This window comes from Cohaesibacter marisflavi (assembly GCF_900115225.1).
GTDB classification, from domain to species: Bacteria; Pseudomonadota; Alphaproteobacteria; order Rhizobiales; family Cohaesibacteraceae; genus Cohaesibacter; species Cohaesibacter marisflavi.
In genome coordinates this window covers 55,196-112,866 of the sequence record NZ_FOVR01000003.1, presented here as the reverse complement: position 1 = coordinate 112,866, position 57,671 = coordinate 55,196, and the positions used below count along the sequence as shown (strand labels likewise).

The 57,671-nt window shown below is 55.0% G+C and carries 50 protein-coding genes (2 of these 50 running past the window's edge); 22 read left to right on the top strand and 28 right to left on the bottom strand.

Going from position 1 to position 57,671, the window contains the following annotated elements; translation table 11 throughout:
- From BM258_RS07240 to BM258_RS07230, 3 genes are all read left to right on the top strand, one after another.
- Positions 1 to 824, top strand: the final stretch of a protein-coding gene (locus tag BM258_RS07240; RefSeq protein WP_244544625.1) for an ABC transporter permease. The gene continues 904 nt to the left of window position 1, outside the view; only the last 824 of its 1,728 coding nucleotides appear in the window; the start codon falls outside the window, past its left edge; it ends in the stop codon at positions 822 to 824.
- A 1,002-nt stretch (positions 825 to 1,826) separates the two neighbouring features.
- Positions 1,827 to 3,818, top strand: coding sequence for an AsmA family protein (locus BM258_RS07235; RefSeq protein WP_090070648.1), 1,992 nt, complete (start codon positions 1,827 to 1,829; stop codon positions 3,816 to 3,818).
- Positions 3,819 to 3,999: 181 nt separating this feature from the next.
- Positions 4,000 to 4,257, top strand: coding sequence for a hypothetical protein (locus BM258_RS07230; protein WP_090070646.1), 258 nt, complete (start codon positions 4,000 to 4,002; stop codon positions 4,255 to 4,257).
- A 63-nt stretch (positions 4,258 to 4,320) separates the two neighbouring features.
- Here BM258_RS07230 and BM258_RS07225 read toward each other — a convergent pair whose 3' ends face one another.
- Both BM258_RS07225 and BM258_RS07220 read right to left on the bottom strand, forming a co-directional pair.
- Complete coding sequence (locus tag BM258_RS07225; protein ID WP_090070644.1) at positions 4,321 to 4,767, bottom strand: GNAT family acetyltransferase; 447 nt, start codon at positions 4,765 to 4,767, stop codon at positions 4,321 to 4,323.
- Positions 4,764 to 6,224 carry an FAD-binding oxidoreductase gene (locus tag BM258_RS07220; RefSeq protein ID WP_244544648.1) on the bottom strand — a complete coding sequence of 487 codons (1,461 nt, stop codon included), beginning with the start codon at positions 6,222 to 6,224 and terminating at the stop codon, positions 4,764 to 4,766. Before BM258_RS07220 ends, BM258_RS07225 begins: the two co-directional genes overlap by 4 nt.
- Before the next feature lie 538 nt (positions 6,225 to 6,762).
- On the opposite strand from BM258_RS07220, the gene BM258_RS07215 reads away from it, so the two are divergent.
- The 6 genes from BM258_RS07215 to ribB all read left to right on the top strand — a co-directional run bounded on the left by BM258_RS07215 (position 6,763) and on the right by ribB (position 13,089).
- Positions 6,763 to 7,461, top strand: a complete 699-nt coding sequence (locus BM258_RS07215; protein WP_090070640.1) for a TetR/AcrR family transcriptional regulator — start codon at positions 6,763 to 6,765, stop codon at positions 7,459 to 7,461.
- A 555-nt stretch (positions 7,462 to 8,016) separates the two neighbouring features.
- Positions 8,017 to 8,826 (top strand): enoyl-ACP reductase FabI, encoded by an 810-nt coding sequence (gene fabI, locus BM258_RS07210; protein ID WP_090070638.1) that lies wholly within the window; start codon positions 8,017 to 8,019, stop codon positions 8,824 to 8,826.
- 295 nt (positions 8,827 to 9,121) lie between these two features.
- The gene (locus BM258_RS07205) at positions 9,122 to 9,718 is read left to right on the top strand and encodes a histidine phosphatase family protein (RefSeq protein ID WP_210186687.1); all 597 of its coding nucleotides are present in this window, start codon (positions 9,122 to 9,124) and stop codon (positions 9,716 to 9,718) included.
- A gap of 254 nt (positions 9,719 to 9,972) precedes the next feature.
- A complete protein-coding gene (locus BM258_RS07200; RefSeq protein WP_139229227.1) occupies positions 9,973 to 10,500 on the top strand; it encodes a hypothetical protein in 528 nt (175 codons plus the stop codon).
- Positions 10,501 to 10,759: 259 nt separating this feature from the next.
- Positions 10,760 to 11,848, top strand: a complete 1,089-nt coding sequence (aroC, locus tag BM258_RS07195; RefSeq protein WP_090070632.1) for a chorismate synthase — start codon at positions 10,760 to 10,762, stop codon at positions 11,846 to 11,848.
- A 137-nt stretch (positions 11,849 to 11,985) separates the two neighbouring features.
- The gene (gene ribB, locus BM258_RS07190; RefSeq protein WP_090070630.1) at positions 11,986 to 13,089 is read left to right on the top strand and encodes a 3,4-dihydroxy-2-butanone-4-phosphate synthase; all 1,104 of its coding nucleotides are present in this window, start codon (positions 11,986 to 11,988) and stop codon (positions 13,087 to 13,089) included.
- A gap of 105 nt (positions 13,090 to 13,194) precedes the next feature.
- On the opposite strand, the gene BM258_RS07185 is transcribed toward ribB, so the two are convergent.
- Positions 13,195 to 14,361 (bottom strand): PepSY-associated TM helix domain-containing protein, encoded by a 1,167-nt coding sequence (locus tag BM258_RS07185; protein WP_090070628.1) that lies wholly within the window; start codon positions 14,359 to 14,361, stop codon positions 13,195 to 13,197.
- Positions 14,362 to 15,188: 827 nt separating this feature from the next.
- On the opposite strand from BM258_RS07185, the gene BM258_RS07180 reads away from it, so the two are divergent.
- Complete coding sequence (locus BM258_RS07180; protein WP_175527971.1) at positions 15,189 to 15,710, top strand: GNAT family N-acetyltransferase; 522 nt, start codon at positions 15,189 to 15,191, stop codon at positions 15,708 to 15,710.
- A gap of 133 nt (positions 15,711 to 15,843) precedes the next feature.
- Here the strand turns inward: BM258_RS07180 and BM258_RS07175 are convergent, their stop codons facing one another.
- Positions 15,844 to 16,563: a ceramidase domain-containing protein gene (locus BM258_RS07175; protein ID WP_090070624.1), complete on the bottom strand. Its 720-nt coding sequence runs from the start codon at positions 16,561 to 16,563 to the stop codon at positions 15,844 to 15,846.
- Between the two features lie 1,176 nt (positions 16,564 to 17,739).
- Here BM258_RS07175 and BM258_RS07165 point away from each other — a divergent pair.
- Positions 17,740 to 18,471, top strand: a complete 732-nt coding sequence (locus BM258_RS07165) for a response regulator (protein WP_090070620.1) — start codon at positions 17,740 to 17,742, stop codon at positions 18,469 to 18,471.
- Positions 18,468 to 19,901, top strand: a complete 1,434-nt coding sequence (locus tag BM258_RS07160; protein ID WP_090070618.1) for an ATP-binding protein — start codon at positions 18,468 to 18,470, stop codon at positions 19,899 to 19,901. The genes BM258_RS07165 and BM258_RS07160 overlap by 4 nt, the downstream gene beginning before the upstream one ends.
- Positions 19,902 to 19,915: 14 nt before the next feature.
- Here BM258_RS07160 and BM258_RS07155 read toward each other — a convergent pair whose 3' ends face one another.
- Positions 19,916 to 20,383, bottom strand: a complete 468-nt coding sequence (locus BM258_RS07155; protein ID WP_090070616.1) for an Lrp/AsnC family transcriptional regulator — start codon at positions 20,381 to 20,383, stop codon at positions 19,916 to 19,918.
- 201 nt (positions 20,384 to 20,584) lie between these two features.
- Between BM258_RS07155 and ald the strand changes: the two genes are divergently transcribed.
- Positions 20,585 to 21,703, top strand: a complete 1,119-nt coding sequence (gene ald, locus BM258_RS07150; protein ID WP_090071266.1) for an alanine dehydrogenase — start codon at positions 20,585 to 20,587, stop codon at positions 21,701 to 21,703.
- Positions 21,704 to 21,835: 132 nt separating this feature from the next.
- On the opposite strand, the gene BM258_RS07145 is transcribed toward ald, so the two are convergent.
- The 6 genes from BM258_RS07145 to purD all read right to left on the bottom strand — a co-directional run bounded on the left by BM258_RS07145 (position 21,836) and on the right by purD (position 26,576).
- Entirely contained in the window at positions 21,836 to 22,315 is a 480-nt protein-coding gene (locus BM258_RS07145; protein ID WP_090070615.1) for an SRPBCC domain-containing protein, read from the bottom strand.
- Positions 22,316 to 22,367: 52 nt separating this feature from the next.
- The gene (locus tag BM258_RS07140; protein ID WP_139229225.1) at positions 22,368 to 22,649 is read right to left on the bottom strand and encodes a hypothetical protein; all 282 of its coding nucleotides are present in this window, start codon (positions 22,647 to 22,649) and stop codon (positions 22,368 to 22,370) included.
- 29 nt (positions 22,650 to 22,678) lie between these two features.
- Complete coding sequence (locus tag BM258_RS24435; RefSeq protein WP_175527970.1) at positions 22,679 to 23,101, bottom strand: hypothetical protein; 423 nt, start codon at positions 23,099 to 23,101, stop codon at positions 22,679 to 22,681.
- Between the two features lie 169 nt (positions 23,102 to 23,270).
- Entirely contained in the window at positions 23,271 to 23,576 is a 306-nt protein-coding gene (locus BM258_RS07130) for a hypothetical protein (protein WP_090070611.1), read from the bottom strand.
- Positions 23,577 to 23,792: 216 nt separating this feature from the next.
- Positions 23,793 to 25,031, bottom strand: coding sequence for a class I SAM-dependent RNA methyltransferase (locus BM258_RS07125; protein ID WP_090070609.1), 1,239 nt, complete (start codon positions 25,029 to 25,031; stop codon positions 23,793 to 23,795).
- A 246-nt stretch (positions 25,032 to 25,277) separates the two neighbouring features.
- A complete protein-coding gene (gene purD, locus BM258_RS07120) occupies positions 25,278 to 26,576 on the bottom strand; it encodes a phosphoribosylamine--glycine ligase (RefSeq protein ID WP_090070607.1) in 1,299 nt (432 codons plus the stop codon).
- 492 nt (positions 26,577 to 27,068) lie between these two features.
- On the opposite strand from purD, the gene ubiA reads away from it, so the two are divergent.
- On the top strand, positions 27,069 to 28,022 hold the full coding sequence (gene ubiA, locus BM258_RS07115; protein WP_090070606.1) for a 4-hydroxybenzoate octaprenyltransferase: 954 nt from the start codon (positions 27,069 to 27,071) through the stop codon (positions 28,020 to 28,022).
- A gap of 42 nt (positions 28,023 to 28,064) precedes the next feature.
- Here the strand turns inward: ubiA and BM258_RS07110 are convergent, their stop codons facing one another.
- The 4 genes from BM258_RS07110 to BM258_RS07095 form a co-directional block, all read right to left on the bottom strand.
- Positions 28,065 to 28,838, bottom strand: coding sequence for a TlyA family RNA methyltransferase (locus BM258_RS07110; RefSeq protein WP_407062706.1), 774 nt, complete (start codon positions 28,836 to 28,838; stop codon positions 28,065 to 28,067).
- 164 nt (positions 28,839 to 29,002) lie between these two features.
- A complete protein-coding gene (locus tag BM258_RS07105) occupies positions 29,003 to 29,626 on the bottom strand; it encodes an SCO family protein (RefSeq protein ID WP_090070603.1) in 624 nt (207 codons plus the stop codon).
- Between the two features lie 227 nt (positions 29,627 to 29,853).
- On the bottom strand, positions 29,854 to 30,486 hold the full coding sequence (locus tag BM258_RS07100) for a LysE family translocator (RefSeq protein ID WP_090070601.1): 633 nt from the start codon (positions 30,484 to 30,486) through the stop codon (positions 29,854 to 29,856).
- Positions 30,487 to 30,783: 297 nt separating this feature from the next.
- Entirely contained in the window at positions 30,784 to 31,212 is a 429-nt protein-coding gene (locus BM258_RS07095) for a VOC family protein (protein WP_090071264.1), read from the bottom strand.
- A gap of 328 nt (positions 31,213 to 31,540) precedes the next feature.
- Here BM258_RS07095 and BM258_RS07090 point away from each other — a divergent pair, with 328 nt between their 5' ends.
- From BM258_RS07090 to poxB, 3 genes are all read left to right on the top strand, one after another.
- Complete coding sequence (locus BM258_RS07090; protein WP_090070599.1) at positions 31,541 to 32,173, top strand: hypothetical protein; 633 nt, start codon at positions 31,541 to 31,543, stop codon at positions 32,171 to 32,173.
- A 356-nt stretch (positions 32,174 to 32,529) separates the two neighbouring features.
- A complete protein-coding gene (gene dxs, locus BM258_RS07085; RefSeq protein ID WP_407062703.1) occupies positions 32,530 to 34,458 on the top strand; it encodes a 1-deoxy-D-xylulose-5-phosphate synthase in 1,929 nt (642 codons plus the stop codon).
- 516 nt (positions 34,459 to 34,974) lie between these two features.
- Positions 34,975 to 36,699 (top strand): ubiquinone-dependent pyruvate dehydrogenase, encoded by a 1,725-nt coding sequence (poxB, locus tag BM258_RS07080; RefSeq protein WP_090070597.1) that lies wholly within the window; start codon positions 34,975 to 34,977, stop codon positions 36,697 to 36,699.
- Between the two features lie 91 nt (positions 36,700 to 36,790).
- Here poxB and BM258_RS07075 read toward each other — a convergent pair whose 3' ends face one another.
- From BM258_RS07075 to BM258_RS07065, 3 genes are all read right to left on the bottom strand, one after another.
- The gene (locus BM258_RS07075) at positions 36,791 to 37,507 is read right to left on the bottom strand and encodes an LrgB family protein (RefSeq protein WP_090070595.1); all 717 of its coding nucleotides are present in this window, start codon (positions 37,505 to 37,507) and stop codon (positions 36,791 to 36,793) included.
- Positions 37,508 to 37,512: 5 nt separating this feature from the next.
- Positions 37,513 to 37,872, bottom strand: a complete 360-nt coding sequence (locus tag BM258_RS07070) for a CidA/LrgA family protein (protein ID WP_090070593.1) — start codon at positions 37,870 to 37,872, stop codon at positions 37,513 to 37,515.
- 469 nt (positions 37,873 to 38,341) lie between these two features.
- On the bottom strand, positions 38,342 to 39,394 hold the full coding sequence (locus BM258_RS07065) for a M42 family metallopeptidase (RefSeq protein WP_090070591.1): 1,053 nt from the start codon (positions 39,392 to 39,394) through the stop codon (positions 38,342 to 38,344).
- A gap of 187 nt (positions 39,395 to 39,581) precedes the next feature.
- Here BM258_RS07065 and BM258_RS07060 point away from each other — a divergent pair, with 187 nt between their 5' ends.
- Positions 39,582 to 40,583, top strand: a complete 1,002-nt coding sequence (locus BM258_RS07060) for a DnaJ C-terminal domain-containing protein (RefSeq protein ID WP_090070590.1) — start codon at positions 39,582 to 39,584, stop codon at positions 40,581 to 40,583.
- A 39-nt stretch (positions 40,584 to 40,622) separates the two neighbouring features.
- On the opposite strand, the gene BM258_RS07055 is transcribed toward BM258_RS07060, so the two are convergent.
- Both BM258_RS07055 and BM258_RS07050 read right to left on the bottom strand, forming a co-directional pair.
- Positions 40,623 to 41,798, bottom strand: a complete 1,176-nt coding sequence (locus BM258_RS07055) for a cation:proton antiporter (protein ID WP_090070588.1) — start codon at positions 41,796 to 41,798, stop codon at positions 40,623 to 40,625.
- Positions 41,799 to 41,944: 146 nt separating this feature from the next.
- On the bottom strand, positions 41,945 to 42,886 hold the full coding sequence (locus tag BM258_RS07050; RefSeq protein ID WP_090071262.1) for a 2-hydroxyacid dehydrogenase: 942 nt from the start codon (positions 42,884 to 42,886) through the stop codon (positions 41,945 to 41,947).
- A 433-nt stretch (positions 42,887 to 43,319) separates the two neighbouring features.
- Here BM258_RS07050 and BM258_RS07045 point away from each other — a divergent pair, with 433 nt between their 5' ends.
- Entirely contained in the window at positions 43,320 to 43,958 is a 639-nt protein-coding gene (locus tag BM258_RS07045) for a 5'-methylthioadenosine/S-adenosylhomocysteine nucleosidase (protein WP_090071260.1), read from the top strand.
- 86 nt (positions 43,959 to 44,044) lie between these two features.
- Here BM258_RS07045 and BM258_RS07040 read toward each other — a convergent pair whose 3' ends face one another.
- The 4 genes from BM258_RS07040 to BM258_RS07025 all read right to left on the bottom strand — a co-directional run bounded on the left by BM258_RS07040 (position 44,045) and on the right by BM258_RS07025 (position 47,468).
- The gene (locus BM258_RS07040; protein WP_090070586.1) at positions 44,045 to 44,977 is read right to left on the bottom strand and encodes an NAD(P)-dependent oxidoreductase; all 933 of its coding nucleotides are present in this window, start codon (positions 44,975 to 44,977) and stop codon (positions 44,045 to 44,047) included.
- A 30-nt stretch (positions 44,978 to 45,007) separates the two neighbouring features.
- Complete coding sequence (locus BM258_RS07035; RefSeq protein WP_090070584.1) at positions 45,008 to 45,223, bottom strand: hypothetical protein; 216 nt, start codon at positions 45,221 to 45,223, stop codon at positions 45,008 to 45,010.
- Positions 45,224 to 45,249: 26 nt separating this feature from the next.
- Complete coding sequence (locus tag BM258_RS07030) at positions 45,250 to 45,888, bottom strand: HAD-IA family hydrolase (RefSeq protein ID WP_090070581.1); 639 nt, start codon at positions 45,886 to 45,888, stop codon at positions 45,250 to 45,252.
- A 341-nt stretch (positions 45,889 to 46,229) separates the two neighbouring features.
- Positions 46,230 to 47,468: a winged helix-turn-helix domain-containing protein gene (locus tag BM258_RS07025; RefSeq protein ID WP_090070579.1), complete on the bottom strand. Its 1,239-nt coding sequence runs from the start codon at positions 47,466 to 47,468 to the stop codon at positions 46,230 to 46,232.
- 280 nt (positions 47,469 to 47,748) lie between these two features.
- On the opposite strand from BM258_RS07025, the gene BM258_RS07020 reads away from it, so the two are divergent.
- From BM258_RS07020 to BM258_RS07010, 3 genes are all read left to right on the top strand, one after another.
- A complete protein-coding gene (locus BM258_RS07020; RefSeq protein WP_090070577.1) occupies positions 47,749 to 48,495 on the top strand; it encodes a hypothetical protein in 747 nt (248 codons plus the stop codon).
- 143 nt (positions 48,496 to 48,638) lie between these two features.
- Positions 48,639 to 49,832 carry a hypothetical protein gene (locus BM258_RS07015; protein WP_090070574.1) on the top strand — a complete coding sequence of 398 codons (1,194 nt, stop codon included), beginning with the start codon at positions 48,639 to 48,641 and terminating at the stop codon, positions 49,830 to 49,832.
- A gap of 279 nt (positions 49,833 to 50,111) precedes the next feature.
- The gene (locus BM258_RS07010) at positions 50,112 to 52,109 is read left to right on the top strand and encodes a putative bifunctional diguanylate cyclase/phosphodiesterase (RefSeq protein WP_090070573.1); all 1,998 of its coding nucleotides are present in this window, start codon (positions 50,112 to 50,114) and stop codon (positions 52,107 to 52,109) included.
- 32 nt (positions 52,110 to 52,141) lie between these two features.
- Here the strand turns inward: BM258_RS07010 and BM258_RS07005 are convergent, their stop codons facing one another.
- The 4 genes from BM258_RS07005 to BM258_RS06990 form a co-directional block, all read right to left on the bottom strand.
- Complete coding sequence (locus BM258_RS07005) at positions 52,142 to 53,323, bottom strand: M20 metallopeptidase family protein (protein WP_090070571.1); 1,182 nt, start codon at positions 53,321 to 53,323, stop codon at positions 52,142 to 52,144.
- Between the two features lie 304 nt (positions 53,324 to 53,627).
- Entirely contained in the window at positions 53,628 to 55,649 is a 2,022-nt protein-coding gene (locus tag BM258_RS07000; protein WP_210186686.1) for a bifunctional metallophosphatase/5'-nucleotidase, read from the bottom strand.
- 208 nt (positions 55,650 to 55,857) lie between these two features.
- Positions 55,858 to 56,880: an L-threonylcarbamoyladenylate synthase gene (locus BM258_RS06995; protein ID WP_090070569.1), complete on the bottom strand. Its 1,023-nt coding sequence runs from the start codon at positions 56,878 to 56,880 to the stop codon at positions 55,858 to 55,860.
- A gap of 263 nt (positions 56,881 to 57,143) precedes the next feature.
- Positions 57,144 to 57,671, bottom strand: the final stretch of a protein-coding gene (locus BM258_RS06990; protein WP_090070567.1) for a M16 family metallopeptidase. Its footprint extends 999 nt past the window's final position; 528 of the gene's 1,527 nt are visible here — the last part of the coding sequence; its start codon lies off the right edge, out of view — the gene reads right to left on this strand; the stop codon is at positions 57,144 to 57,146.

Sequence of the window (57,671 nt, the reverse complement as noted above, 5' to 3'; positions counted from 1 at the left end):
GGCGCTATCAGTCTTTGCCCAGTTTCCGCCTTGGTGGGTGGCGAGCAGGGCTGGCTGTTATGGCCTGTGCCTTGCCGATCCTGATTGGCTTCCTGTTGCCTGCCTCTATCCTGATGCGCTCGGTCTTCTTTCACTGGCGCGATAATCTCAATGCCGATTTTCTAGCCGCAATGGGCAATTCGCTCTTTCTGGCAAGTTTTGCCGCAGTGTTAACGGCTTTGCTAGGAACGGCTCTGGCCTATTTCGCCCGCACCCAGAAGAGCGCTCTGGTCAGCGCCGTCACACGCCTTTCATCCATCGGTTACGCCGTGCCGGGAACCGTGCTGGCAGTCGGCATACTTATTCCTGTGGCTCAGTTGGACAATCTCATCGCTGCAAGCATGCGCGATTGGTTCGGGCTGGCGACGGGCCTCATCCTCATCAGCTCCGGAGCCGCGATGCTCTATGCTTACTGCGTGCGTTTCATGGCCATGTCCTATGGAGCGGGTGAAACGGGTCTGCAGCGCATATCTCCCAATCTGGAGGCTGCCTCACGTACATTGGGTCGATCATCCTGGCGCACGCTGGTGGAGATCGACCTGCCTCTTATCCGGCCTTCATTGATTTCCGGCGCTCTGCTGGTTTTCGTCGATGTTATGAAGGAGCTGCCAGCGACCATTCTGTTGCGCCCCTTCAATTTCGATACGCTGGCCACGCTGGTCTATGGTCAGGCGTCGCTAGAAGCGTTCGAGAAAGGGGCATTGGCAGCGCTGACGATTGTGGCGGTAGGGCTCGTGCCGGTCATTCTTCTTTCCCGCACATCAAGCCGCTCCATGCAAGGCTAAGCTGGCATAAAACCTGACAATGACATGGAAAGATAAAAGATCCCGGCAAAGCCGGGATAGTTGGCGGAATATGCGGACTTATTCCCGTCCGCTTTTTTCGGGGCCACCTCAGTCCAAAAGGCGCTTGGACCAAGATGCACGCCGAAGCTGTCAGGCACTTATATACAGTGCAGTTACATCAAATTTGAAGTATTATTTTCTCAAATTGAATTATATTAGAAATGAAGAGTTAATACATAAAAGTGCTTATTTAGAAATACTCAGAATTACAACGTGTTGCTGGTTTATTGTGCGCCTAATAAGTGTGTTATGGCAAGGATTGATTGAATAACTAATCAGAAAAACTAAATGATTTAGGGAGTATACGTAATATACAAGTTTTCTAATGTGAGAAATTTAATTTATGAGCGAGTGGGGTTGTTGAAAATAAAATTTAACAATTTGGACATGTGATCAACAACTGTTTCATTTGAGAAAAGAGAATTTTATTACTATAAGTGAATTTATTTTTCCTCAGAGATCGTGAGAAAATGCACACAGGGGTTTCTTTTGATCAAATACTGAAAAGGTGTCTCTTCATTTTAATACGCCACAAATCGCTGAAAGCTGCAGGTTCCATTTGTGAATGCTCCTGCCATGGGGCTTTCCCTGTTGTTAACCAGAGCTAGCTTGCATTTTAATTTGTACAATTTGCAGCAGACTGGATAGTATGTGCACGAATTATGGGCACTTTATGGTGCTTGTCGGACTTGAATACTATCGCTGTGATTTTGTCACGCCACCACCTGACAGAGCTCCGAATGCTCTTTAGCAACAGGCTTCGGGCCCTTTGTCTGGCGACGATGTCAGCTTGGTGTCCGCGTCGCATATCAGGTGATATGAGGATCAATCAGAAGCAGGCGCGCGGGACCAGAAGCAGCTTGCCGTGCACATGGGCCTGATTTGGGCATAGCATGATGTGCGCTTCAGATATGTGATCCCTTTTGAAAGAACGGGTTATAAATGACAAAGACCATACGGATCCGTATCCTGTGGAGCTTGTTGGCCTTTCTTGTTGTGATTATCGGGCTGGTCTTGGCCACGCCCTATTTGATCAACACGAAAGTGGTCAAGAAGCAGATTGCCGAGCAGATTTCTGACTGGATGGGACTTCCAGTAACCGTGAGCGGCGAGCCGGTTGTTACGGTTTTTCCCTATCTGACCGTCAAGCTCAGGGACGTGGAAATTGCATCCGGGCTCGGGGGGGACGAGCCACCTTTGGTCTCCACGCAGACACTGCGCGCCGAAATGTATTGGCTGCCGCTGCTGCTTGGCAATTTTGAAGTCCGTCGTTTCCATCTCATGCAGCCGAATCTGGAACTGATAAAGGATAAGGATGGTGCCTTCTCTTGGGATCTGCGCAAGGGTTCCCTATTCAAGACTGACGATGACAGTGGCCGGCTGACGCTTTCCGACGTGACCCTCGGCAATTTTCGCATAACCGGAGGGGTCGCTCATTATCAGGACCGGACGACGGGCGAAGAAGAACGCTTTTCCAACGTCAACATGATGTTTGACTGGCCAAGCACCGAAGATCTTGCTTCGATCAATGGCAGCGCCATCTGGCGCGGGGAAAAGGTCGACCTGCGAGCCCAATCAGGTAAGCCGATGGAGCTGTTTGCCGGGGGGCTTTCTCCCCTTTCCGCGAAGCTGTCCTCGCCCAACTTTTCGGTTTCTTTTGATGGCTCGGCTGCAACCATTTCGAATTTCCAGTTTGAAGGGGATTTCTCCTTTGATACCCCGGCGCTGGGCGCGTTGGCGCAGTGGCTGGAGCGACCATTGCCTTCTGATCGAGATCTGGGGGCTGCCTCCCTGTCTGCCCGGGCCAATCTCATTGGTGCGTCCATTGCGTTATCCGATCTGGACGTAAAGCTTGATGGCAATCAGATCAATGGCGTTCTCCAACTGGACTTCCGGCAGGAACGTCCGATGGTGCAGGGGACTTTGGCCAGTGATGATCTGGATCTGGGCCAGTTCGTGCGTGTGCCCGAGAGCATTGAAGACCTGATGGCCTATGATCTGACAAAGAGCAAGGCCGCAAAAGTCGATTTCGACATTCGCATTTCGTCGTCCGATCTGAAGCTTGGTTCCGTTAATCTCGGTCAGGCTGCCGCGTCTCTTATGACGCGCGACAATCAGGTATCTTTCTCCATCGGCGAGGCCTATGCCTATGGCGGTCGGCTGGAAGCTACCTTCAATATGCGACAGAAGCCCGATGATCCGTCCATTATGATCTGTAGCTTGCGGGCCAAGGCCAATGGCGTCTCCGCTGGCGGCTTTACGCGGGAAATGTTCGGCAATGAGTTTCTCAATGGTACAGCTCTGGTTGAAGTCGACTTGCAGGCAGAGGGGACCCATGTTAGCGATGCATTGGCAGATGCACATGGCTCCCTGTCGGTGGTGCTGACGGATGGCGAGTTGCAGCATTTCGATATGGATGTCTTCGAGACAGCCTTGCAACAGGAGAAGGGCCTCGACAGGGAAAAATTGCATGCAGGAAATGCCCGCTTTGATGTGCTGTCGGTGCGGGGACAAGTGGCCAATCAGAGGCTCGATGTCGAGGGACTGCGGCTAACCTCGGGCAAGCGGGCGTTGCTGGGGGCGGCGCAATATGGCTTTGCAACAGGTGAGCTGAATTTCCCCGGCACACTGGCGATCTATAAAAGCTCTGACCCGGCGACCCATTCCACCGAGCCTCCCGAGAAGGAAATCCCGTTTCTTCTACGCGGCTCCTTTGATGCGCCACGCATTTCTCTGCGCAAGGTGCAGGATGCTGTTGTGCCGTCTGATGAAGAGATCTTGGCGCCCGGTGTCCCTGCAGAGATTGCCCCATCCGGAGATAATGCCCAAGCGCCTCAAAGCGACGACAGCCCCATTGGCGGTGTTGCTTTGCCTCTGGTTCTGAGCGATCCGGAAACCGGGCTTTCCATCAAAAATACATCCACCCAGCCTTGAGAGCCTGCTGCCCCTGTTGCCCGCAATTCCTAGGATTTTGCAAGGCGAGATCGGAAGGCGGCGAATCTGGTTAACTGATATTAACCTTGTTGCGATAGGATGCGATGAAGCCGCAGCTTGAGCTGATTCTGCTGTTCCCAAAAAGCGGCCAAGGAATAGATCGAGACAAGAGGAGAGATCCATGCGCATCGCCAGACTGTTATCCGGATTTGCCAAGGCTCTGCTTGCCTCTTTGATCACCGGATCCGTGCTTGGCTTTCTTGGCATCACAACCCGTGATCTCTTTCCGGGTATGGCGATTTATATCGATCGGTTGACCGACGCCGTCGAACTGACGGTCAACTGGCTCGTCATCTGGCTGGTGCCCAACATTATTGTTGGAATGGTGGTAATCATTCCGGTCTGGATTATTCTTCTCATATTTGGTCCCAGAAGATAGCGTGCCGTAGGAGCCAGCCCGGCACCAAACCAGCGTCGAGCCCTCGCAGCGTAAGGCTGAGCCTCAAGAGTCCCCGCGTTTGGAAGGATCAATCCAGCGTTCAAGCAACTGCGTTGCGCTGATATTGTAGCCCAGAGATTCATAGAAGCTGATAACCTTCTCATTGCCGGTGCGTACCATCAACTGGGATTTCCAGATTCCCTTTGCCAGATGCCAGTCTTCCACGGCCTTCATCATTGCCTTGCCAAGACCGGCGCTTTGATGCTCCGGCGAAACAGAGAGATAATAGGTCCAGCCGCGATGACCATCATGGCCCACCATGGTTGAGGCGACAATGGGGCCACCTTCCTCCAGTCGGGCAACCAGCACAGCCGAATTGTCATTCGAACGGGCAAAGGCAATGTCGTTGTAGGGATTGTTCCAGGGGCGTGTCAGACCGCATTCCTGCCAGAGCGATACAACAGTTTCAATTTCATCTTCTGCAAGATCAGAAACCACAAGCTTTTTCATTGGTCTTGGTCTTTCTTAAAAGAACTGGCGGATTTGATCAGCTTGTCCGGATTCATTAGGCCTTTGGGATCAAACAACGCCTTGATCTGCCGCATGATATCCATTTCGACCGGATCTTTCACGGCTGGCAGCTCATCTCGCTTCAAGGTGCCAATGCCATGCTCGGCTGAAATAGAGCCCCCCATATCGACGACAATCGCATGAACCATGGTGTTGATCTCTTCCCAGCGGGCCAGAAAAGCTTCGCGATCCGCGCCCAATGGCTGGGAGATATTAAAATGCAGATTGCCATCGCCCATATGGCCGAAGGGCACGGGGCGGCAACCCGGAATGGCCTCTTCGCAGGCAGGAAGAGCCCGCGCCAGAAAAGCAGGAATGGAGCTGACGGGAACAGAGATATCATGCTTGATCGATCCGCCCTCATGCTTCTGCACTTCACTCATGCCATGGCGCAAACGCCAGAAATCCGCCGCCTGTTGTGTTGTTTCGGCCAGTGCGGCATCTTCTACGAAGCCAGCTTCAAAGGCTTCCTCGAAAATGGCTTCTATCAGAGCTCGCCCGTCGACAGCAGGGGAGCCGATGGAGATTTCCAAAAGACAATACCAGGGATGGGGAGCTTCCAAGACGTCACGTGCACCGGGGGCATGTTTGATGGTAAATTCCACTCCCATGCGCGGCATCAGCTCAAAGCCGGTGAGCATGGACCCGGCATGATCCCGCGCCAAATCAAACAACGAGAAGGCCTTCTCCGGCGTTTCCACTGCAAAAATGGCAACCTGCTGATCTTTTGGTCGCGGATAGAGCTTGAGCGAAGCAGCGGTGATGACGCCCAGTGTGCCTTCTCCTCCGATGAAAAGGTGTTTGAGATCGTAGCCCGTATTGTCCTTGCGCAGAGTGCGTAGGCAATTCATGATGCGCCCATCTGGCAGCACCACTTCAATGCCAAGCACCATGTCGCGGGTGTTACCATAGGAGAGTACACTGGTGCCGCCGGCATTGGTGGATAGATTCCCTCCAATCTGGCAGGAGCCTTGCGCTCCGAGCGCCAGCGGAAACAAGCGGTTGGCTTCCTCGGCCGCTGTTTGCAACTGTTCCAGCACGACACCAGCTTCCACAATGGCGACATTGCTATCGGCGTCAAGGGTGCGAATACGGTTGAGCCGTTCGGTCGAGAGAATGATCTGGTTGCCGCTGGCATCGGGGGTTTGGGCCCCGACGAGCCCGGTATTGCCCCCTTGTGGCACAATCGCGCAATTCTGCTCATAGGCAAGCTTCATCACCGCGCTGACCTCTTCGGTCGATCCGGGTTTGAGCACGAGGGCTGTCTTGCCAAAGAACTTGTCACGCCATTCGCGGCAGTAGGGGTCTGTATCTGCGGAAGCAGTCAGGCAATTCTGCTCGCCGATGAGCACTTTGAATTGTTCAAGGATGTGACTGTCAAGCCGGGCTGGCTCCACAGGCTTTGGAGAAATAGATGAATTGGTCACTTGCAACGTCACTTGATAGGCAAGGTCTTCGCCGGGAAACCGGCCTTTTAGACCAAGAGGTGGGTATATGGTCCAGACCCTAGCAGAAGACATCTGATGTGAAAAGAAGTCTTGTAAAACTGCTTAAGACCTTTGGTAGGCGCAGCAGGCAAGTGATATTTTGAATGTGGGATGTAGATAAGTAAAATTGCCTAACATAAGAATGAATTTTTGGCTTCTCGGGCCTCTTTTCTTTTCGTCTTCGAGATGATGCCATGATGAGAAAGTGAGCTTCTGCAATGCAACAAATGACGATTCGGAACGAATTGTAATGCAACGGAAGTTTTAGAAGTTACCAACTCGCCACTTAATAAGTTACGCACAGGGTAATCGTATGCGCACGACCAAAATTCAGAATAAAGCAAAATATTATCGCTGTTTTGCGCATAATTCATAGCATTTGCGAAATAGATAGTTATAAAATATTCGTTATTGCTATTTGTCTGCATCACAGCAAGGGGACAGCTGGATGCCTAATATGGGTTCATCTTCAAGAAAGAGACCTGTTCAGCGTATGAACAGTGCTCGAAGACAGCTTGAGATCGTGAACGCAGCGTTCGACTGTATCGCTGTGTCAGGACACTTGTCGCTGTCAACAACAGAACTTGCCTACAAAGTAGGCATTTCACAGCCGGCAATTTTCCGGCATTTCAGGTCAAAGCAACAGTTGCATCGTGCCATTCTCGAAGAAGCTAATCTTCGTGTGATCGATGAACTCAAGTTATTGATCTCTCGCTCCGAGATGTGGAGCGATCCGGCGAATCTGATTCAGGATGTCGTTGCCCAGATGGGAGGGAGCTTCGAGCGCTCACCCGGGGTATGGCTGACCCTGATTTGTCAGCGCAGCATCGCGGCCGAGGCCGAAATGCCCGCTGATGAACACGACGGCCGGTCGCATAAATGTGCCATATCGCAATTGACCTACACGCTTGAGCGGCTGTTCACGGCCGCAAAGGACAAGGGGCAGGTTGATGATCATCTCGATCCGCATGATGTGAGTAACATCATTTTGTCCATCCTGTTCGGGATGGGGCAGATCTGGCTGAATAGCGAGCGCAATTTCGATCTACAGCACCGTCTGGATATCGCATTGAAGGGGGTTCTGGCCGGATATCATTTCCTGCCAGATCAACCAAGCGGAGCGATACCCATCTCTGCGATCGCCTGAAAAGGCAAATGCGTAGAGAGCGGCCAACGTGCGGCACTGTGAATGAGTGCGAAAGAGCATGAGGAAATGTGAGATGCCGATTTAGATCGGCGCCTCACATCTTTTTGTGTGTCTGGTTGCATGCCTTGAGTTCGGTGTGCTGGCTTGTTGGTCCGCTCAGTCTTGCTTGCTGCCAGTGCCTACAGACCTGTTGCTTCTCATCTGCCGGTGCTGTGGCGATCGGTGGTGGTTAAGAAACTGTAACAAATATTGAGCAGCCTGCGGCATCGGCACAGCCATTTAGGCATTGCAATTTTATCGCAACATGGTGGATAAAGGCTCCACAAATCTCGAGATGGATTGCTCGGGGCCTTGGAGCAGGGACTTGATTGGCACGAATAGGCCGGTCGTGGGACCTGCTATTCTCTATTGGCGCGGCTTCTGCGCCTGTTGGAAACCCGGACCTTAGCAGATTGCGCACAGCGGCCATCCCGCCTATAAGCCTCTGACAGATTATTGCGTTAGAGCGCAGACACTACGCGAGTCGTTCGCGATGACAGAATCAAGAGGGTTTCTATGTCTGACAAACCACAATTGTTGAAAGGCAAACGCGGCCTGATCATGGGTGTTGCCAACAACCGGTCTATTGCCTGGGGCATTGCGAAGGCATGCAGTGATGCCGGTGCCGAGTTGGCTTTGACCTATCAGGGCGATGCCATGAAGAAGCGCGTTGAGCCACTCGCCGAACAGTTGGGCGCCTTTGTGGTGGGACACTGCGATGTGACCGAAGGTGAAACCATCGACGCAGCCTTCGCGACCTTGGCAGACGAGTGGGGAAGCATCGATTTTGTCGTTCACTGCATCGCCTATTCCGACAAGGATGAGCTGACCGGTCGTTATATCGACACCACGGCTGAAAACTTCACCCAGTCCATGTTCATCTCGGCCTATTCCTTCACCGCGATTGCACAGCGCGCTGAAAAACTGATGACGAATGGTGGCTCCATGCTGACCCTGACCTATTATGGTGCGGAGAAAGTTATGCCGCATTATAACGTCATGGGTGTTGCCAAGTCCGCTCTGGAAACGTCCGTCAAATATCTGGCCGAAGATCTGGGCAAGGACAAGATCCGCGTGAATGCCATCTCCGCAGGCCCGATCAAGACGCTGGCTGCTTCCGGCATTGGCGATTTCCGCTATATCCTGAAATGGAACGAATATAACTCTCCGCTGCGTCGCGTGGTCACCACCGATGAAGTTGGCGATTCTGCTGTTTACCTGCTGTCCGACTTCTCGCGCGGCGTAACCGGCGAAGTGCATCACGTGGATGCTGGCTATCATGCTGTTGGCATGAAGGCTGTTGACGCGCCTGATATCACGGTTTGATCTGCTTCTGACCCGGGGCTGAAAGAGGCTCCATCAAAGGGTAAGTGGCAAGCTGCCGCATTTTGCATCCGTGGTCTTCCGAATTTGTCGGTTGACCACGGGTGTTTTTTTTGGCCTAAAGACGTCATCAAGCCGACAGGCATTTATCGGATCGTGACAATGAAGAGGGTGGCGCGTGTCCCCAAAGGGGGGCAGCCGACGATACCCTGATGTTTGCCAACGATGCAGAGGCGATCCCGAGCCTGACGCTTAGCATGCACCGAACCAGCCCCATTTGCGGCCCCGAGGAGAAATGATGCCTATCCCGCCACTCTACTATATTCGCCATGGTGAAACCGACTGGAATGCTGAATATCGCTATCAGGGCCAAAAGGACATTCCTCTCAATGTGAAGGGAGAGGGGCAGGCGCGCCGCAATGGTCGTGTGCTGGCTGAAATCCTGCCAGATCCGTCGCACACCAACTTGTTTTGCAGTCCGATGACACGCACCCGTCAGACGCTGGCCCTCGTCATGGAGGCGGCAGGCTGGACCGATAGCGACTGGGCAAAGAGTGTTCGGTTTGAAGACAAGATCATCGAATTTTCCTTCGGCGACTGGGAAGGTTGGACACTGGAAGAGATCAAGGAGCGCGAACCAGAGCTCTACTGGGAGCGGGAAAAGGACAAATGGACCACCTGCATGCCCAATGGCGAAAGCTATCAGATGCTTGCAGAGCGGGTTGGGGAGTGGCTCCACAGTCTGGATAAACCCACTGTTGTCATCGCCCATGGAGGTGTCTTGCGCATTGTGCGTCACTTCCTCGAAAAGGTACCCGAACTCGAAGCCCCGATGCTGAAAACCCCGCAGGACAAGATCTACTATTGGGATGGTCACGAAGCCAGCTGGATTTGATCCACAGCACCGAAAATAACGCAAAATATGAGATTTTTGTGTTATTTCAACGGGTTATTCTAGTGGTTTGATGATTGTTAATTTTGACAATAATCACCCTTGATTGAATAGAATTTTCGGTAATTTTTACTTAAGTCCGCTTTCCTATTCTGACGAAGACTTAAGATACTTTTGATAAAGTTTATCTTGAGAAACGGGAAACCAAATAGCTTGAAGCGCGGTGTTCTGCACCCTGCTTTTGGGGAAGCGACGAGATGAGAATTTTCACGACCCTACCAACAACCCTGTTGATGTGCGTATCCCTGTTTGGCCTTGCTTCGGCGGCTTCAGCTCAAGACATCGTGGCATCAATAGCAGGAAGCGAGTTCTTTTGCGAAGGCGGCAATGAATCCTCCGGTCGTGCCTACAAGTTCAAAGTGGAAGACGGCTCGGTCATGCGGATTGACCGGCGCTTTCCTGACAAGGAAGTCGTCTTCCAGATCGGTCGAGCCAGCAAAGGACAGCTGGGTGAATATTGGAGCTACGAGACCCTGAGCGACAAGCGCAATAACCGGCTGCATCTCTATGAGCGTGTGTCCATGCGCTCACCCGACCAGAGCCGCCACATCTATACCACCTACGAGCTTTACAAGGACTCCCAAGGGGTCAATATGGTGTTGTATAATGGCGTTAATGGCGCCCGCGACTGGACCCAGAAGACCGTGCGTGATTGCGGCTACATGGTTGGCGACAAGGTCATGCGCAAGGGCAATCGCTATTGGTCAACGACCTTCGCGCGCTAGATGCGGGGGATGCCCTCTTTTTCATGATGCGAATGGAGAATGCGGCGGGAATGAAATAATTCCGTCCGACGTTTGACCTTTGCGCCCTTGCTCTTTATGAAAGTCCCGTTGGATTTCATCATGGCGGTCCTGCCAAAAGGCACGGAAGCGCCCGATCATGAAGAATGGCGTAACAAACAAGGATGATGCAGATTGCTCTGCTGTCTCCCGTTTACGCCTATCCCTCGCATGATCGCTTGAGACGGGAAGCTTGCCGCACATGTCGCACAACAGTTTCGGACATCTCTTTCGCGTGACCACCTGGGGCGAAAGCCACGGGCCGGCCATTGGCTGCACAGTAGACGGTTGCCCGTCCCTGATTGCCCTGACCCGAGAGGAAATCCAGAAGGATCTGGATCGCCGTCGGCCGGGCCAGTCGCGCTATACTACCCAACGTCAGGAAGCTGATCAGGTCGAGATTCTCTCTGGCGTCTTCGCGCATCCCGAAACCGGTGAGCAGGTGACAACGGGCACGTCTATCGGGCTCATCATTCACAATACCGATCAGCGCTCCAAGGACTATGGCAACATCGCCGAGCGCTATCGGCCCGGCCATGCCGACTATACCTATGATGCTAAATATGGCGTGCGCGACTATCGCGGCGGTGGCCGCTCTTCTGCGCGCGAAACCGCCATGCGCGTAGCAGCAGGGGCAATCGCGCGCAAGGTCGTGCCCGGCGTGACAATCCGCGGGGCGCTTGTCCAGATGGGGCCGCACAAGATCAATCGCGACAATTGGGACTGGAACGAGGTGGGCAACAATCCTTTCTTCTGCCCGGACAAGGAAGCGGCAGCTCTCTGGGCTGACTATCTCGACGGGATCCGCAAATCCGGCTCGTCCATCGGCGCTGTCATCGAGATTGTGGCATCCGGTGTGCCTGTCGGCCTTGGCGCTCCCATCTATGCCAAGCTGGATCAGGATCTCGCCAGCGCGATGATGTCTATCAATGCCGTCAAGGGCGTGGAGATCGGTGAAGGCTTCAACGCCGCCTGCCTCACGGGCGAGGAAAATGCCGATGAAATGCGTCTCGGCCCAGATGGCCAGCCGGAATATCTCTCCAATCATGCGGGTGGCATTCTGGGTGGGATTTCCAACGGGCAGGATGTCGTGGTGCGCTTTGCCATCAAGCCGACCAGCTCGATCCTGACGCCGAAAAAGTCCATCACCCGCTCTGGTGAGGAAGTTGATGTTATGACCAAGGGGCGTCATGACCCTTGCGTGGGCATTCGGGCCGTGCCGGTTGGTGAAGCCATGATGGCGCTTGTTCTTGCCGACCACACTCTGCTCCATCGAGCGCAACAGGGCTAAATGTCCAATTGTTTTTTCGCTGACAGATACTATTTCTTAGCGACAGACAGACGCCAACAAAAGCGCCGCTGAATGATTTGAAAAGAATGCTATAACCAGCACCGAACACGCATAACAAGAATGAGGATAGAAACGACATGGCCGATATGGAACGGGTAGCCAAAGCCATCCGCGCATTTGAAAATGGCGAAATGGTCGTTGTAACCGACGATGATGATCGTGAAAATGAAGGCGATCTGATTGTTGCCGCGACCAAGATCACACCCGAGCAAATGGGCTTCATCATTCGACACAGCTCCGGCATTGTCTGCGCGCCCATGACAGGGGAGAGCGCACGCCGGCTGAACCTCAACCCGATGGTGGCTCACAATGATGCGCCACTCTCTACGGCCTTTACGGTTTCTGTCGATTATAAGCACGGCACCACCACCGGCATTTCCGCCGAAGAACGCTGCATCACGGTGCATGGCCTGGCTAATGGCAATGCCGTATCAAGTGACTTCGTGCGTCCGGGCCATATTTTCCCGCTGATCGCCAAAGAGGGCGGCGTGCTGGTGCGCTCAGGCCATACCGAGGCTGCGGTGGATCTGTGTAATCTGGCCGGTTTGCCACCGGTTGGTGTCATCTCCGAGCTGGTCAATGATGATGGTACGGTCAAAAAGGGCCCGGACATTATCACCTTCGCTGAGGAGCATGGCATTACCCACGTGTCCGTGGCTGACCTCATCGCCTACCGCCAGCGCATCGAGCGCTTGGTCGAACAGATCGAGGATTTCCCGATCGACACCCGCCATGGTCCGGCCCGCGCCGTGACCTTCAAGGCCAAGTTCGACGATATGGAACATGTGGCTTTGATCTTCGGCGATATCCGCGATGGCAAGGATATTCCTGTGCGTATCCATCAGGAGAATGTTCTGGCCGATATTTTCGGAACCTCCGGCACGCTGGACAAGATTTCCGAGAAATTCGCAGCCGATCGTGGTGTGCTTGTTTATCTGCGTGACGGCTCCCCTTGTGTGGCCACCGGCTCCATGCGTCCGCGTGATGGCTTGGAACTGGCCCAGAATGAGGAACATTCCAGCGCCAAGGGCCGCGACAATGACTGGCGCGACATTGGCCTTGGCGCGCAGATCCTGAAGGATCTGGGTATCTCTTCCATTCGTCTGCTTTCCTCGCGTGAGCGCCATTATGTGGGCCTTGACGGCTTCGGTCTGGAAATCAGCGGGACGGACATCATCTGATCGCTCTCGCGTCAGAAAAACACATCAAGACAAATGAAAAACCCGCAGCGCTTTGATAAGCCCTGCGGGTTTCGCTTGCCCAACCGCTTGTGCAGTTGATCCCGCTTAACTGTGCGCTCTCATGGTCGGGGTGGCTTTGGGGCGGAACAGAGGCGAAATGAGACGGCGCCAGGCCAGCGCAAACCCGGTCCATACGAGAAACAGGCAGGCCAGAGACGCGATACCCGCAAGGGTCTGCCCGATAACGCCATAGACTTCGCCTGTATGCAGAAAACGGATATAGCGGCGCAGAGCTTGCGTTGGCGTGGCCATCTCATCAGGGCCCTTGACGGCGGCGACATCGCCCGTTTCCCTGTCATAGGTAATGGTCTGTTGGGTCTGTGCCTGTTTGCCATTGCCCGTATCGATCAGAACATCCACGGTCTTAGCCTTGTCAGAGCTCGGCACTATGATAGAAATGCTGTTCCAGCCGCTTTCCACGCCTTTGGCCTTGTCTAGAATGGACTGAAGGGAAACAAGCTGCTCAACAGGCAACTCAGAGGCGCCACCACCAGAAGATTTCGCCCACATGCCTTTGCCTTGGCCGCGTCCTTGCGGCGCTTCCAATCCGGCGACGGCAAACACTGCGTTGCTGGCCCACTGATAGGACAGCACGGCACCAGACCCGACCACAGCCACAAGAGGAATGATCACCCAGAAGGAAAAGACATGGTGCCAGTTGAAATCGCGCGCCTTGGATGTCGGCATTTTCTGGAAGAATATCTTCTGTTTGAGGAACGGCCATTTCCATTTGCGCGGTAGCCACAGATAGGCCCCTGAAAGGATGATGAACAGGAAGGCCACATTGCTGATCTTGACGATATCGCCGCCCACGGAATTGAAGCCCATGGCCAGATTGCGATGGATATTTTCCATGAAACCGAAGAAGCCCTCGGTGGGGTTGCTCTCGCTTTCGATGAAGCTGCCGTCATACTGGTTGATCAGTTTGGAGTCGTGCCGCCCGGCAGAAACGGAGACAGGCTTGCTTGTATCGCTGTAGAAATTCAGCGTAGCGGTTTGGCCGGGGAAGGCGGGTTTGGCAATTTGCAGGATTTCATCTGCCGACAAAACCTGCGTCTGGCCAGCCGCAGGTTCAACGCTCGGATCGAACGCTGCCTTTATCTGCATTTCATAGGTCAATAATACGCCCGTCAGAGCCAGTGCAAAAATGACGAGGCCCGTGGCGACACCCACAATCAGGTGAGCCCAGAAAATAATTCGTCTGAAAGACATGTCAGCGTCTCCGCTCAAGAGGTCATAGCTCGATATATGGGCTAAGCATATCCCAGACGGTTGCTGGAAAAATCTCAGCAATTCCTATTAGTGTCTTAAAGTGTCTCAGAGCAGCTTCTGGTTACATTCAGATACAAACTCGTCGTTTGCAGCTGGCTTTTGTCGTAAGGGATGGGGAATAAACGCCACAAATAGTCATAATTATTCTTTGGAACCATTTGAACTTTGCTGCAAGGTTCCTAAATATAAGAAAAGCAAACGATCATATCTGATTCACTTTTGCTTCTTACACTTGAGAAAATTCCCTAGGAACAGGTGGAAAAAATGGCAAGAAAAGCAGTTGAAAAAAGCGCTTCCATTGATGTCGCCAAATATGCCGCGATGCTGAGTTTGGGACTGGTCGCCTATTCCTTGTTTTGGCTTACAGTGCTCTGATCAGGCTTTAAAGGCTATTTTGAGAAAAGGGTGAACGTCGCCACAGCGAGCGCGGCCTAACCTATTTCCCTGTTTGGTCCAACCGCCCAACAGATGCGCCCCCTTTTTCCTGTTTTTATCCAATCTCGCCCAGCCCTTTTATGAGCCATGTCAGCTCCAATAAAATTTGCTGCTTGACCAACCTGTGGCTTGGCCCTATCTTTCGCTTCATGATAATCAAACCAACCATTGCTGCCGTATCCTATTGGTACCCATCCTTGTAGATGGGTGGTTGGCTTTTGCGTGCTTAAGACAGACCACCGGGTTCGGTGGTCTTCTTGTTTCTGATGTCTGATCTCCGCTCCCGCTTTGAAGGCTATAGGCCCCGCAAAATGGGGCACAGGAGACAAGACATGACCCATCTATCAAAAATCCCCACTTTCACTATAAGGCAGGCAAGTCTCGGCGATTTTGACGCCATGGGCCCGCTATGGCATCTGCTTGATGGTTACCACCAGGGACAGGACCCCAAGCGCTTTCCCGGCACGCCAAAGGATGCGCCACGCAGCAAAGCCTATATCGCCGAGTTGATCCATTGTGCAGATCGCGCTCTGCTGGTGGCTGAACAATGCCCGACGATCGAAGGGGAACGCGGTTCGCTGATCGGTCTCAGCCTCGTGACGCTGAAAACCTGCCCACCCGGACCTGTCTTTCCGGTTCGGGTGATGTTTGAGATTGATAATCTTGTAGTGGATGAAACCTGTCGTCGGCGGGGTGTTGCGCGTGCCCTTCTTGCTGCTTCGGAGGAATGGGCAAAAGAGAACGGGGCCAGTGAAATGCTACTTAACGTCTATGCCTTCAACGAGGGGGCCAAGCGCTTTTATGAGTCGCAGGGTTTTCAGCCCCTGCGCATACAGATGGTTCATGCCTTGTAGTGCCTATTGGGGCCTATGCTATTCTGGTGCACGAGGGAGGGCGACCTGTGGCCCAAGGCTGGCAAAGACAGGGCGGAGTGATCCTGTGCTGCCCTGTTCCTACCTTTCCTCCATTAGTCCTTTCGTGTGATCTTCAGCGCGCACTCTTGCGGCCAAAGCGTACTAGCGTCTGAAGCAGCAAAGCTATGAAGAGGCCGTTGAGCGTGTGCCAGAGAAAATGCGTGCCGAGAGGAAAAGCGCTGCAAACGCGCATGTCGATTGTGCGGAAGAAAATCGAGATGGTGAACACGATAGCAGCTGCCAGGATCCATCCTCTTGCGGCATGTTTGCGCAGTTGCAAGACCAGCGCGAAGCCATAAAGCGCTATGATGCCCGGCAGATATTGGGTGGAGCCATTCAGCCCATCGCCACCGGCGTCTGCTTCATTGCTTGCCAACAGAGACCGCGAGAAAGCGAAAAGAACGGCGATGATGCAGACAAGGGTGATGCCATAGATCCGGAATGCGCGGGCAAGAGATGGTCCCACGATACGGTAGATCGCAAGAAACAGATAATAGGCAACGAAGGTCCAGATCGGGATGACATCGGCAAAAGAAGACCAAACTTGCGCATGGGTGTGAAACAGGAAAGAGCCCGCGCCGATTAGGCCTGCCATGAAGATGGCAATAAGGATCAAAATATCCCCTTTTGTTTCTCCGTTTTTCTTGTGCAATCTGTGGTAGATCCAATATCCCCAAAGGGCAGCAAGTATGAATGACAGGTTGGTTAGTGCATTGATTGGTTCTGACCAATATCCGGCATCCGTTCGCTCGCAATAAATGTCAATCGACGTCATCAGCGTTTGTGTCGACATGGAGTATCCTGTTATTTTCGATGCTCTCAAGAGGCGATTGTCAGAAAATATTTAATGAAACATTAAGTGAATCCGGTTTACCAAAAATGACAGAAAATTCAAAAGGATTTACTTATATATGTTCTTTGTATGTTCTTTTATTTTCTGCGGTGTTCTGAAAGTGATTCATTTGTTTGAACTTTGTTCTTTTCCTGTTCTTGCCGAAATTAAATAAATCAAAAAAACTTTATGAAATCGCTTTACTCTTCAGATGCTGAGATGAGGCAAAATCGGGTATCAAAACTGGTTGCTTATGTAAACTACTGCTGGAGGATTCTCGCTTTGCAGCCCGCACGCATCAAGTCATCTTAGGGGGGGCTTGTCCTTCTGCCCAGAGGCACTGCGCGCATAGCGCGAAACAGGAGAACAACGCAGAAAGCCTTGGCGGGTTACAGTTTGATACAATTTGGTTGGGTGCAGGCATAGTGCGCCATATTTTGGAAGATTTTGTCTGCTAGACGGCAACTGTAACAGGATTTTGAAACGGCTCTATCACCGAGATTGCAAGATAGGGTAGAACTGCCAAAGAAGGGGGCTCCATATCGAGAGGCTATTGAAGCGATAGATTTCTTTCCTATATAGAATTTATTATTGCTGAAAATGTTTTCTTGCCAATGGAACCATTCTTCCGTACGGGCGTTATCGTAGTGTAAGCTCTGACAATGAGGTGATTATAATGCGCAAGATGCTTTTTCTGACGGCTATCAGCATATTGTCCAAACATCTTTTTAAACTTGTACTCAGCGTGAAAGATCGTCTGGCCTAGCACCGATGTAATCTTCTGCCCGGATGTGCCGGGTGAGCGGATGGTAATCGAGTTGGTGTATGGGCATCTCGACGCCGCACTTGACCATGCGCCATTTGACGACTTCCTTGAACAGTTTATCCTTCCCGTTCTTCTCTCGCCTGAAAAATTTCTACAGAAGTTTTTTGCCTTTGTTTCAGCCCCTTATGGTTGTAAAAATTGGAAGCTGCGCGAGACCTCTATATTTCTGACAATGTCTTGGCGTTTCAAATCCTGATATAGAAAACATCAGAAACAAAAGACGGCGAAAATCTGCGCAAAAAATGAAGGTTGCTTTGATTTTTCGCCGATATGCAGCCAACTATAAGGCTCCTTAAACCAGAAGAAACGCCATGCAGAACAATACGCATATCCTTGTTATCGAAGATGACACCGAAATCCAGTCGCTGCTTGCGGCTCTTTTGCAGCGCAACGGCTGGACAGCTTCACTGGCCTCCAATGGACGCGAAGCGGACGCCATCATGGCTCGCAGCTTTGTCGATCTGATCCTTCTTGATGTCATGCTGCCGGGGGAAGACGGACTGAGCATTTGTGCCCGCGTGCGCTCCATTTCTACGGTTCCCATTCTGATTCTTTCTGCCAAGGGGGAGGATATTGATCGGGTTGTCGGGTTGGAACTGGGCGCAGATGACTATATGTCCAAGCCCTTCAATCCACGAGAGCTGGAAGCCAGAATCAAGGCGATGTTGCGCCGCAGCCGCATGTCGATCAAAGACAGCCGCATGCAGGCGCCAATCCTGTATTTCGGCGGCAAATGGCAGCTTGATGTTAGAAAGCGCGAGCTTATGGACTATAATGGTGTGCAGACTCACCTCACACCGGCTGAATTTGATCTGTTGCGTGTCTTCTGTGAGCGCCCCGGGTTGACCTTGACTCGCGAGCAGTTGATCGAGCTGACGCAGGGCCCTAATACGGGGGCGACCGAACGCAGCATTGATATTCTTGTTTCGCGTTTGCGGCGTAAGCTCGAAAGCGGAGAAGATGGACAAAAGCTGATCCATACCGTGCGTTCGGGCGGCTATGAATTCATTGCCGAAGTTCAGGAACAGCGCGAGCCTGCATGAAACAACTCCGCTGGTTTGCATTTCTGAACTCCATTGCCGGACAGCTGCTCGTGCTGCTTCTTCTGGCAACGGCCCTTTTTCTGACCGGCATCTATATATCTGTCCGTGCGGCGCGTGATGCGCCGCTCGCTCCCCCCGTTATGCTCTTCACCGAGCGCCAGATCGGCATAGCCGAGACGCTCGCGCAATTGCCTGAGGCGCAGGCGAGCACCTTCTTGGAAAAATTGCAGGCGCTGCATCCCGGTGTGGACTATCAACTCCTCGACGGAAAAGACCCTCGTCTGGAAGGCCTAACATGGGTGTCGCGTAACCTGGCGCTCAAAGACCAGACACATGAAGAGTCCGTCAATCAGTCCCGCTCAGGGGATGTAGCCCGACCGCGGGAGCCACAAAGGGATCCTTTCTTTGACAGTCTTGCCAATCCTCAAAAGATAAGCATTCCTCTGGCGCGTACATTGTCTGCCGAAGGGAGCAACATGGTTCATGTAACCATCTATTCCCGCATGCTGGACCAGAAGGTTATTAGCGCCAGCATTCATATCCAGATCAGAACACCCCCCAACCGTCAGGTAGAGAGCATTCTGGTCTTTACGATCGTCTGCATGTCGCTGTTGTTGCTTTGGGCGATTATCTTCCTGATCCGGCCCTTACGCCGTCTCGCTCAGGCAACCAATAACATTGCCAAGGAAAATGCCACGCCGCAAAAAGTGGATGTCGCCGGGCCAACCGAATTGCGTGTCGCCGCGCTGGCCCTGAACAAGATGCAGGACCGTATTCATCAGCTCATTGATGACCGCACCCGCATGCTGGCGGCTGTCGGGCATGATCTCCGCACGCCTGTTACGCGCTTGCGCCTGCGAGCTGATACCGTAGAGCCGGAGGAGGTGAAGACCGCTTTCCTGCGCGATCTTAACATGATGGACGGCTTGCTCAAGCGCCTGATGACCTATTTCAGCAAAGGTGAGATTGATGATGATCCGGTCCGGCTGGAATTGAGCAGTCTGGTGGATAGTCTGGTTTGCGAATGGGATGATGCCGGTGAGTCGGTGGCACTGGTGGGATATGCCAATATGACGATTTTGGCCCGCCCCAACGACCTGATGCGCATGGTTGATAACTTGATCGACAATGCCATTAAATATGCAGGCAGCTGCGAGGTGTCATTGAGCCGGGAAGAGAGCGAGAAGGGCGACGTCGCCTGCCTCAGGGTCATAGATCACGGACCCGGCATCGCTCAGGAAGACAAGCTCCACTTGCTGGAACCGTTTGAACGGGGTGACAAGGCGAGAACAATGAATGACAAGTCCGGCTTCGGACTCGGCTTGGCGATTGCCCGCAAGGTAGCCCAAATGCATCAAGCTACACTGGAGCTGACCGATACGGTCGGCGGTGGATTGACGGTCATCGTCCGCTTCCCGATCGCCAGCTAGTCAAAGTCGGATGCTCAGACCGTCAGCTTGCCTGTATGCTTGACCGCGCGCAAGGTGAGGGTCGAATTGACCCGTACAACGCCGGGCAGGTTGGTCAGGATGTCATGATGGATGCGTTCCAGATCGGCGGCATTGCGATAGATGACGCGCAGCAGATAGTCATATTGTCCTGCCAGCAGATAGCAGTCCTGAATCTCGTTGATATCCTTAATGGCCCTTTCGAACCGGGCCAGCGAATCGCGCCCCTGTCCATCCAGTGTCACAAACACGAAGGCCGCTCCGGACATGCCGCAAGCCTTCATGTCCAGATGCATGTGATAGCCCGCCACAAGCCCGCTGTCTTCCAATTGCTTGACCCGGCGCAGGCAGGCCGATGGCGAGAGATTGACCCGCTCGGCCAACTCTGCGTTGCTTAGCCGCCCATTGTCCTGCAAGAGATTGAGAATCTGGCGGTCTCTTTTATCTAGTTTTTCGAGGCTCATGAAAATTCGATCTTTTGATGATTTCGCGCAATTATATGCGAAAATTGACAGCGGAAACAGCCTTATTTCGCCGCACATTGCGTTTATTTTACGCCATCATTGAAAAGTTATTCGAAATGCATAAGCGCCCGCGAGAGGGGCTCCGGGAGACCTGATCGACAAAAAGGCGTAATGGCAGCAATCACCATGGAGAACTCAACAATGCTTATCGGATGTCCCAAAGAGATCAAGGACCACGAAGACCGCGTCGGTCTGGTGCCTTCCTCAGTGCTCGAACTGGTCGCCGCTGGCCATGAAGTCATGATCGAAACCAATGCCGGTGCCGGTATCGGTTGCGCAGACGAAGACTATGTTGCCGCAGGCGCAAAGATCATCGCCACTGCCGACGAGATTTTTGCAACGGCCGAAATGGTCGTTAAAGTGAAAGAGCCTCTTGCCGTTGAACGCGCGAAGCTGCGCTCCGGCCAGCTTCTCTTCACCTACCTGCATCTGGCTCCCGATGCAGCCCAGACCGAAGATCTGGTCAAATCAGGCGCAACCTGCATCGCTTATGAAACCGTAACCTCGAAAACCGGTGCTCTGCCGCTTCTCTTCCCGATGTCTGAAGTGGCTGGTCGTCTGGCTCCGCAGGTTGGTGCTCAGGCGCTGGAAAACAATGGCGGCGGCATGGGTGTTCTGCTCGGTGGCGTACCGGGGGTTGATCCGGCCGAAGTCGTCATCATCGGTGCTGGCGTTTCCGGCACAAACGCTGCCCGCGTTGCTCTGGGTATGGGCGCAAGCGTCACCATGGTTGATCGCAACACCGATGCGCTGCGCGCAGCTGTTGACCGCTTTGGCACGGCCATCAAGACCGTTTATTCCAACAAGGGCAACATCGCCCGCGTTGTGGAGCAGGCCGACCTTGTGATCGGTACCGTGCTGATCCCGGGTGCTGAAACGCCGAAACTGGTTACCGCAGAGATGATCAAATCCATGCGCCCCGGTTCTGCGGTTGTGGACGTGGCCATCGATCAGGGCGGCTGCTTTGAGACCTCCAAAGCTACCACGCACTCTGACCCGACCTATGTGGTCGATGGTGTCGTGCATTACTGTGTGGCCAACATGCCCGGCTGTGTCGCCCGCACGTCCACCTTCGCACTCAACAATGCGACCCTGCCATTTGCACTGGCTCTGGCCAACAAGGGCTGGGAGCAGGCTTGCAAGGACGACCCATATCTGCGCACCGGCCTCAATGTGCATGACGGCAAGGTAACTTATGAAGCCGTCGCCAAAGCGCTTGGCTATGACTATACGTCTCCTGAAAGCATTCTGGGGCTCTGATGATCTGTCTGGTTTGCATCAGGGCCGGCACTTCCTGATGCACGACAGAGCCCGGAATGATGTGAAAACGCCCGTTCGCATATGCGATCGGGCGTTTTTGCTTTCAGAGGCAAGGGTGTGTTTTGCGCGCGATCAGGCGCGGCGCAAAAAGCGTGGCTTTTCACAGGAACGGGCATAGTGGAAGCAGAAGATTTCGTTCCAGCCTGTATCATATCCATCCCGCATCATGGCTGCGATGGCGCCATAGCTATCCCATCCGCCATGCACCAGCTTGACCAGTGTGCGGTGGGCATTCATTTGCAGAAAGCTCACTGTGAGATAGGTCGCATGATCTAGCGGTTGGCCCATATGAAAATTGATCGCAAGCGAGTTGGGCTGATCACAGTCGGCAAAACAGCCCCAGACATGGCGCGTATCATCCGAGGCGATTTCAATGATCGCGCCCCCTGCTACCGGATCGGTTTCGAGTGCCTTGGCGGGCATGCCGGTGCTATGGATCGAAATTGAGCGCGTCTCAAGAGGCCACCAGCTCCCCATGCCCATGGAAAAGAGCTGGTAGGCAGCGAGCGCGTCGCAAGGGACTTCAATCACTTTGACGATCGGTTTGAGCATGGCACAATCCTGACAATACCGCTCGGCGCCTCCGCTGACCAACGGCGATGGTTCAAAGGTTGAGGAAACGACAAATCGTTTTCCCGTTACTTTTTACTTGAATGGCCTTCTTACAAAACTCACCAATCAGGATAGAGATCACGCTCATGGCGCACAAGGCGTCCTTGGTAGGATACCAAAAAGCAAGAAACACAACCCTTTGTTTTAAATAGGTGTTTTTCTGCCATAAAACTGGACGTATCGCCTGCTCGCTGCCCGGCACCAGATTTATGCGCTGATAGCGACCCAAATCAGCGCCGAGAAAGACGCACGCCAAGCATGGTAAAATTGGCAAGTGGGCGGTGTATCCTTACAGAGCAGACTTTACCCACAAGGCTGTTTGGCAGTGCTTTCCTGTGTTCGCTTCTCTTCTCCGGCAGGAGTAGAGGGGGAGGTCGTTGAGGTGAGGGCGGGATCTGTTCCAGCTGTGCTGCGAGACAAGCCGGCTTCGACTTCGCGTTTGCGGCGATGGCGTGTCATCAAAGGACGCGTCGTTTTCAAAACCCGATCAAAAGGGCGGCCCGCTCTTTCCTCCAACCATACAAGCGCGTGATCAAGCCAATCGACATGTTTACGCAGGCGGCGCACAGCATTGCGCCCGACGCGGCTATTGGCGATTAGGAGAAAGGCCCCGAGCGCCAGCAGTGGCACGCCGGTTGGAATGGGAAGCCATATGGTTGCCAGCCCCACGAGCAAGCAGAAGAAGGCGAAGCCAATGATCGCCCATTGCCTGAGATTCGAGATCACCGTCTTTCACTCCTACCAGACGGCAGCGTGCCTGAATTGCAAGCCAAGTCCATCAATCCGACTGAACAAGAATAGAGAATAAAGAGATAGAAGCCTGTTATGGCTCTCCATTTTCTTCCATTAGGCTGCATGTATGACAGCGTGAAGACAAACAGGGCCGTCATGGGCGCTAAAGATCGAGCTTTTTAATGCCATAGCGCAGGCGGGATTCCAGCGGCTGAGTGGTTTTCAGAACACGCACCATCTTGGCCTTGCTCTTGCCCTCGAACCAGCGCATCTGGCGATCAATCAGGGCAAAGCGTCGGCGGGCACCACGTACAAGGGCGCGTCCTCTCCGGCTGTAGGCGATCAGCAGGAAGGTTGCGAAGGTCATAAGAATTGCCCCGATGGGAATGGGCGTCCAGACAGACCCCAGCCCCACAAGAAACAGCAAGATAGCGAAGGTGATAATCACCCATCGCTTTATATGGACCATCTGGTGGCGACCTCTCAAAGGCAATCGGGGTTTACACCCATAACGATCTAAGTCATGCAATATCTAGTCAGCATAATGGCAAGATCAAGTCGATTGTTACCAAAAGCCGAAATTATACAGAAGCAAAGAAACTTGTCGTCACGCTCCTTTCATTATAGAAAGGCGCGCCCGGAGCGCGCAAAAGAGAGCTGCCCGAGGCAGCCCTTTCTGCAATTGCTAGCGGGTGAGTGTAACGACGCATTCCACATGCGGCGAATATAAAAACTGATCCACCGGTGTGACCGAAGCAATTGTGTAGCCGCCATCCACCAGAATGCGCAGGTCGCGGGCCAGCGTGCCCGGATTGCAGGATACGGCAACAACGACCGGTAACTGGGATTTGGCGATCTCCTCGCATTGAGCCTTGGCTCCAGCGCGCGGCGGATCAAACACGAGGGCGTCGAATTTCTTCATTTCTGCGGCCAGCAACGGGCGACGGAACAGATCGCGGCGTTCCATCTTGATGCCCTTGAGCTTGTCGCCAAAGCGCCATGCACGTTCAAGAGATTTGAGCGCCGCATCCTCGCCTTCCAGTGCCCAGACCTGTGCTTTTTTGGCCAGTCTGAGGGCGAAGGTGCCCGAGCCACAGAAAAGATCGATCACACGCTTGGCGTCGCCCACGCTTTCCAGAATCATCTTGGCCATGGCGCGTTCGGCGCTTTCCTCCGCCTGTACAAAGGCCCCGGCAGGCGGGCTGACCTGTGCTGCGCCCATGCGCAATAGCGGCGGGCGGCGCTCGAGCAGCGTCTCGCCATTGGCTGAAAGGCGCGCAAGATCCAGATCTTCGGCCATTTCAACGGCTTTGAGATAGTCTTGGCCACCCCGCATGTCCTTGACGTCATCCAAACTGAGATCAACGCCCGAATGGGTTGCCAGTAGGGTGATGCGGGCCTCTTTCTTCTTGGTCATGAACAGGGGCAGATAGTCAGCCAGCTTTGGCAACAGCGCATTGAGAGCAGGCACAAGCAGCGGGCAATGGTCCACATCGACCACCCGTGTCGAGCGGGCTTCATGATAACCAAACAGCAGACGGCGACCGATGAGGCGCGCGGTCAAAACGGCTCTGCGGCGCTCGCCCGGCTTGGTGGCAACCAGCGGATTGATCGCAAGATCTTCAAAGCCGCGAGAGGCGAGAGCATCCCTCACAAGATCCTGCTTCCATGCGCCATAAGCCTCTGGCGCCATATGCTGCATGGTGCAGCCGCCACAGGTTTGGAACAGCGGACAGATCGGCTCGACCCTGCTTGGGGACGGCGTGACGATGCCTTCGAGTTCGCCGCGCTCTCCCATGGGGGTGACGCGCACGCGCTCCCCTTCCAGAGCGAAGGGAACATATAAACTGCCTCCGCCATAGTAGGCGATCCCGTCGCCCTTTGCGCCAAGCTCGTCAATCGTGATTTCAACAGGGTCTGTCACTGTATGTTTGGTCCTTCAGTGCTGCCGTGCTTTATGGCCTAGGCCAACTGGCCGGGCTTCAAAGCGCATAGTTCAATCAGAGCCTACCGGATTCGTCCGGCTTTGTCGTAGGGCCTTTTCTATTGCCGGGCGAATATACCACCCCGCGTCTTGCGCAATAGCAAAACCCGCCGTGAGTGTCTCACTGCGGGCTTTTTGTTTGTGCATGCCGGATAGATCGGGGCGATGGCCCTCTATCCGGTTCTTTTATTGAGCGGTATCCTTCTCGCGCGCAACGGCCCGCCAGCCGATATCGCGGCGGCAGAAGCCATTGTCCCAACGCACCGCATCCACGGCCTGATAGGCAAGACGTTGAGCTTCTGTGACCGAACGACCACGCGCGCAGACATTGAGCACACGGCCACCGGTGGCCACCAACTTGCCGTCTTTTTCTGCCGTGCCAGCGTGGAAAATGGTGACGCCCTCCAGCGCTTCGGCTGCTGAGAGATCCGCTATTTCAGTGCCTTTCTCATAGGAGCCGGGGTACCCCTTGGAGGCCAGCACCACATTCATCACCACATCATCTGACCAATCAGCCGAAACGCCTTCCAGCTCGCCCTTGGCTGCGGCAAGCAGCAATTCAAGCAGGTCGCTTTCAAGGCGCATCATCAGGGTCTGACATTCCGGGTCGCCAAAGCGCACGTTATATTCGATCAGCTCAGGGCCCTTGTCAGTGATCATCAGACCAACAAAAAGAATGCCTGTGAAGGGCGCGCCGCGGCTGGCCATGCCATTGATGGTCGGGCGGACGATCTTTTCCATGACCTCTTCGGTCAAGGCATCGGTCATCACGGGAGCCGGGCTATAAGCACCCATGCCGCCTGTATTCGGGCCGGTGTCGCCTTCGCCAACGGGTTTATGATCTTGTGCAGAGGCCAGATGCAGCGCGGTCTTGCCATCGCAAAGGGCAAACAGGCTGGCTTCCTCGCCCTGCAAGAAAGCTTCGATGACCACTTCAGCACCGGCTTCGCCGAACGCTCCGTCGAAGCATTCCTTGACAGCCGCTTCGGCTTCGGCATCGCTCATCGCGACGGTGACGCCTTTGCCTGCGGCGAGCCCGTCTGCCTTGATGACGATCGGGGCTGGATGGTCTTTGAGATAGGCAAGGGCAGCGGCGCAATCAACAAAGCGCGCATAGGCCGCGGTCGGGATGTCAAACTCGGCGCACAGATCCTTGGTGTAGCCTTTGGAGCCTTCCAGCTGGGAAGCTTCCTTGGAAGGACCGAATGTCAGGATGCCTGCCGCGCTGAGGCTGTCGACAAGACCGTCAACCAGCGGCGCTTCCGGGCCGACAATCACGAAGTCGATAGCGTTGGCCTTGCAAAAGGCGATAACCGCATCATGGTCGCTCTCTTGAATGTCGGCTTTTTCTGCTAGCGCCAGCAGGCCTGCATTGCCCGGAGCCACATACAGTGCGCCAAGACGGGGGGATTTCTTAAGGCCATAGGCAAGGGCATGTTCGCGTCCGCCAGAGCCGATGAGAAGAACGTTGAGGCGATCAGTCATCAGGGCCACCTTTTGATAGAGACAGGGAACCGCTTGTGCGGCTCGAAAAACAAAGAATGAGACAGGTGATCGTCTGCTACCCTTCAGCCGCCACAAAATCAAGCCCACAAGCAGCCTCAGGGCCAATTGTTGCCCTAAAAGCCATGCACAAATGCTGAAAAGGCATCAGGGACGGTTGATTTGTCCGTTTCTGGGCGCTTCTAATCAATTTGAAGCGCAATAAAAAAGCTCGAAAAAGGAACGCAACGGTATGTAGGGAGGACAACGCAAGAAAAGGCAATTATCGGGCGATCCAACCTAACAAAATGACCGTAAAGACGTAAGCTAAGCACAAAGGCTGCGCCCATTTAGTTTATATAATACAAAATGATGCTGTGCCAGAACACCACAATACAATTTGAGTGGTTGACGCAGACAGGAGCATGGGGCAATGCTCTTACGTGAATAAGGGTTCTCCTTTTCGGCTCACAATCAACGACCAAGGACATATTTATGAAGGATCAGGCGACACTGGGTGAGGGACGCGTTGCAGATGCAGTGCGTGGCCACTGGGCAGACACTTTGTTGCCCGCGTGGTTTCGTCCCTATGCGCGTCTGTCCCGTCTTGAACGTCCCATCGGCTGGTGGCTGTTGCTTTGGCCCTGTCTGTGGTCGCTGACGCTTGCCGTTTCCACGGCACAATCTGGCACATTGCCGCCGATCGAGCATATCCTCTGGTATGGATTTGCGTTCTGGCTGGGCGCTGTTGCCATGCGCGGCGCCGGCTGCACCTATAACGATATTGTCGATCAGGATATTGACGAGAAGGTGGAGCGTACACGCTCACGCCCTTTGCCCAGCCATCAGGTTTCCCGCCGCTTTGCCGGGGTGTGGCTCGCAGCCCAGTTGCTGATTGGCCTGTTCGTTCTTCTGCAATTTAACAGCTACACCATCTGGCTTGGATTTGCGTCGCTGAGCGTCGTGGCCATCTATCCTTTCATGAAGCGCATCACCCATTGGCCGCAGCTCGTGCTCGGGCTGGCCTTTTCATGGGGAGCGCTGGTTGGCTGGACATCCATCACGGGCCAGTTGGCGCTGGCGCCGGTATTGATGTATCTGGGCGCCATTGTCTGGACCATCGGCTATGACACCATCTATGCCCATCAGGATAAAGAAGACGATGTCATGATTGGCGTGAAATCCACCGCGCTGCTCTTTGCTGAAAATACCCGCGCCTGGCTTTCGCTTTTCTATGCTGTGATGGTTGTCTGCATGGCGGCCTGCTTTGCCGTATCCGGCGTTTCCTGGCCTGCCTTTGTCGGACTGGCGGTTGCTGGTCTGCATATGGGCTGGCAGATCTGGAAGCTGGATATTGACAATGGTGGTCAGTGCCTCGCGCTGTTCCGTTCCAACACGCAAGTCGGCTGGATCATCTTTGCCGGATTGTTGGTCAGCATCTGGCTCTAGCCTTCCGCTCTCTCATTTTTTGCTAAAGCTGGCCCCCGGCGTTTAGCCGTCTTTAAACGCGCCGAGTAGATATTCCTTGTTGCCATCGCCGCCAAGAATGGGCGAGGGGATCAATTCGCGTATCTGCCAACCATGACAGGCGGGGTCTTCGTCTCCAGACAGCCAACGGGCAATATCCTGTGCTGTGCGTTCGCCTTCGGCTGGATCTCTCACAAGCCCTCCCTTGCCGATGCCCTTTTTTCCCACCTCGAACTGGGGCTTGACCAGCAACACGGCGAAGGCTCCCGGCTCGGCCATTTCCAAAGCCGCAGGCAGCGCCAGTCGCAAGGAGATAAAGGAGACATCACTGACGAGGGCGCTGAAAGGATCTGGTACGTGCGTGCGATCCAGATGGCGCGCATTGACACCTTCCAGCGAATGAAGCTTGGGATTGTCCAACAGGCTCGGATGCATCTGATCATGCCCGACGTCAATGCCATAAACCGCTGCGGCGCCGCGCTCCAGTAGCACCTGACAAAAGCCGCCGGTGGATGCTCCAATATCGACGGCCACACGTCCCTTCGGATCAAAGCCGAAATGATCAAGCCCGCCGATAAGCTTCAATGCGGCGCGGGAGACATAGCCAGCCGCCGGATCATTGATGGAGAGCGCTACCTGTGGGCCTACCATCTGGCTGGCCTTCGTGGCTGGTTTGCCATCCACTTGCGTAAAGCCACGCTTGATAGCGTCGCGTGCCCGCGCCCGACTGGCGCAAAGGCCCCGTTCGACAAGAGCCTGATCAAGCCGCAGCTTTTCCATGATAGAGGATCCTCTTATTAGGCGGGGCAAAAGAGCAAAGCTCTGGAGCTTCGGTAGCGCCAGCATTGATTTGCCGCCAAACGCAGGAAGCAACTGGCGTGCAGCCCCGAGCCGCCCCAGTCAATAGAGATTGGTCGCCGTCAAATCAAGAGAGTTTGCCCAAAGGACCGGGGGCTGCATTCCTATTCGGCGCTGGCAATCAGGTTACGCAGCTTTTCTACCGCGCTGTCATGTGCTTCGCCAAAGGAAATGGTTCCGGAAAAGGCGCCACCCTTTTTCATCAGGAACACAGAGGCGGTATGATCCATGACATAGTCGCCGTCGCCACTGCCGTCATCCACCTTTTTGGCATAGACCTTATAGGCCTTTATAACAGCATCGGTTTGCTCGCGCGTCCCTCTGAGGCCAATGAGCTGATCAAAAAACGCGTCCACATAATCACCCATGGCCTCCTGCGTATCGCGCTCGGGATCAACGGTGACAAAGACGAAATTCATCTTTTGGGCGTCTCCACCCAATTCCTCCACCCAGAGGGTCATTTCGCTCAGGGTCGTGGGGCAGACATCCGGACAGAAGGTGTAGCCAAAATAGATTGCCAGTGGTTTGTCGGCAAAGTCGGCATAGGTGACCGGTTTCCCCGTATGATCGGTGAGCGAAAAGTCGCCGCCGATTTGCACCTCGGTTTGTCCTTCTTGCGTTTTTTGGACCCGCATTTCTTCACTATACCAAGAAAAGACCAGAATCCCCAATACGATGGCCATGACGAGGCTCATGGCCCAAGAAATGGTGCGTATCAGCTTTTTCATGAAACGGTCCCTTTGGCTACTGGATGAATCTGCGCATGGTTTCAGCGTGATGGGCCTTTCAGTTTTCACAGCTGTGAGGTGAAGTCAACCGGACGAAACTACACATGAGGCTTAAGGATGAGAGGTTTAGGCCTGTATCAGACACCGCTTTGAGCTCACGATTGAGCTGGCAAGTGCCCGAAAGAATGGGCGGGAGCGAGCAAAAACTGGCGCAGATTCGCTTGGCGCTAGCGGTGAGTGAGCGCCAGTTTGATGCCAAAACCCAGAAGCAGCAGCCCCGTGGCCCCGTTAAGCGTGCGTGCAATGGCCGGACGGGCCAGAAACCGGCGTGCCTTGTGCACCATGAGCGCCAGCCCTCCTTGCCACATCATCCCCAACAGAAAATGGATGCCCGCCACCAAAAGCGATTGCCACAGGGCAGACTGGGCGGGATCGATGAACTGGGGCAGAAACATCATGTAAAACAGGATAGGCTTCGGGTTGAGCACATTGGAGAGAATGCCCTCACGAAAAGAGGTGATGAGGGAAACGCGCCTTGCGCCTTCGTGCGCCACCACAAGCCCATGCCCGCGCCAAGCCGACAGCAGGGACTGGAAGGCCAGATAGACAATAAAGAGTGCACCGGCAAATTTGAGCAGAGTAAACAGATAGGCCGATTGGAGCAGGATCACCGAGAGTCCCAGCGCCGAAATGGTCGCATGCACGAAAAGCCCCGAGCAGATGCCGAAACTGGTGGTAAAGCCATCGGTAAATCCGCCACGCGCCGCATTGCGCAGCACGAGAACCGTGTCCATCCCCGGAGCCATGGTCAGGGCAGCAAGAGCCAGAATGATGGTGAGGAAGGGAAAGTGATCAAACATGGCGGACCTCAATCAACAAACACATGCTTATGCTCTTGATGCACAGGGCAGAAGACAAAAGCGGTGACGGTAGAGACGGGCCAGAATGGCCTTTAAGCAGACGATGGATCGATCCGCCTCTGATACTGAAAGCCAAAGGGTGCGGAATAATCCTGGTAGGGTGCGCGCAAAGGAGATCACGGGCACCTCATCATTTCTAGAGCAAGCCGTGATTGACAGCAACAGACAACAGAGGTTGTCTGCGGTGCACCCTTTGCAAAGGACGCTACCACGGGAGACTGCTCGGCCGAGGCGAGCTCAGGTTTCGAACTGATCGTGAGCACCCCAATACATGGCTTCGATCTTGTTGCCCTCAAGGTCACGCAAGAAACAGCCATAATAGGCCTCGCCATAATGAGGCCTTGGGCCTGGCGCGCCATCAGGTGTTGCTCCCATTTTCAGCGCTTTGTCCCAGAAGGCCTGAACCATTTCCTTGCTGGTGGCTAGAAAAGCGAAATGGGTGCCATTCCCCACGCCGGCCTTCTGCTTGTCATGGGGCGTTTGGACCCAGAATTCGGGAAACATCTTGCCAAAGGCAATAGCGCTGACTTCTCCGGGCACATCAACTTCCATGATGACCTTTGCGCCAACGGTTTCCAAAACCGCCTTGTAGAAATCCCGCGCCCTTGGAAAATCATTCGTCCCTACGGATACATGCGCCATGATGACGGGTGGTTCGCTAGTCATTCCGGTCTCTAAAAATATGTTCATGAAATGTTCTTTTTTGAGAATGCACTCAGCGCTCCATTTCGTCAAGCCGTATTTTCTCTTATGCAGACGCGAGTGTGCCTACACAAATACTTAACGCCGGATCGGATTTGTTCGCTTTAATACAAATTCTGGTTCCACGCATTTTAATAAGCCTGTGTCGGTGAGCGCGTTGTGTGAAAATACAACCTTTATGTAGTAAAAGCGTAACACTCTTTGATATTTACTATCCTGAGCATCCTTTCGGTTTCATTGACGGGCTGCGACCGGGGGGTGTCTACAAGACACGGTATTTAAAGGGGACTTCATGGCTGGGGATTCACGCGTTTCTGCGAGTGATGCGCGAGGAGACGATAAGACGGAGACTGAGCTTGAGCAGGTTCTCGCACAAGCTCGCGGTCGTTTTGCCGAGAATCCAAACAGTCCGATACGCAGGCGCGATCTGATTGAAATCCACAGGACCATCGGCAAGCGACATCTAAGGCGCGGCGACAAGTGGTCGACGCTGACCCATTGTGAAGAGATTCTCAAACATTTCGAAGGATTGCTCACCCTGACAAAACATCAGGAAGAGACAAAGCACGACATCAGCATCTGCCAAATCGAACTTGGTGATTTGAGGCGTGCTCTGGGGGATGAGATTGGCGCGCTCGTTGCCTATGGTGAAGCCTTGGCAATTTGTGAAAAGTTGGTGGCCAAAGATCCACAAAATGCCTGCTATAACCGAGATCTTGCAATCGCAAAATGGCGTGCTTCCGAACTGGACCCCAAGAATAGGGATCGTTTTCTGCAAAGCGCCCATGATCATTTGCTTTGCTTGCAAGATCGTGGAGCTCTGGATGAGGCCGATATGTGGATGATCGGTGCCATCAAGGAACAGTGGATGGCGGATGGCCCGTCTTGCAGCCTCTGGCAGAGAATGCGAAGTTTCTTCTTCTAGAATGCTCGACATCTGCCTCGGGAAGGCCGGTTCGGACAATCCGGAAAGGCTATGCCCCGACCTCTTGTAAATGTGACCATTTGGCGATGTCCCATGTTCTTGCTCTCAAGCATATTTCCCTATAGACATTGGGAAATAACGCCGCATCATGTGGCTATTGCTTTCACATTACAAAACCTCATCAGCGCTTGTTTTGTCATCCTTTCGATAGATCCCTGTCCACGATCCGGTCGTATATGGTAAACTGCGTAATGAAGGAAATTATAACCGGCGGTTTTTTCGGTCTTTTGGGACTGATTGGCCTAAAAGGAAAACCAGCGGCGCGAGCAGCCAACTCGAATGCCAAAGAATAACAGGTGACGGAATTGTCCAAGACCCCCACGCTCGACAGTATCAAGTCCATCGAAGATATCCGTTCAATGGATATGGAGCAGCTCAAGGCGCTCACGGATGACGTGCGCACCGAGACCATTGATGCAGTATCGGTGACGGGTGGGCATTTGGGGGCAGGGCTGGGCGTCGTGGAACTGACTGTGGCTCTGCACCATGTGTTCAACACGCCCAATGACCGTGTCATCTGGGATGTCGGTCATCAATCCTATCCGCACAAAATTCTCACCGGTCGTCGCGATCGCATCCGCACCTTGCGTCAGCCCGGTGGCCTTTCAGGCTTCACCAAGCGGTCTGAGAGCGAATTCGACCCCTTTGGCACCGGCCATAGCTCGACCTCTATTTCGGCGGGACTGGGCATGCAGATGGCCTCTGAACTGAAGGGTGAAGACCGCAATGTCATCGCCGTGATTGGCGACGGGGCTATGAGCGCCGGTATGGCCTATGAGGCCATGAACAACGCCGGGGCGCTCGACAGCCGCCTGATCGTCATACTCAACGACAATGACATGTCCATTGCGCCGCCGACCGGCGCCATGAGCGCTTATCTGGCGCGCCTCATTTCCGGCAAGACTTTTCTCTCCCTGCGCGATGCCGCCAAACAGCTGGCCCATCAACTGCCGCGCTTCTTCAAGGAAAAGGCTGCGAAGGCTGAGGAGTTCGCACGTTCTTTCGTCACAGGAGGCACTCTGTTCGAGGAGCTGGGCTTCTATTATGTCGGCCCGATTGACGGGCACAATCTGGAGCATCTGCTGCCGATCCTGAAAAATGTGCGCGATACGGATAAAGGCCCCATTTTGGTGCATGTGGTTACCCAGAAGGGCAAGGGCTATGCGCCTGCCGAGCATGCCAGCGACAAATATCATGGCGTCAGCCGCTTTGATGTGGTCACCGGCACCCAACTCAAGCCGCCCAGCAATGCCCCCAGCTACACAAAGATTTTCGGCGAAAGCCTCGCCAAGGAAGGCGCCAAGGACAAGAAGATTGTCGCGGTTACTGCCGCCATGCCGTCAGGCACCGGCATCGATATCTTCGAAGAGCAGTTCCCAGATCGCACCTTCGATGTGGGCATCGCCGAGCAGCATGCTGTCACCTTTGCTGCGGGCTTGGCCTGCGAGGGGCTGAAGCCCTTCTGTGCGATCTATTCCACCTTCCTGCAGCGGGCCTATGATCAGGTGGTCCATGATGTGGCCATTCAGAATCTGCCAGTGCGCTTCCCTATCGACAGGGCAGGCTTTGTCGGTGCCGATGGCCCAACCCATGCGGGCGCCTATGATATTGGTTTTATGGCGTCCCTGCCCAATATGGTCGTCATGGCTGCAAGCGATGAAGCCGAGCTGGTGCATATGGTCGCCACGGCGCGGGCCTATGAGGATGGGCCGATTGCTTTCCGCTATCCACGCGGTGAAGGCGTCGGGGTCGAAATCCCTGAAGAGGGAGTTCCGCTGGAAATCGGTAAGGGCCGCATCGTCAAACAGGGCAGCAAGGTTGCCATCCTGTCGCTGGGCACACGCCTTGCCGCAAGCCTTGATGCCGCTGAACGGCTAGAAGGCTATGGCCTTAGCACAACGGTAGCCGATGCACGCTTCGCCAAGCCTCTGGACCGGGATATGATTCTGGAGCTGGCTGGTACTCACGATATGCTGATCACCATCGAAGAAGGGGCCGTGGGCGGCTTTGGCTCTCAGGTGCTGCATCTTCTGGCAGCAGAGGGCGCGTTGGATGGTTCCCTGAAGATCCGCTCCCTGACCATGGAAGACCACTATACCAACCATGGCAAACCCGATGTTATGTATAAGGAAAATGGTCTGGATGCCGATGGCATTATCCGCGCCGTATTTGAAGCTCTAGGCAAGGATCTCAACGCCGCGATCGAAGCGGGAGAAATGGCCTGACTGGCTGCCAAAAGGGGATGAAAGCGTTGGAACAAAGAGGGTTTCCCCTCCTTGTTCCCTCAGCAGCGAGTGACTTGAATGCAAATATGCATCTTCGATGAATCAAGCTATGCATTCATCGCATGCCCGCATTCGCCGATTGCTTCTTGTGAAAAGGCCTATTCGGGCCGATATCTATGGCTGTAAATTGGATCCCTTCCAATCTCTGATCGCCGCCCGCCATACTTCAAAACCGCAGCCTCTGACGCGCGACAGGAGACGGATCCTGCTTTCTCAAAAGCTGGTCACCCGTTCGTGACCTCCGTTTTTGGGACAAAAGCTGCATTCATGCGTTGACCTAGTGCGTACCTGCCGACTGAGACAGAACGCATCTCGCTTGCGCGGCGCATTTATGCACTCATTTGGACATTGGCGGATGTCCGGGACCTGAAAGCACCTGTCCATTTGCTTTCTCCCTCTCGTCTCATGATCGCCTCTGGTCAAGTGAGTGCCCATTTATGACCAAGGGACTATATTATGAGCGAATCCATAGCCAATTTTGTTGCAAGAACGCTTGCTGAGGCCGGTATAGAACGCATCTGGGGCGTGACCGGTGACTCCCTGAACGGCATCAGTGACAGCCTGCACCGGCAGAAGAAAATCCGCTGGATGGGCACCCGTCACGAAGAGGCCGCCGCTTTTGCTGCTGGCGCCGAAGCCCATCTGACCGGCGAGCTGTCCGTTTGCGCGGGGTCTTGTGGTCCGGGCAACCTGCATCTGATCAACGGCCTGTTTGATTGCCAACGCAATCATGTGCCGGTTCTGGCAATTGCCGCTCATATCCCGTCTTCCGAAATCGGCTCGGGGTATTTTCAGGAGACCCATCCGCAGGAACTATTCAAGGAATGCAGCGTCTATTGTGAAATGGTCAGCACGCCCGAGCAGATGCCTTATGTGCTGGAAATGGCCATGCGCAATGCGATTTTGAAAAAGGGCGTTGCTGTCGTGGTGCTGCCCGGTGATATCGCCCTTAAGGCCATGCCTGAAGACGTGGACGTGCGCTGGTCCAAACCGGCCCTGCCGGTTGCTCTGCCCGCCGAAGAAGAGCTGGACAAGCTGGCGGCCATCCTCAATAGCGCAAAACGGCCAACGCTTCTTTGCGGTGCTGGCTGCGCTGGGGCCCATGCAGAAGTCATCAAACTGGCCGAAACCATCAAGTCTCCCATCGTCCATGCTTTGCGTGGCAAGGAACATGTGGAATGGGACAACCCCTATGATGTGGGCATGACCGGCCTTATCGGTTTCTCCTCGGGCTATCACGCCATGGAAAATGCTGACACGCTGGTTATCCTCGGTTCCGGCTTCCCCTATCGCGCCTTCTATCCGGCCGATGCCAAAATCGTGCAGTTGGATATCAGCCCTGACGCCTTGGGAGCTCACACCCAGATCGATCTGGGCCTTGTGGGGCAGGTGAAACCAACCCTTGCCGCGCTTCTGCCCAAGCTGGAAGAAAAGAAGCACGATAGCTTCCTTAAAACCGCGATCAAGCATTACAAGAAAGCCCGCGAAGGGCTCGATGAGCTGGCCAAGCCAAGCAAATCCAAACGGGATATCCATCCGCAATATCTGGCCAAGGTCATTGGTGAAAAAGCCTCCGAGGATGCCATCTTCACCGCCGACGTGGGTACGCCAACCGTCTGGGCCGCGCGCTATCTGGAAATGAACGGCAAGCGCAACCTGATCGGCTCCTTCAACCACGGCTCCATGGCCAACGCCATGGTGCAGGCCATCGGAGCACAGGCTGCTGCCCCTGATCGGCAAGTGATCGCCCTTTGTGGCGACGGTGGCTTTTCCATGTTGATGGGGGATATCTTCACCATCAAGCAGCTTGATCTGCCGGTCAAGATGATTGTCTTCCATAATCGCTCGCTTGGCTTCGTGGCCATGGAAATGAAGGCTGGCGGCTATATCTCCGATGATACGGATTTGAACGATCCTGACTTCGTCAAGATTGCCGAGGCAATCGGCATCGACGGCATGCGCGTTGAAGATGATGCGGAATTGCCCGCCAAGATGGAAGAATTCCTCGCCAAACCGGGGCCGGGCCTGATGGATGTCATGGTTGCCAAGCAAGAGCTGGCCATGCCGCCAAAGATCAAGGTCGAACAGGCCAAGGGCTTCAGCGTCTATATGATGCGGGCCATCCTGTCTGGCCGTGGCGAAGAACTGGTTGAACTGACCAAGACCAACTGGCTGCGCTGATCTGCGCATACAATAGCGATCATAAACAAAACCCCGGCGGATCAGGGCGATCCACCGGGGTTTTCTGTTGCACGTCTTGTGCGCGCGGGTCCTAGAAAATCCAGTACCAGACAAGGGGCAGCAAAATGGCTGTTGCCAGTGCGTTGAGCCCCATAGCGAGGCCGGAAAAGGCGCCCGCCTCTTCATTCACCTGCAGCTTGCGCGCTGTGCCCAAACCATGTGCCGCCGTGCCAATGGCAAGGCCACGGGCCGCCCAGCTTTTGACCCGCACGATATTGAGCACGGTTGGGCCGAGAGACGCACCCAGAATGCCGGTGATAATGACCAGAACGGCGGTGAGAGAAGGGACACCGCCAAGCGCTTCGGTGATGCCCATGGAAACAGGCGTCGTAACCGACTTTGGCGCCAGCGACAGGAAGGATTGTTCAGAGCCTCCCAGCGCCCAGGCGATCAACACCGAAGATACTGCCGAGACGGCAGAGCCGGTGAGCAGACTGATGGAAATGGCCAGCGCCGATTTGCGCACCTTTTCAAACTGCCGATAAAGCGGAATGGCCAGCGCCACCGTTGCCGGACCTAACAGGAAATGCAGGAATGAGGCACCCTCGAAATAGCGCTCATAAGGGGTACCCGTTACCAGCAACAATATGACCAGCAGGATGATGGCAATCAGCACCGGATTGACAAGCGGCTTTTTGCCGGACTTCTGATAAAGATACAGGCCGATCTGATAGGCGATCAGGGTGAGCGTGAGATAGAGCAGGGGGCTTTCGCTCAAATGCTCCCAGAGCGTGGTAAGGGATTGCATTTTCTCTACTCCTTATGCCCGCCGATGGACTTGTTGCGGGTGAGCCAGCTCATCAACAGGCCCGTGACCGCGATGCATAGAAAGGTGCTGATGACCAGTGAAACGGTGATGGGCACGATCTCGCGCTGGATCAGCTCCGCGTTGACCATGATGCCGACGCCAGCGGGAATGAACAGAAGGGACATGTGAGAGAGCAGAGTATCGCCAACGCTTGAAAGACCATCGGGCACAGAGCCCTTGATCAGCAGGCCGAAAAACATGATCGCCATTCCGATAACGGGGCCCGGAACGGGAAAATCAAAAAGCGTGACCAGCGCTTCCCCAATCAGCTGGCAGAGTAATATGACTGTTAAATAGAAGAGCAATTGCGTTCCTCTCTTCCTTCTTGCTGGACCGCTTGGGCCTTCAAATAGTATCGGATTGCCCTCTGACAGGCGCACGAATGCCCTCGGCAAAAGCGACCGGAGAGAGACCGGTGCCCGGTGCGGGCCGTGCCGCCGGATGCGTCAGGAGATGGCAAAATGACGCATACCATGTTTCGCGTATCGAAGGGAGCGCAAAAACGTGGGTGCCGTGCCCAATTCGTGCAAGGCAGTGTTGCACAGAGCTGGACCAAACCTTCTGAAAGCGCCGACTTTATAGTTAATAAAAACTTTAAGTCGCAAAAGAAGCGTCTCAGCAAAGTGACTTAAGTGATTCAAAAGACTCGCAATAAATCGCTTTAAAAGTGCTTTTGCTCATGTTGAAAGAGAACATGAAGTTCTTAAAGCCGGGCAGCAAAAAGGGGAGCACTCGGCTCCCCTTTCAACGTCTCTAAATGATCCGGATGAGGGATCAGTGCTTGCCCAGATAGGTGACCAGAAGGTCCTTGGCAGACTGGATATCAGTCTTGTCGATCATTTCGCAAACGGTGTGGATGTAGCGGGTACCGACGCCGATGGCAGCTGCCTTGGTGCCGGAACCTGCCTGTTGACCGGCAGCCCCATCCTGTCCACCGCGGGCGAGGATGAAGCGTTGAACCGGAATGTCTTTTTCTGCGGCCACAGCTTCAAGCTCTTCCACCAGATCGATATCGGCGATGAAGGAACCGTCCTTGATGTCGAGACCAACGCCTTTGCCTTGTGTGGTGATGGTGTCTTTTTCCGGAGTGCCCGGCGTGTCGCAGGACAGGGTAGTGTCGACCCCGATAACCACGTCTGGAGCAACCCCGAAGCTTGCCGTGCGGGCGCCTCTGAGGCCGACTTCTTCCTGCGCGGTGAAGGCTACGGTGATTTCGCAATCATGGGCTACCTTGGCTTCGACCATCTCGCGGATCACTTCGATGCCGAGCCAGCAGGCGATGCGGTTGTCCAGAGCCTTGGAGACCACTTTCTCGCCCATGTCGAGCAGGGGCTCGTCCATGACGATATAGTCGCCGACTTTGACTTTTTCCTTGGTGGTTTCACCCATGCCCAGATCGACGATGAAGTCGGTCACTTCAGGCAGCTTCTTGCGTTCTTCCGGAGTGGAGATATGCAGGCCCTTGCCGCCCGGATTCATCACGCCCTTATAGTCGCCATCGTTGGTGCAGACGAGCACGCGGCGCGCAAACAGGGTGCGTGGATCGAAGCCGCCAACCGGATCGATATTGATGAAGCCTTTATCGGAAACATGGCTAACGAGAAAGCCGATCTCGTCCATGTGGCAGAGCAGCAGGATGCGCTCGGGAACAGCCCCTTCTTCCTGCTCGGTCGTCGGGAAGCGGGTGCAGACGAGCGACCCCATGGCGTCAGTATAGATTTCATCAAAGAGGCCTTCGGCTTCTTTTTCAATCAGGGCGCGGATGCGATGTTCGCGGCCCGGAACACCGGGGGTTTCGCAAAGGCGACGGAGAAGATCAATGTTCATTATGTTCTCTCTATGGAAATTTCGAATGAGACACTCTATATCAGAGGTAACGTGAAATGACAGCATCAGGCAATGATTCGTAGTCGCTTGTTTAAGGGCTTTCCCCTAGGTGCTGTCAAGCGAATCCAATTGAACACTGTCGGCGCGTGCCTGACGGGCGCATCGACGGGGGTGAAGGACAAGACTGATGAGAGATCCATATAGCGTGCTTGGGGTGTCCAAGTCGGCGGATGAGCGCGAGATAAAGAGCGCGTTCCGTAAGCTTGCGAAGAAGTATCACCCCGATCAGAACAAGAGCGATCCCAAAGCGCAAGAAAAATTCTCCGAGGTCAATCAGGCCTACGAGATTATTGGTGACAAGGAAAAGCGCGGAAAATATGACCGTGGCGAGATAGACGCTGAAGGCAAGGAAAAATTCCATGGCTTCGCCGGTGGGGGCAACCCGTTCGGCGGTGGTGGCGGCAATCCCTTTGGTGCTGGCGGACGCGGTGGCAACCCGTTCGGTGGCGGCAGCGCAACGGAAGATATTTTCAGCGAAATCTTCGGCAACATGGCTGGCGGCGGCGGACGGCGCGCAGGCGGCAATCCGTTTGGCGCAGGGGCGGATCCCTTCGGCGGCGGCGGCCATCATGGCGGCCAGCATCGCGCCCAGCCTCAAAAAGGACAGGACGCCGAAGCCAAGCTGAGCGTAAGCCTTGAAGACCTTGTTTCCGGCGACAAACGGCGTGTGCATCTGCCAACCGGCAAGACGCTGGACATGGCCGTGCCCAAGGGCGTGAAAGATGGCCAGACCATCCGCATGAAAGGGCAGGGCTTTGAAAGCCGCACTGGTCCGGCAGGCGATGCGCTGGTCACGATCCAGATTCTGCCGCACAAGCTGTTCACGGTCGAGGAAACCAATATCCGCCTTGAATTGCCGCTGACTCTCTATGAAGCGGTGCTTGGCGCGAAGGTGCGCATTCCGACCCTTGAAGGCAAGGCAGAGGTCAAGATCCCTGCGGGCATGAGCTCGGGCAAAAGCCTGCGTCTCAAAGGCAAAGGGCTGCCCGACAGGGACGGCAACCGGGGTGACCTGCTGGTCACCGCCAAAATCATCCTGCCCGAAGGCTCCGATCCGGGCCTCAGAGCCTTGATGGAAGACTGGCAGGATACGCGGCCCTATCGTCCGCGCGGGCCAGAATTCGGCTAAGGCGATAAAGATCAGGAAGCGGCCCTACGGGCCGCTTTTTTAGTGGCTTTCAGTTTTTGTCTCACCCACCTTCTTCAAGGCGACAAGGGTGAGGATCGGGCCGACAATTTCAAAGATCACCGTCGTGCCGATGGTGATAGCCAGTAGTTGGTCACCAATTGCGGGGAAATGATCTGAGGCTACCAGCGCCATGCCCAGCGCCACGCCCGCCTGCGGCATAAGGGAAAGGCCAAGCCAGAGTTTGTGTCTGGGTGCTGTGCCTGCCCATTGGCAGCCGAGCCAGCCGCCGACGAGGCGCCCTACGATGCGTAAAATGATATAGCCGAGCCCCACCATGCCGATATTCACGATTCCGGCGATTTGCAGCGAGGCACCAGCCAGCACAAAGAAAAACACCATGAAGGGCCATTCGATATGTTCTATCTCATGGAAGGCTCGGTTGTGATGCTTCGCAAAATTGACGATGGTGAAGCCCGCAATCATGCCTGAAAGCAGGAAGGAGACGTCAAGCCAGATAGCAAGGCCTGCACACAGAAAGACAAGCCCCAGAGCTTCCAGCTGCATGGGTTCGCCGGGTCTTATACGCCCTGAAAGGTAAGAGCCCGGCAGGCCGATCAGCAAGCCGATGCCAATGGCACCGCCCAGTTCCCGCCCCGCATTCCAGAGAATGTCATCAAAGCCACCGCCGGTCACCGCTTTGGCGATCACCAGCAACAGGCTGAAAATGATCAGCCCCCACGCATCATCAATGGCGACAATGCCAAGCAGGATGCGGGTGAAAGGCCCTTTGGCTCCGGTCTGCTTGATGACATCCTGCGAGGCTGCCGGATCTGTCGCCGTTCCAATGCCCGCCAGCAGGAGAGCGAGGAGGAAGGACGCGCCCAACGCCATGAGGCCGCCGCATATGGCCAGCGCTGTGAGCACCACAACAACGGCAGAAACGATGAGAATGGTTTTGCCCCGCTTGCGCAGTCCGGCGAGGGAAAGATGCCCTCCCAGCAAAAAGGCCACCATGGTGAGTGCTGTTGCGGCCAGAAACTCATACCATTCGGCAAACTGATCGGGCAAAAGATCCAGTCCCGATGGACCAATGATCACGCCGAACAGAATGAGCAGGGTGACCCGCGGCAGACGAGTGCGCCGCCCCAACTCGTCGGTCATCAGTCCGACAAGCAGAATGCCGCCAAGAGAAAGAAACAGCAGATGCAGGTCCATACGCGTGCCTCAGGCGTTCTGCGCGCCTTGAAACCGAGTGCGCACAAGAAAAAAGAGGGAAGGCTGGAGGAAATTCCTCGCCTCCCTTCATCATACACCCATTTGAGAAGGGCCGCGCACCGACCTTCGGATCATCCGCGTTCGGGTCAGTTGACCGGCGTTACCAAGGGTTTGCCGGCAAAATAGGCGGCAAGGTTGTCGAGCACCAGTTGCGACATGGCTCCGCGTGTTTCCACGGTGCCGCTGGCATTGTGGGGATGCAGCACAACATTGGGAATGGCGGCAAAGGCCGTGTCCGGAGTTGGCTCGTTGAGGAACACATCCAGCCCGGCACTGCCAAGACGGCCGTCTTTCAGGCAGGCGATGAGTGCGGCTTCATCCACCACGCTACCACGGGCAATATTGATGAAGCTGCCTTCCGGTCCCAAAGCTTCCAGAACGGCCTCACTGATCATGCCTTCGGTTGCTGCGCCCCCGGGCATGGCGGCGATCAGCACATCGGCCCACTCGGCCATGGCAACCACATCTGCCATATAGCGATAAGCAACACCGGCCTGTTCATTTCGGCCATGATAGGCAATCTCAACGCCCATCGGCTCAAGGCGGGCGGCAATGGCCTTGCCGATGCGACCAAGGCCGACAATACCGACCTTTTTGGCCTTGATGGCGCGTGTGAGCGGAAAGGCCCCATCGCGGCCCCATGCGCCTGTGCGCACATAGGCGTCGCCTCTGACCAGATCTCGTCTGACAGCGAGAAACAGACCCAGCGCCATATCTGCGACATCATCGGTCAGCACGTCTGGCGTGTTGGTTGCCTTGACGCCCTGTTCGGTGCAGGCCTCCACGTCTATGGCATCATATCCGACGCCGGAAGAAGACACGACTTTGAGATTGGGCAGGAAGGCCAGCTGCGCGCGGGTGATGCCGCGTCCACCATTGGTCACCACAGCAACAATCTTTTCGCCCACTTCGGCCAGAAACGCATTCTTGTCTTCGGCCAGATCATATCGATGAAGAGTGTAGGTCGCTTCGAGCTGTTTCTGTTGGTCTGGGCGAAGGGGAACAATTACAAGAACGTCCGGTTTCATGGGCGCGAGATCCTTGATCGGTTGGGCCGACACATCTTTATCATTTTCGCGAAAAAGGCGAGCTGCCATCAATAAGGCGAGGAGAGGGAGATAAAGGGTGACAAAAGACAGATAAAATCGATTGGCTTTAGCCTTAAAGGCCATGTGTGGCGAGTTTAGCGAAAGAGGCTGTGGCCTGCAAACCTCCTTCCGCAAGTTTTCCTCCCTGTTGACCACTTTGAAGAACAGAGCCTTGAGACGGTGCGCGGCGCCCTGCCGCATGTGTGGCGACATTTTGTGCGCTTCGCACCCTTGGCTTGCGCAGCCTTTCGATGTAGCACCATAAGAGGTGTTTTTTGCCAAGCCCGCGTGGCCCTGAGCCGCAAGCGCAGCGGGTTTTGCAAAAAGGCAGACAGATTGCCCGATGGGCTGCAACAGAGGCAAGAGCAAGACAATGGATCATGAATTAAAGACCGTGGCAGGCAAACGCATTCTCTATGTCATGGCGGTGGACGCTGAATATGGGGATCACCTGAAGGCGAAAATCGTGCCTCTGATGATCGGCGTGGGGCCGGTGGAAGCAGCGATCAACGTATCGTCTTTCCTGTCCCGTCTGGTCGCCACAGACCAGAAGCCCGATCTTGTGGTGTCTCTTGGTTCGGCAGGGTCCGCATCGCTGGAGCAGACCGAGGTCTATCAGGCAACTGCCATCAGCTATCGCGATATGGACACGTCGCCCCTCGGCTTTGAAAAGGGCAAGACCCCGTTTGTCGATTTGCCGGTCAAGGTGCCGATGCCCTTCACCATTCCCGACGTCAAGGAAGCAACGCTTTCAACGGGCGGCAACATCGTCTCCGGCGCTGCCTATGATGGTATCGATGCGGATATGGTGGATATGGAGAGCTTCGCTGTGCTCCGCGCCTGTATGTATCATGATGTGCCCATGATCGGCCTGCGCGGCATTTCCGATGGCAAGAAAGAGCTGACCCACGTCAATGACTGGACCGAATATTTGCATGTTGTCGATGAGAAGCTCGCCCATGTGGTGGGCCAGTTGGAACGGGCAATCAACTATGGCCTGATCCGTCTGTAGTCTGCTTTGAGCATGACCAATGCAAAGGCGCGCAAAGGGAGGCCATTGCGCGCCTTTATCTATCAGATGAGATGATGTGCGCCGTATCAGTCCAGATTGAGGGCGGTCGCCGGTCGTTTGCCTGAAAGCGCCGTCAGCACATTCTCCACCGAGGCAACGGCAATACGCCGCATGGCTTCTTCGGTCGCCCCGCCCAGATGAGGCGCAAGGATGACACGATCTGACCGGCCAAGGGCGCCCAGAGGCGCGTCTTCTTCATAGACATCCAGACCGGCCGCAAAGAGGTGTCGCTTGTCAAGCGCATCAAGCAGGGCAGCTTCATCCACCAGACCGGCGCGGGCCGTGTTGACCAGAATGGCACCCGGCTTGACGAGCGCAAGGCTGTCCTTGTTGATCATATGCCTTGTTTCGGGGCGCAGGGGCGTGTGCAGCGAAATGAGGTCTGCCTCCGCCAACCCGGCTTCCAGTGAGCTGGCCCGCTCGAAGTCTCCCAGATCCTTGACACTTGGGGAATGCACCAGCACGCGCATGTCGAGTGCGCCACGCAGCATCTCGCCAAGGCGGGAACCCGTATGACCCCAGCCGACGACGAGAGCTGTCTTGCCCTGTAACTCAAGGGTCTGGTTGCGATCGCGGAAGCCGAAGCGTCCAGCGCGTTCTTCCCTGTCGGCGGCGGGAAGCAGACGGGCGGCAGAAAGGGCAAGGCCCAACGCCAGCTCCGAGACCGATTGCGCATTGGCGCCGGGGGTGTTGCACACCAGAACGCCGTGACGGGTGGCAGACTCTTTGTCGACCGCATCATGGCCGGCCCCATGCACGACGACAACCTTCAGTTTGTCGGCGGCGGCAAAGGCTTGTTCGGTAAAGCCGGCATTGCGGGTGATGCAGGATTCGCATCCCGGCGCCAGCGCGGCGACAGTATCCATGGACGGATCAGGGCAAATGACGGGCTCTATGCCATTCTGGCGCAGGAGCTCTAGGCCTTCCTCATGGACAGGCTGGACAATAAGACACTTCATGGTTGGTGCTTTTCTTGTTTTTGTGATGGATCAGCTTTGAATATACAGGAACATCCCGCCAATCAAGATCAGGCAGATGAGAAGGGCAAGGGCTTTGTCTCTGGTATCCCTGTCAAATCGGGCTGCGCGCTGGTTTATCGCATCTTGGCGCGAAGCCCTATGATAGGAAGCCTTGCCCTTACGATAGGCGTCCGAGAGCTCCGCGGTGTGGGGAGCGAGATCCAGATCTGGAGGCGTTTCGGGCATGGCTTCGGTCCTTTACGGCATCGGCTCTAGCTTAGCGGCAAGTCGCGATAGCGATTGAGCACGGCCCCATCATAGCCGTCAAACACATGATGACCTTCGGGCACATGCAGCAGATGTTGCATACCGGCACGCTTGGCCGCTTCGATGCCCACTTCGCTATCTTCTACCACGAGGCAGTTTTCCGGCGCATACCCCATGGTCTTGGCAGCATGAAGAAACAGGCCCGGCTCCGGCTTCCAACTTTTCACGACATAGGAGCTGAAAATCCGGTCCTCAAAATGCGGCAACAGGCCGGTAAGGCCGAGCGAGTGGCGCATCTTCTTGATCGGACCGGCCGAGGCAATGCATTTGGGTGTTTTAAGCGCTGGAACCACGTCGAGAACATCGGGAAACGCTTGCAAACCGGCTTCAAACAGCTCTGCCACATGGGCGCGATAGGTGGTCTCGTAGTCCTCAGCCAGCTTGTGACCAACCCGGCCTTCCATCGCTTCGACAATCTTGTGGAACTGGAAGCCGCGCAGATTCGCAACCATATAGTTCACATCCCAGTCAAGGTCCGGCACGGTATCGCAATAGCCTTGCAGGGACAGGATTTCACTGTCAACCAGAGTGCCATCCAGATCGAAAATCACGCATTGAATGCGGTTAAGGTCCAGCTGTTTCATGGGGTTTTGTCTTTCTTATGAGGCGGGGAATGCGGGGGGTAGCATGATTGTGATGAGCTTTATCATAGATATTTGTCATACCAAACATGCGATTTGGATCATGGTCCGGCGCTTGTGGATGCGGACGAACTCGTTTAGAGTTCCTTTAAAGTAAGAATAACAAAAATTATCCGCTAAGGAGCTGTTTCATGTCTTCGAACACTATTGCTAGCGCAGGAGTCTCCCGGCTCAGACTGTTTCGTGAAGTTTATCTGGCCCTCGTATGCTTCCTGTTTGCGCCGACAGCCTGTGGCTGCCCTTGTAACAAGTAAGACGTAAGGCGCTGCCCGGGCGCCTGCTGCTTATATAAGTTGTCTGACCGACACTGACAAGGAGCCGGCCAGGTCTCCCCTCTCGCCAACGCGAATCGAGTCCAATCCCATCCATTGCGCCATCAACGCAAGCTCTTGTGCCAGAGCTTCGGCCACTTTGCCTTGGTCGATGCGCGCTTCTCCATGGGCGGCAAACACTTCAAGGACCGACTCCTGTCGATTGGCCTTGAGGTCCAGCCGGGCTACAAGCCTGTCACCCATCAGGAAGGGCAGCACATAGTAGCCGAACTGCCTTTTCTCTTTTGGTACATAGATTTCAATGCGATAGCGGAAATCAAACAGGGCCTCGGCGCGATCTCTATACCAGATTAGGGAATCAAAAGGCGCCAGCAGGGCTCGACAGGTGGCGCGGGCAGGAAGCTGTGCGTCTTTATAGATATAGGTTGGTGCGTCCCAGCCTTGCACGGACACTGGCTCGATGATGCCTTCTTCCAGGAGAGTATCAAGCGCCTTGCGGGCTTCCGCAGTGGGCAAGCGGAAATAGTCTCGCAAGCATTTCTCCGTTCCGATGCCGTGTGATTTCGCCGCCAGTGCCATGAGCTGGCGATGGGCCGTAGCTTCGTCGAGCGCAGGGGCTTCAAGATAATCTGAGGGAATGACACGCTCTGGCAAATCATAATAGCGGGTGAAGCCCTGCCGTCCGGCAGCCACGATATGGCCGCACCAGAACAGGAATTCCAGCGCGATCTTGCTGTCATTCCAGCCCCACCATGCCCCGGAGCGTCCACCCCGTTTTTCCAGATCCGAGACACATAATGGTCCGCGATCCGCGATATCCTTGAGGATCGTTTCAAGCACTTGCGGGTTTTCTTTGGCATAGCGGGAAAGCTTGCCCCAGACGCCTTGATGCTGGCAGGCCCGTTCCATGCGCCATTTGAGCGCCGGATAGAGGCTGACCGGCATCACCGAAGCTTCATGACCCCAATATTCGAAATAGTCCTTCTTTCTTGCGCTTTTGGGGCCTGATACATCATGCAGAAGCCGATCAACGGCTGCCTTGTCATAAGCGCCAAAGCGCGCGAACAGCGTCAGATAGTGCGCCCGATCCAACACATTCACAGAGTCGATTTGCAATAAAGTGAGCTGATCGAACAGGGCATCCAGATGGCGCCGGTCGATGCGCTTGAGCCCCCGCCGTTGGGGCAGAAAGCCCTGAGCTTTGAGGGCTATACGTCTTGCCTGGGCTTTCGAAAGGCTTTGCTCTGTCATATGACCGCCGCGAACTGTTTGGATTAATTGAAGATTCGGATATTTGCCACTCTGGGGTAAGAAACGTAATGCGCAACGGGAAAGCTGCAGGTTGCACCCACAGGCAAAAAGCATTGCGTTCAGTCAAAAAGTTGAATAAATCGCATAATTCGTCCCGTACTCCAGCGGATGGTCTTGGTCCTGAAAGATTGCTGAGATACTCTCCCAAAGAATGGGTTCCACCTCCGTCTCAAACGACATCCGACGGATGCCCAGTGGATCATAGGAAGGAATTACCACAATGTCATTGCTGAAAAGCTGGTTGATCCCCGGTGCCCTGGCAGTCGCAGCTGTTGCCGGGCTGTCCCTGTATGGCGAAACCGAGAAGATCGAAGCAGACCTGACCGGACGTGCCCTTGCGGTTCTGGAACAAAGGGATATGGACTGGGCGAAAATCACATTCCACGGTCGTGACGCCACCTTGACCGGCATTGCTCCTGAAGTGGGGGCCGCTGAAGAAGCGAGCGCGTTGTTGCTGACCGAATGGGGCGTGCGTGTCGTCAAGGACAAGACCGATCTTCTGGCTGCGCAAAGCCCCTATACATGGGGCCTATCCCGGCAGGGGAGTGAGCTGACAATGATCGGCTATTTGCCTTATTACGAGTTGAAAAAGGCGCCATCCACTATCAAGGCCACCATCTCTGATGCCGAGCTTGAAATGAGCAGTGTGGAAGCGGCGCGCGGCGCACCAGAAGAAATTGCCGCTGCAGTAAAGCTCGCCACTGCGCTTCTGGCCGACCTGCCTGAAGGCAAGGTCATGCTGATCGATGACAAGCTGACCATTTCCGGTTCGCTTCTAAATGAGGTCGATGGAGAGGGCCGCTATAACCGGCTCCAACAGACCATCGATAATGCGGATCTTGGCTCAATCGCTGTCAATGTCCAGATATCGGAGCCCCTATCTGAAAGTCAACCGGACGCCGAAGAGCTGCCGGACAGCAGCGATGCTAAGCCCGGCTTGATCGAACCTGACACGCTTCAGCAATAGTCCATAAGGAGTTTGAAAATGGGATATCTTATTGCAAATCTCTATCCATTGCTCCTGTTGGGAGTTGTTCTGGGCGCGGCCATTGGCTGGTTTGCTTGTGAACCGCAAGATCAAGATAAAGCGAAAGACTGAGGGAGAGGGCCATGACCGTTCTTATCGGGCAGGAATTGCTGCTCATCATTCTCGCCGTGATCTTTGGTGCCTTGCTGGGCTGTGCCCTGAGGGCCTTTCTGGCCAGCCAACCGGGACAGGATCTGGCCAATCGGGCTGAAGCTCTCTATGACCCGGCCGCGGCGGCTGCGCGTAGAGCATCAGAAGAGTTTCCGCTTTCCGCAGCCGAAGAAGGCAATCGGGCGACTGATGCCGATGCCGCTTCCCTTTCTTCTGTCTCCCTTACTGGCGCTCCCGTGCCTGATGGGCGCGAAGAGCCGCTGCCTCAGGAGCAGAGCGTTATTCCGGTTGAAGTGGTTGCCACTGTCATTGACGAGGAAAAACCCAAGGGCGCCAAGCCGAAGAAAGGCGGGCCCGTCGACACGAGCGTCGACCCCACTTTAGTCGCCGAAGGCATGGCCGGCGAAGGCCTTGTGGATGCCCCTTCAGATACGGACCAGCCAGAGGGCGTCAAGCCCAAAGCGCTTGAATCCCCCAGAGATGGCAAAGCCGACGATCTTAAAAAGATCAAGGGGGTTGGCAAGGTCATCGAAGGCAAACTCAACAATCTGGGAATCTACCATTTTGACCAGATCGCCCGCTGGACCGACGCTGAAGCGACATGGGTATCGTCCATCCTCGACTTCAAGGGACGCATAGAACGCGAAAACTGGATCGCTCAGGCGCGCGAAATCATCGGGCCAGATGCAATACCTGTCGACATTGACGAAGCTGATGAAGATGCAGTGGCTGCAGCCGGTGCCGTGCCGGTAGAGGTTGTCGAAGCAGAGGCAGAGCCTGTGGATGTGGACGCTGAAGAGGAAAAGATCGAGCAGGTTCTGGCCACCTTGCCAGAAGGGGCGTCGGCAAAGGAAAAAGCCGAAGCCGTTGGGTCCAAACCCGCTCTGCTTTCTGGCCCGCGCGATGGAAAGCCCGACGATCTCAAGCAGATCAGGGGTATTGGCCGGGTGATCGAAACCAAGCTCAATGATCTGGGCATCTATCATTTTGACCAGATAGCAGACTGGTCTCGCGAAGAAGCCCACTATGTTTCGACCTTCCTCAGCTTCAAGGGGCGCATCGACAGGGAAAATTGGATTGCCCAAGCCAAGCTTCTGGCGTCCGGTCAGGCAACAGCCTTTTCCATTCGCGTGTCCAAAGGGCAGGTGGAAAGCTCTCGAGGCTGAGTCGAAAAGAAGACCCGGCCTTGTGCAATTGAGAAGAAAAGCGCGGCATCAGCCCGCGCTTTTTTATTACCTGGCCATGATGGGTAACGCCATAGATAGAGAAAAATACCTTGTAAAAAATACCTAATTACCTGAGAAAAAAGGATAAATGGCAGTTTTGGACAGGTGGTACACCAGCATTTAGTTTAGTCTTGTATGAAATTTTTACTTGCGCAATGATTGATTTACCCTTGCCCCATAACCTCTGGGTGAAGAAAAATGAGGCCAGAGGGTTGACCATTGATAGGCATCCTTTTTGAAAAAGCTCTGGATTTCTATGGAGCCAAAGCAAAGAGAAACAGCGCCGAACTCATAAGGGCGCAATACCAGATCTGCACCCGCCAGCTGCCGCTGGTTTATACAATATTGCTGAGCAGCATTTGGGGCGTGGCTCTGACAAGCAGGGCTGTGGCTCCGGCCTGGCTGGTTTATGGCACGCCGGTCATTTTCACCTTTGTATTTACTGCGCGCATTCATCACTGGTTCAATGCCCGATCCGAATTTGAGACCGTGGAGCGCTGCAGACGAGCCATGGCGCAGATCAAGCTTCTTGGCGCGGCGCTCCCCATTTTCTTTACTGCTTGGGCCTTGTCTCTGTTTGAATATGGGGACCATGTCATTCGGGTCAACATCTCCTATTTCATGGCTATTTCGGGAATCTGTATTGTCGTTTTCATGATGCATCTGCGGATTGCCGCCTATCAGGTGGCAATGTTCGTCTACATTCCGCTGGTCATCCGCCTGTTACTGACCGGAGACAGCGCCCTGATGACCATGGGGGTGAACCTGTTGATTGCTGCAGCTTTGCTGGTGGTGGTGGTCTATGTTCAGTCCAGCCATTTCCGCAATGCAGTGAAGTCAGAAGTCGCCCTGCAACGGGCCAGCGAGCATAACCGGACGCTGGCCAATCTCGATAGTCTCACCAGCCTGCCAAACCGGCGTCTGTTTTTTGATAATCTCAATAGGGAAATCGCCCTTGCACAAGAGAATAGGCGGCGGCTGGCTGTCGGCATTCTGGATCTGGATGGCTTCAAGGCCGTGAATGATCTGCACGGGCACACTATTGGCGATTTGTTGCTACAGAATGTGGCTGAACGGCTCAAGAGGCTGGTCGGAGGGGATATCTTGGTGTCACGCCTCGGCGGAGACGAATTTGCGCTGCTCATCAAGACACGCAATTCCGACGCTGAATTGCTGCTGCTGGGAGAGCAGATCTGTGCTGTGCTCCGCGCGCCTTTTCTCATCGAAGAGGGGCGCATCAGCATTTCCGCTTCGGTTGGTTACGCGGTCTATCCCGATGTCGCCAAAACAGCGCATGATTTATATGAATGCGCCGACTATGCTCTCTATCAGAACAAGAGAAACAACAGGGGCTGTCCCAGCCTGTTCGCCAAAGAGCAGGCCACTGAGCTCGAACAGCGCGGCCTGATCGAGCAAGCCATTCGCTCGGCAAATCTAGACAAGGAACTCAGTGTCTATTTTCAGCCCATCGTCGAAGTGTCTTCAGGCCGCATTGCCGCCTTCGAAGCTCTGGCTCGTTGGCACAGTCCGCAGGTTGGTCAAGTTGCCCCTTCGGTCTTCATTCCCATTGCAGAACAAAGTGGCCGGATTTGCGAAATCACTCATACCCTGCTGGCCAAAGCCTTGTCAGAAGCCGCTAATTGGCCGCACGAGATCAAGCTTTCCTTCAACCTCTCCACCCTTGATGTGAGCGCAGGGGAACGCACCCTGAAGCTGGCCTCCATTGTCATGCACAGTGATGTTGATCCGCGCCGGATTGATTTTGAAATCACCGAAACCGCCGCCATGGGCCGGGAGAATGAAGTACAAGCTTCTATTGCGGATCTCAGAGCGCTCGGCTGCGGCATTTCACTGGATGATTTTGGCACCGGTTTTTCCAGCCTGAGCCAGTTGCACGCCTTGCCGCTGACGACGATCAAGATCGACCGGAGTTTTGTGAGCGAGCTGGACAAGAATCAAGCTGGCTACAAGATTGTCAAATCCCTGCTTTCGCTCAGCCGCGACATGGGCGTGGAATGTATTGTTGAAGGCGTGGAAACGACTGCCGAGCTGGATATGATCAAACGGCTCGGAGGGCGGCTTGTGCAGGGCTACCTCTGGTCAGCGCCGGTTCCTGCCGAACAGGTCGGCGTGCTGATCGCCAAGCATGAACAAACATGCCTGTTCCTCGCCCCCATGGAGCGGGCAAAAGGACAGGAGAGGGCTCCCCTGTCCTAAATTTTTTAAGGGCAAGTGCCCGAAACTCACCGTCAGGCGTGCAGATAGCGCTCAACCAGACGTGCCCAGAGCGCTGCTCCGACCGGCAACATCTCGTCAGAGAAATTGAATTTCGGGTTATGCAGAGCCGCTGACTCTTCTCCGTTGCCCACGCGAATGAAGCAGCCCGGCTTATGCGCCAGATAATGGGCGAAGTCTTCACTGCCAGAACTGATCGGGAACTCGGCGATATTCTCTTCGCCCACCAGCTCCAGCGCCACTTCCTTGGCAAACGCCATTTCCTTGGTGGAGTTGACCACTACCGGCAGCCCGTGCGGAATATCCACCTTGGCCGTTGCTCCAAACCCTTCTGCGATGGATTGGGACATCTCGATGATGCGCTTTTTGGCATGATCGCGCACGGTCTGGTCAAAGGTTCGCAAAGTGACGCGCATCAGGACCTCTTCGGGAATGACGTTCGGAGCATTGCCGCCATGGATCGCACCGATGGTGATGACGGCAGGCTGGAACGGATCGATGTTGCGCGACACGATGGTCTGCAGGCCAATGGCGATATGGCAGGCGGTTACCACCGGATCTACGGTTTCCTGCGGGCGAGCCCCATGGCCACCTTTGCCGCGCACGGTGATGTCTATCATGTCGGCGCCGGCCATGGCCGGTCCATCGCGCAGCATGATCTGCCCAACCGGAGCACCGGGATGGTTATGCAGGCCATAGATGCAGTCAAACGGGAAGCGTTCCAGAAGCCCGTCTTCGATCATCTTTTCTGCGCCACTTTTGACCGGGCTTTCCTCGGCTGGCTGGAAAATGAGATTGACGGTGCCGTCGAATTTCTTGGTGCGAGCGAGATATTCCGCTGTACCCATCAGCACAGCCGTATGGCCATCATGGCCGCAGGCATGCATGACGCCTGCATTCTTGCTGGCATAGGCTAGGCCGGTTTCCTCGGTGATCGGCAGGGCATCCATATCGGCGCGAATGGCAATGCTCTTGGTACCTTCCCCTACTTTGAGTCGCGCCACGATACCGTGTCCGCCAACATTTTCGGCAACCTCATAGCCCCAGTCCTTGAGTTTGCCAGCCACAAAGGCTGCGGTTTCGGATTCCTGATGCGACAGTTCGGGATGCTGGTGAATATGCTGCCGGTTGGCAGCCATCTCTTCTTTTTTGTCTTCAAAATCAGAAAGGGAAGCAAAATCGTTGCTCTGATCCATGAAAGGTTCCTTTTATTGGTATTGAGGGCAGGGGCCGAGGCGGGGTGGATCGAACCGACGCTGCCTGATCTGGAAGGGTTTATGGTGCTGGACACCATCCCATGGAGTTGCACATTACAACAAAATGAGTAAGAAGAAACACCGACAATCTTGCATTGCTGATTTTAGTCAGGTTTTGAACAGACCGTCCTCAAGGGCCGTGACGCATTCTGCGATGAAGAGCGACTCATACAGAAAAAGCCGGAGACTGGCTCCGGCTCTGGTTTGGCATAGACAATGGATCATCTGCTGGCAGCAGAAAAGATCAGGCCTTCACGGCCAGTCGGCCATCAAGCTTGGCACCATTAGCCTCTGTTATGACCTTCTGCTCGCGGATGAAGGCGATCACCTCGTTGCGATAGACAAGACCGGTATGGTCATAGTCCAGCTTGCGCAGATCAAAGCTCGGGATGTCACCTGCGACGCCACCGGAAATCGGCTTGCCGTTCCAGGTTTCACCATAGGCACCAAAGGCAATGTAGCTGTTGATCGCGAGGGTGAATTTTTTGTCCAGAACCTCTTCGATCGGCTGGCCATTGAGCGTGATATTGACGGCCTTTGCGGATTTGGCATCTGCGCCCAGAGCGATTTCATAGCGAATGCCCGAGGAGAAATGTAGGAAGCCGCGCGAGACGAAGCCATTCAGGTCTACATCCTTCGCTTCTTCGGGGCGGAGCAGGCGCACCGCATTGTTGTTGAGCATGTCGCGCAACTGAGCACCGGTCATGGTGGCCACATGAATGGCGTCGGCATAAGGCATCACGTCATACCAGGCCTTGAAGGACAAAGGCCCCTTCTCCACGCCGGCCGATAGGCCCGTCGCATTGAAGAGAGCAAAATCCACCTTGCCGCCGGGGAAGGTCTCCGAGCGCGCCACCACGGCATCATTCATGAAGTTGCCAAGAGCACTCTCGCCGATATAGCGGCTGGCGATGGTGACCTCACGACCAAGGGTATCCGCTTCCACCATGCCGATGGTCTCGGCCAGCTTGCTGTCGAGCTGCTTGAGCAGCGGGCCAACCACGGTGTCTTCGAATGAGGCATCCCAGTCGCCTTCCTGCTGCAGGGAAGGATATTTCGGATCGTCGCTGGCAACACGCTTGTCGCTGGCCTTGATCGGATGCAGGGAAACCGAATTGTACCAATCCTTACGGCCCTGATGGGCGGCGATGGAAATGGCTATATCACCAAGGAACTTGCCGTGGGCTAGAGCCTGAGTGATGAGCACGCCGTCCTTGAGGTTGTTCTCGTCAATGCCGGACTCATTGAGTTTGGTGTGCGTATGGCCGCCAACCACAACAATCGGCTTTTCGCTCAACTCGCCTGCAATCTTGGCAATGGCAAAGTCTCCGTCGCCAATGTCACGCGCCGTGGCTGCCTTGCCGGATTTATGCTGCCCGATGCCATAGCCGCAGTGGGAAAGAATGACGACCACATCGGAGATTTCGGAGACAGCAGGCAGCAGGTTGGAAAGCGCTGTCACCGGACGGTCAACCGCGAGGGTCGGATCGTTTGGCTGGCCGACGCGGGTGTCGATGTTGGTGGTGAGGCCAATGAGCCCGACGCGCAAGCCATTGATGTCGGCAACAGCTGCGGCGGTGTAGTCTTCATCACGCTTCATATAGCCCGACGAATGCACGTTGGCGGAAAGCAGCGGGAAGGTCGCATCCGTATCCTTGCCCTTTTTGAGCAACTCGGCGCCACGGTCGAATTCATGGTTGCCCAGTGCGGCAATTTCGACACCGGCTGCACTATAGGCGCGATAGCTGGCGTCAGCGACGAATTCCTCAGGGCTCCAGCCCATCAGCTCGTCAAAGATCGAGCCGGTGTGGTCATCGCCAGCGGAAACAAACAGCACAGCTTCATTCTCGGCTGCATTGGTGCGGGCTTCCTTGACCAGCTTGACCATCTGCGCAAGGCGGTGGGTGTCGCCCTTCTTGCCGTGCAGGTCGGTGATATGGTTATGCATGTCGTTGAAATGCAACACGCGCAGAACGCGGCGTTCGCCTTCTTGAAGGACGGGCGCCGGAACGGGGCTGCCATCTTCGGCCACGATGGTTTTGATCGGACCGCTGAGCGGATCGCCCTTCAAAAGGAACAGCTTGTCGATGATGCCGTTCGGGTTGGGCGTGGCGGGGACCAGCTGCAACTCGCCAGCCATGGGGGCGGCATTGGCGCGGAACGTCAGCATGGGGGAAAAAGCGGCGCTCGTGGCAATGGCGGCACTGCCGAGCAGCAGGGAGCGGCGTGACATGCTCGTGTGAGCATTGACGTCTTTGTTGGACATTGTCGATCTCTAGCAATTGAATTTTGAAAAAGCGGATAAGAGATCGCAAGACTTGTGCAGATGTGTTTCAGCGTCGTGACGGCTGCGTGGCAGTTTGGTGACACCGCTCGTAAGCGGCTGAAACCATGGCTTGGATAGGGACAGGAATCTGTGGACCGGCAGACAAAGCCAGGCAGCTTGAGCCAGATTGCTCGCTGACCGTTCGGCGTCAGGCTGCCGCGCGCTTCAGTCTATCATTGATGGCTTCGCCCAGCCCTTCGTTGCTTATGGGGGCAACCGCAATACAGGTCACGCCAGGCCGATCGAGCGCACGCAGAGAAGCAAAGAGCTTCTGCGCCGCTTCAAAACTGTCACCTGTTTCCGAAAGATTGACCACCTCTACAGCGAGGTCCGCATTGGTTGGCAAATTCGGCCCGAATGCCAGAAGGGCTTCTCCTTGCTGAATCTCTTTTGCGTTGAGGCGTACAGCGACTGAGGGCGCATAATGACTGGTCATCATGCCCGGAGAGCTTGGGGCCGTGTCGTCGGTGCCCGCGCGGGCGAGGGGGCGCCCCAGCACTGCTTCCAACTGTTCAGCGGAAATGCCGCCCGGACGCAACAGCGTGGCCGGTACGCCGTCAACACAGAGAATGACGCTGGATTCCACGCCGACCCGACAGGCGCCTGTATCAGCGATCATGTCGATGCGGTCGGCCAGTTCTTCGGCCACATGGGCTGCCGTAGTCGGGCTCACGCGTCCTGAGCGGTTAGCGGATGGGGCGGCCAGCGGCTTGCCTGTTGCAAAGGCGAGAGAACGCATCAATGCCGAATCCGGAACCCGCAAGGCCACCGTATCAAGCCCTGCTGAGGTGAGATCCGCAATCGGGCTCTCCTCGCGCTTTTTAACGACAAGGGTCATCGGGCCGGGCCAGAAGGCGTTCGCCAATTTTAAAGCATCCTCATTGAACAGCCCGTGCCGCTGGGCAGCTTCAAGGCTTGGCAAATGCGAGATGAGGGGGTTGAAGCTTGGCCTGTTTTTGGCCTGATAGATACTTGCGACCGCTTCGGCATTGGTGGCATCTGCCGCCAGACCATAAACCGTTTCCGTCGGTACTGCGACCAACCCGCCTTCAGCTAGGATCTTGCTGGCGCGCAAGAAACCCGGATCCTTGGAAAGGGTGGCCCCCGGAGCGCCGGTTTGCGGGTTGATGTCGAAGTGAAGGGGCTGCCACTGGGCTGCTGGTCTGGTCATTGCTATCAATGCGGCTGGGCTATCAAAGGGTTGGAAAAGAAGTGCGCCTCTTTTAGAGGACTGAGGCGGCAACGTCCAGAGCTTCCTTGCAAGGGACCCATTTTGATCCCTGCTCATTGGTTAAGGCGTCGAGGAATAAAGAAAGGCCACCGGCAACCAAACTAAGGAGGAAGCTGCCGATGGCCTGACTTATGCCGCCCATCGGGATAGGATTGGGCGGCCTTCAGGGAACTCTGTCCTATTGGCCCATGGCCAAGACGAGATCAGTTGACCCCGACTTTGGCTTTAGGCTCATTGTCATTGGCTGCAGTTGGAGCTGCAACTGATGCCGAGGCGGAAACTGCCGGTTTGTCAGGTGTCGCATCAGCATGCTTGATCTGCTGGCCGACGGTAACGATCAGCATCTTGGAGGGATCAAGCAGGCGTTTGGCTGCGCGTTTGGCATCATCCAGCGTAACCCCTTCGATATAGCTGTTGCGCTTGTCGAAATAGTCGATGCCCAGTTTTTCATTCTGGATACCAACCAGCTGGCGGGAAATCTTCGACGAGCTGTCAAAGCGCAAGGGATAGTTGCCAATGAGGAATTTCTTGGCTGAAGCCAGTTCTTCCTCGGTTGGGCCTTCATTGCCAAGGCGTTGGATTTCCTGCTTGACCAGCATCAGCGCCTGATCGGCATTTTCCGTGCGAGTGCCCATGCCTCCGGCCAGCATCTGCGCATGGTCATAATCAGTCAGATAGCTATAGACCCCATAGGCAAGGCCGCGCTTCTCGCGAATCTCTTCATAAAGACG

What these genes read in the sequence shown, in the direction of transcription:
- BM258_RS07055 (WP_090070588.1), bottom strand. Translation starts at nt 41,798, where the DNA reads ATGGACCTGCATCTGCTGTTTCTTTCTCTTGGCGGCATTCTGCTTGTC.
- BM258_RS07035 (WP_090070584.1), bottom strand. Translation starts at nt 45,223, where the DNA reads ATGCCCGAAACGCCTCCAGATCTGGATCTCGCTCCCCACACCGCGGAG.
- purD (WP_090070607.1), bottom strand. Translation starts at nt 26,576, where the DNA reads ATGACTGATCGCCTCAACGTTCTTCTCATCGGCTCTGGCGGACGCGAA.
- BM258_RS07030 (WP_090070581.1), bottom strand. Translation starts at nt 45,888, where the DNA reads ATGAAACAGCTGGACCTTAACCGCATTCAATGCGTGATTTTCGATCTG.
- BM258_RS07235 (WP_090070648.1), top strand. Translation starts at nt 1,827, where the DNA reads ATGACAAAGACCATACGGATCCGTATCCTGTGGAGCTTGTTGGCCTTT.
- BM258_RS07185 (WP_090070628.1), bottom strand. Translation starts at nt 14,361, where the DNA reads ATGTCTTTCAGACGAATTATTTTCTGGGCTCACCTGATTGTGGGTGTC.
- BM258_RS07065 (WP_090070591.1), bottom strand. Translation starts at nt 39,394, where the DNA reads ATGAACATTGATCTTCTCCGTCGCCTTTGCGAAACCCCCGGTGTTCCG.
- BM258_RS07205 (WP_210186687.1), top strand. Translation starts at nt 9,122, where the DNA reads ATGCCTATCCCGCCACTCTACTATATTCGCCATGGTGAAACCGACTGG.
- BM258_RS07045 (WP_090071260.1), top strand. Translation starts at nt 43,320, where the DNA reads ATGGATCATGAATTAAAGACCGTGGCAGGCAAACGCATTCTCTATGTC.
- aroC (WP_090070632.1), top strand. Translation starts at nt 10,760, where the DNA reads ATGTCGCACAACAGTTTCGGACATCTCTTTCGCGTGACCACCTGGGGC.
- BM258_RS07165 (WP_090070620.1), top strand. Translation starts at nt 17,740, where the DNA reads ATGCAGAACAATACGCATATCCTTGTTATCGAAGATGACACCGAAATC.
- BM258_RS07060 (WP_090070590.1), top strand. Translation starts at nt 39,582, where the DNA reads ATGAGAGATCCATATAGCGTGCTTGGGGTGTCCAAGTCGGCGGATGAG.
- ubiA (WP_090070606.1), top strand. Translation starts at nt 27,069, where the DNA reads ATGAAGGATCAGGCGACACTGGGTGAGGGACGCGTTGCAGATGCAGTG.
- ald (WP_090071266.1), top strand. Translation starts at nt 20,585, where the DNA reads ATGCTTATCGGATGTCCCAAAGAGATCAAGGACCACGAAGACCGCGTC.
- BM258_RS07020 (WP_090070577.1), top strand. Translation starts at nt 47,749, where the DNA reads ATGTCATTGCTGAAAAGCTGGTTGATCCCCGGTGCCCTGGCAGTCGCA.
- BM258_RS07000 (WP_210186686.1), bottom strand. Translation starts at nt 55,649, where the DNA reads ATGTCCAACAAAGACGTCAATGCTCACACGAGCATGTCACGCCGCTCC.
- poxB (WP_090070597.1), top strand. Translation starts at nt 34,975, where the DNA reads ATGAGCGAATCCATAGCCAATTTTGTTGCAAGAACGCTTGCTGAGGCC.
- BM258_RS07100 (WP_090070601.1), bottom strand. Translation starts at nt 30,486, where the DNA reads ATGTTTGATCACTTTCCCTTCCTCACCATCATTCTGGCTCTTGCTGCC.
- BM258_RS07200 (WP_139229227.1), top strand. Translation starts at nt 9,973, where the DNA reads ATGAGAATTTTCACGACCCTACCAACAACCCTGTTGATGTGCGTATCC.
- BM258_RS07130 (WP_090070611.1), bottom strand. Translation starts at nt 23,576, where the DNA reads ATGGTCCATATAAAGCGATGGGTGATTATCACCTTCGCTATCTTGCTG.
- BM258_RS06995 (WP_090070569.1), bottom strand. Translation starts at nt 56,880, where the DNA reads ATGACCAGACCAGCAGCCCAGTGGCAGCCCCTTCACTTCGACATCAAC.
- fabI (WP_090070638.1), top strand. Translation starts at nt 8,017, where the DNA reads ATGTCTGACAAACCACAATTGTTGAAAGGCAAACGCGGCCTGATCATG.
- BM258_RS07090 (WP_090070599.1), top strand. Translation starts at nt 31,541, where the DNA reads ATGGCTGGGGATTCACGCGTTTCTGCGAGTGATGCGCGAGGAGACGAT.
- BM258_RS07230 (WP_090070646.1), top strand. Translation starts at nt 4,000, where the DNA reads ATGCGCATCGCCAGACTGTTATCCGGATTTGCCAAGGCTCTGCTTGCC.
- BM258_RS07160 (WP_090070618.1), top strand. Translation starts at nt 18,468, where the DNA reads ATGAAACAACTCCGCTGGTTTGCATTTCTGAACTCCATTGCCGGACAG.
- BM258_RS07040 (WP_090070586.1), bottom strand. Translation starts at nt 44,977, where the DNA reads ATGAAGTGTCTTATTGTCCAGCCTGTCCATGAGGAAGGCCTAGAGCTC.
- BM258_RS07175 (WP_090070624.1), bottom strand. Translation starts at nt 16,563, where the DNA reads ATGTCGACACAAACGCTGATGACGTCGATTGACATTTATTGCGAGCGA.
- BM258_RS07225 (WP_090070644.1), bottom strand. Translation starts at nt 4,767, where the DNA reads ATGAAAAAGCTTGTGGTTTCTGATCTTGCAGAAGATGAAATTGAAACT.
- BM258_RS07050 (WP_090071262.1), bottom strand. Translation starts at nt 42,886, where the DNA reads ATGAAACCGGACGTTCTTGTAATTGTTCCCCTTCGCCCAGACCAACAG.
- BM258_RS07180 (WP_175527971.1), top strand. Translation starts at nt 15,189, where the DNA reads ATGACCCATCTATCAAAAATCCCCACTTTCACTATAAGGCAGGCAAGT.
- BM258_RS07215 (WP_090070640.1), top strand. Translation starts at nt 6,763, where the DNA reads ATGCCTAATATGGGTTCATCTTCAAGAAAGAGACCTGTTCAGCGTATG.
- BM258_RS07005 (WP_090070571.1), bottom strand. Translation starts at nt 53,323, where the DNA reads ATGGATCAGAGCAACGATTTTGCTTCCCTTTCTGATTTTGAAGACAAA.
- BM258_RS07145 (WP_090070615.1), bottom strand. Translation starts at nt 22,315, where the DNA reads ATGCTCAAACCGATCGTCAAAGTGATTGAAGTCCCTTGCGACGCGCTC.
- BM258_RS07155 (WP_090070616.1), bottom strand. Translation starts at nt 20,383, where the DNA reads ATGAGCCTCGAAAAACTAGATAAAAGAGACCGCCAGATTCTCAATCTC.
- BM258_RS07025 (WP_090070579.1), bottom strand. Translation starts at nt 47,468, where the DNA reads ATGACAGAGCAAAGCCTTTCGAAAGCCCAGGCAAGACGTATAGCCCTC.
- BM258_RS07015 (WP_090070574.1), top strand. Translation starts at nt 48,639, where the DNA reads ATGACCGTTCTTATCGGGCAGGAATTGCTGCTCATCATTCTCGCCGTG.
- ribB (WP_090070630.1), top strand. Translation starts at nt 11,986, where the DNA reads ATGGCCGATATGGAACGGGTAGCCAAAGCCATCCGCGCATTTGAAAAT.
- BM258_RS07105 (WP_090070603.1), bottom strand. Translation starts at nt 29,626, where the DNA reads ATGAAAAAGCTGATACGCACCATTTCTTGGGCCATGAGCCTCGTCATG.
- BM258_RS07095 (WP_090071264.1), bottom strand. Translation starts at nt 31,212, where the DNA reads ATGACTAGCGAACCACCCGTCATCATGGCGCATGTATCCGTAGGGACG.
- BM258_RS07075 (WP_090070595.1), bottom strand. Translation starts at nt 37,507, where the DNA reads ATGCAATCCCTTACCACGCTCTGGGAGCATTTGAGCGAAAGCCCCCTG.